This is a genomic window from Thiomonas sp. FB-6 (assembly GCF_000377645.1).
GTDB lineage: Bacteria > Pseudomonadota > Gammaproteobacteria > Burkholderiales > Burkholderiaceae_C > Thiomonas_A.
In genome coordinates, this window is sequence record NZ_KB898477.1 from 1 (window position 1) to 57184 (window position 57184).

47 protein-coding genes, 1 pseudogene and 1 riboswitch (1 of these 49 cut by a window edge) are annotated in these 57184 nt (G+C 69.5%); of the genes and pseudogenes, 26 read left to right on the top strand and 22 right to left on the bottom strand.

Annotated elements, in window-relative coordinates; genetic code table 11:
- The 4 genes from D466_RS0108010 to D466_RS0108025 form a co-directional block, all read right to left on the bottom strand.
- The coding region (locus D466_RS0108010; RefSeq protein ID WP_038165724.1) for an efflux RND transporter permease subunit at window positions 1-2435 on the bottom strand (2435 nt) is incomplete at its 3' end.
- On the bottom strand, window positions 2432-3556 hold the full coding sequence (locus tag D466_RS21070; protein WP_018913197.1) for an efflux RND transporter periplasmic adaptor subunit: 1125 nt from the start codon (window positions 3554-3556) through the stop codon (window positions 2432-2434). The genes D466_RS21070 and D466_RS0108010, both read right to left, overlap by 4 nt.
- Window positions 3553-5037, bottom strand: coding sequence for a TolC family protein (locus D466_RS0108020; RefSeq protein ID WP_081629892.1), 1485 nt, complete (start codon window positions 5035-5037; stop codon window positions 3553-3555). The genes D466_RS21070 and D466_RS0108020 overlap by 4 nt, the downstream gene beginning before the upstream one ends.
- A gap of 133 nt (window positions 5038-5170) precedes the next feature.
- Complete coding sequence (locus D466_RS0108025) at window positions 5171-6466, bottom strand: HD-GYP domain-containing protein (protein ID WP_231385679.1); 1296 nt, start codon at window positions 6464-6466, stop codon at window positions 5171-5173.
- A 156-nt stretch (window positions 6467-6622) separates the two neighbouring features.
- On the opposite strand from D466_RS0108025, the gene D466_RS0108030 reads away from it, so the two are divergent.
- Window positions 6623-7420: a transporter substrate-binding domain-containing protein gene (locus D466_RS0108030; RefSeq protein ID WP_018913200.1), complete on the top strand. Its 798-nt coding sequence runs from the start codon at window positions 6623-6625 to the stop codon at window positions 7418-7420.
- Between the two features lie 31 nt (window positions 7421-7451).
- On the opposite strand, the gene D466_RS0108035 is transcribed toward D466_RS0108030, so the two are convergent.
- Entirely contained in the window at window positions 7452-9128 is a 1677-nt protein-coding gene (locus D466_RS0108035) for a hypothetical protein (protein ID WP_018913201.1), read from the bottom strand.
- Between the two features lie 295 nt (window positions 9129-9423).
- The gene (locus tag D466_RS0108040) at window positions 9424-9849 is read right to left on the bottom strand and encodes a DUF1841 family protein (RefSeq protein ID WP_018913202.1); all 426 of its coding nucleotides are present in this window, start codon (window positions 9847-9849) and stop codon (window positions 9424-9426) included.
- Between the two features lie 129 nt (window positions 9850-9978).
- Here D466_RS0108040 and D466_RS0108045 point away from each other — a divergent pair, with 129 nt between their 5' ends.
- Window positions 9979-10599 (top strand): ParA family protein, encoded by a 621-nt coding sequence (locus tag D466_RS0108045; RefSeq protein WP_018913203.1) that lies wholly within the window; start codon window positions 9979-9981, stop codon window positions 10597-10599.
- Between the two features lie 6 nt (window positions 10600-10605).
- Here D466_RS0108045 and D466_RS0108050 read toward each other — a convergent pair whose 3' ends face one another.
- The gene (locus D466_RS0108050) at window positions 10606-11457 is read right to left on the bottom strand and encodes a Crp/Fnr family transcriptional regulator (RefSeq protein ID WP_156004117.1); all 852 of its coding nucleotides are present in this window, start codon (window positions 11455-11457) and stop codon (window positions 10606-10608) included.
- 184 nt (window positions 11458-11641) lie between these two features.
- Here D466_RS0108050 and nadC point away from each other — a divergent pair, with 184 nt between their 5' ends.
- Both nadC and nadA read left to right on the top strand, forming a co-directional pair.
- Entirely contained in the window at window positions 11642-12487 is an 846-nt protein-coding gene (gene nadC / locus D466_RS0108055; RefSeq protein WP_018913205.1) for a carboxylating nicotinate-nucleotide diphosphorylase, read from the top strand.
- A gap of 2 nt (window positions 12488-12489) precedes the next feature.
- On the top strand, window positions 12490-13587 hold the full coding sequence (gene nadA / locus D466_RS0108060) for a quinolinate synthase NadA (protein ID WP_018913206.1): 1098 nt from the start codon (window positions 12490-12492) through the stop codon (window positions 13585-13587).
- A 3-nt stretch (window positions 13588-13590) separates the two neighbouring features.
- On the opposite strand, the gene mnmD is transcribed toward nadA, so the two are convergent.
- Together mnmD and D466_RS0108070 are read right to left on the bottom strand one after the other, a co-directional pair.
- Window positions 13591-15522, bottom strand: a complete 1932-nt coding sequence (gene mnmD, locus D466_RS21075) for a tRNA (5-methylaminomethyl-2-thiouridine)(34)-methyltransferase MnmD (RefSeq protein WP_018913207.1) — start codon at window positions 15520-15522, stop codon at window positions 13591-13593.
- Window positions 15519-16175 carry a 5-formyltetrahydrofolate cyclo-ligase gene (locus D466_RS0108070; protein WP_081629881.1) on the bottom strand — a complete coding sequence of 219 codons (657 nt, stop codon included), beginning with the start codon at window positions 16173-16175 and terminating at the stop codon, window positions 15519-15521. Before D466_RS0108070 ends, mnmD begins: the two co-directional genes overlap by 4 nt.
- On the opposite strand from D466_RS0108070, the gene D466_RS21080 reads away from it, so the two are divergent.
- The 3 genes from D466_RS21080 (at window position 16149) to D466_RS0108085 (ending at window position 21522) form a co-directional block, all read left to right on the top strand.
- Window positions 16149-18383, top strand: coding sequence for a lytic transglycosylase domain-containing protein (locus D466_RS21080; RefSeq protein WP_196803448.1), 2235 nt, complete (start codon window positions 16149-16151; stop codon window positions 18381-18383). The two genes, D466_RS0108070 and D466_RS21080, sit on opposite strands and share 27 nt — an antisense overlap.
- 53 nt (window positions 18384-18436) lie before the next feature.
- The gene (locus tag D466_RS0108080) at window positions 18437-19426 is read left to right on the top strand and encodes a complex I NDUFA9 subunit family protein (RefSeq protein WP_018913210.1); all 990 of its coding nucleotides are present in this window, start codon (window positions 18437-18439) and stop codon (window positions 19424-19426) included.
- Between the two features lie 98 nt (window positions 19427-19524).
- Window positions 19525-21522: an ATP-dependent helicase gene (locus D466_RS0108085; protein ID WP_018913211.1), complete on the top strand. Its 1998-nt coding sequence runs from the start codon at window positions 19525-19527 to the stop codon at window positions 21520-21522.
- A 119-nt stretch (window positions 21523-21641) separates the two neighbouring features.
- Here D466_RS0108085 and D466_RS0108090 read toward each other — a convergent pair whose 3' ends face one another.
- The 7 genes from D466_RS0108090 to D466_RS0108110 form a co-directional block, all read right to left on the bottom strand.
- Complete coding sequence (locus tag D466_RS0108090; RefSeq protein ID WP_018913212.1) at window positions 21642-23051, bottom strand: DUF2130 domain-containing protein; 1410 nt, start codon at window positions 23049-23051, stop codon at window positions 21642-21644.
- A 526-nt stretch (window positions 23052-23577) separates the two neighbouring features.
- Window positions 23578-23790 carry a KTSC domain-containing protein gene (locus D466_RS23240; RefSeq protein ID WP_018913213.1) on the bottom strand — a complete coding sequence of 71 codons (213 nt, stop codon included), beginning with the start codon at window positions 23788-23790 and terminating at the stop codon, window positions 23578-23580.
- Window positions 23791-23810: 20 nt separating this feature from the next.
- Complete coding sequence (locus tag D466_RS23245; protein WP_196803449.1) at window positions 23811-25670, bottom strand: ATP-binding protein; 1860 nt, start codon at window positions 25668-25670, stop codon at window positions 23811-23813.
- Between the two features lie 25 nt (window positions 25671-25695).
- Window positions 25696-27009, bottom strand: coding sequence for an SIR2 family protein (locus D466_RS23250; protein WP_081629883.1), 1314 nt, complete (start codon window positions 27007-27009; stop codon window positions 25696-25698).
- Window positions 27010-27027: 18 nt separating this feature from the next.
- Complete coding sequence (locus tag D466_RS0108100; protein ID WP_018913214.1) at window positions 27028-28437, bottom strand: DUF2130 domain-containing protein; 1410 nt, start codon at window positions 28435-28437, stop codon at window positions 27028-27030.
- 2 nt (window positions 28438-28439) lie between these two features.
- Window positions 28440-30320, bottom strand: a complete 1881-nt coding sequence (locus tag D466_RS0108105) for an ATP-dependent endonuclease (RefSeq protein ID WP_018913215.1) — start codon at window positions 30318-30320, stop codon at window positions 28440-28442.
- A 590-nt stretch (window positions 30321-30910) separates the two neighbouring features.
- Window positions 30911-32182 (bottom strand): hypothetical protein, encoded by a 1272-nt coding sequence (locus tag D466_RS0108110; RefSeq protein WP_156004121.1) that lies wholly within the window; start codon window positions 32180-32182, stop codon window positions 30911-30913.
- Window positions 32183-32423: 241 nt separating this feature from the next.
- On the opposite strand from D466_RS0108110, the gene D466_RS0108115 reads away from it, so the two are divergent.
- A complete protein-coding gene (locus D466_RS0108115; protein ID WP_231385680.1) occupies window positions 32424-32711 on the top strand; it encodes a DUF6516 family protein in 288 nt (95 codons plus the stop codon).
- Window positions 32708-33076, top strand: coding sequence for a hypothetical protein (locus D466_RS0108120; RefSeq protein WP_018913218.1), 369 nt, complete (start codon window positions 32708-32710; stop codon window positions 33074-33076). The genes D466_RS0108115 and D466_RS0108120 overlap by 4 nt, the downstream gene beginning before the upstream one ends.
- A 100-nt stretch (window positions 33077-33176) precedes the next feature.
- Here the strand turns inward: D466_RS0108120 and D466_RS24740 are convergent.
- Window positions 33177-33443 (bottom strand): annotated as a pseudogene (locus D466_RS24740) (type II toxin-antitoxin system ParD family antitoxin); the annotation flags it as partial.
- Window positions 33444-33691: 248 nt separating this feature from the next.
- Here D466_RS24740 and D466_RS24435 point away from each other — a divergent pair.
- Together D466_RS24435 and D466_RS0108130 are read left to right on the top strand one after the other, a co-directional pair.
- Entirely contained in the window at window positions 33692-33904 is a 213-nt protein-coding gene (locus D466_RS24435; RefSeq protein ID WP_051083708.1) for a hypothetical protein, read from the top strand.
- A 283-nt stretch (window positions 33905-34187) separates the two neighbouring features.
- Window positions 34188-34472, top strand: coding sequence for a ribbon-helix-helix protein, CopG family (locus D466_RS0108130; protein WP_018913219.1), 285 nt, complete (start codon window positions 34188-34190; stop codon window positions 34470-34472).
- Window positions 34473-34610: 138 nt separating this feature from the next.
- On the opposite strand, the gene D466_RS0108140 is transcribed toward D466_RS0108130, so the two are convergent.
- Window positions 34611-34880 (bottom strand): acylphosphatase, encoded by a 270-nt coding sequence (locus D466_RS0108140; RefSeq protein WP_018913221.1) that lies wholly within the window; start codon window positions 34878-34880, stop codon window positions 34611-34613.
- Window positions 34877-35890 carry a 16S rRNA (cytidine(1402)-2'-O)-methyltransferase gene (gene rsmI / locus D466_RS21090; protein WP_018913222.1) on the bottom strand — a complete coding sequence of 338 codons (1014 nt, stop codon included), beginning with the start codon at window positions 35888-35890 and terminating at the stop codon, window positions 34877-34879. The genes D466_RS0108140 and rsmI overlap by 4 nt, the downstream gene beginning before the upstream one ends.
- A 42-nt stretch (window positions 35891-35932) precedes the next feature.
- On the opposite strand from rsmI, the gene D466_RS0108150 reads away from it, so the two are divergent.
- The 13 genes from D466_RS0108150 to D466_RS0108210 all read left to right on the top strand — a co-directional run bounded on the left by D466_RS0108150 (window position 35933) and on the right by D466_RS0108210 (window position 52982).
- The gene (locus D466_RS0108150; RefSeq protein WP_018913223.1) at window positions 35933-36388 is read left to right on the top strand and encodes a YraN family protein; all 456 of its coding nucleotides are present in this window, start codon (window positions 35933-35935) and stop codon (window positions 36386-36388) included.
- Window positions 36389-36518: 130 nt separating this feature from the next.
- Window positions 36519-37118: a phosphoheptose isomerase gene (locus tag D466_RS0108155; protein WP_018913224.1), complete on the top strand. Its 600-nt coding sequence runs from the start codon at window positions 36519-36521 to the stop codon at window positions 37116-37118.
- Window positions 37115-37831, top strand: a complete 717-nt coding sequence (locus D466_RS21095) for a BON domain-containing protein (protein WP_018913225.1) — start codon at window positions 37115-37117, stop codon at window positions 37829-37831. Before D466_RS0108155 ends, D466_RS21095 begins: the two co-directional genes overlap by 4 nt.
- Window positions 37832-37922: 91 nt before the next feature.
- Window positions 37923-38462, top strand: a complete 540-nt coding sequence (gene ppa, locus D466_RS0108165) for an inorganic diphosphatase (RefSeq protein ID WP_018913226.1) — start codon at window positions 37923-37925, stop codon at window positions 38460-38462.
- 19 nt (window positions 38463-38481) lie between these two features.
- Entirely contained in the window at window positions 38482-39663 is a 1182-nt protein-coding gene (gene nhaA / locus D466_RS0108170) for a Na+/H+ antiporter NhaA (RefSeq protein ID WP_018913227.1), read from the top strand.
- A 74-nt stretch (window positions 39664-39737) separates the two neighbouring features.
- Window positions 39738-39853: riboswitch (TPP riboswitch) on the top strand.
- 33 nt (window positions 39854-39886) lie between these two features.
- Window positions 39887-41773, top strand: coding sequence for a phosphomethylpyrimidine synthase ThiC (thiC, locus tag D466_RS0108175; RefSeq protein WP_018913228.1), 1887 nt, complete (start codon window positions 39887-39889; stop codon window positions 41771-41773).
- Window positions 41770-42903, top strand: coding sequence for an FAD-binding oxidoreductase (locus tag D466_RS21100; RefSeq protein ID WP_018913229.1), 1134 nt, complete (start codon window positions 41770-41772; stop codon window positions 42901-42903). The genes thiC and D466_RS21100 overlap by 4 nt, the downstream gene beginning before the upstream one ends.
- A complete protein-coding gene (gene thiS, locus D466_RS0108185; protein WP_018913230.1) occupies window positions 42893-43135 on the top strand; it encodes a sulfur carrier protein ThiS in 243 nt (80 codons plus the stop codon). The genes D466_RS21100 and thiS overlap by 11 nt, the downstream gene beginning before the upstream one ends.
- A gap of 53 nt (window positions 43136-43188) precedes the next feature.
- Complete coding sequence (locus tag D466_RS21105) at window positions 43189-44181, top strand: thiazole synthase (RefSeq protein ID WP_018913231.1); 993 nt, start codon at window positions 43189-43191, stop codon at window positions 44179-44181.
- Window positions 44178-45734 (top strand): bifunctional hydroxymethylpyrimidine kinase/phosphomethylpyrimidine kinase, encoded by a 1557-nt coding sequence (locus D466_RS21110; protein ID WP_018913232.1) that lies wholly within the window; start codon window positions 44178-44180, stop codon window positions 45732-45734. The genes D466_RS21105 and D466_RS21110 overlap by 4 nt, the downstream gene beginning before the upstream one ends.
- A 142-nt stretch (window positions 45735-45876) precedes the next feature.
- The gene (locus D466_RS0108200) at window positions 45877-46557 is read left to right on the top strand and encodes a hypothetical protein (RefSeq protein WP_018913233.1); all 681 of its coding nucleotides are present in this window, start codon (window positions 45877-45879) and stop codon (window positions 46555-46557) included.
- A gap of 144 nt (window positions 46558-46701) precedes the next feature.
- The gene (locus D466_RS21115; RefSeq protein ID WP_051083715.1) at window positions 46702-51435 is read left to right on the top strand and encodes a glutamate synthase-related protein; all 4734 of its coding nucleotides are present in this window, start codon (window positions 46702-46704) and stop codon (window positions 51433-51435) included.
- A 59-nt stretch (window positions 51436-51494) separates the two neighbouring features.
- Window positions 51495-52982: a glutamate synthase subunit beta gene (locus D466_RS0108210; protein WP_018913235.1), complete on the top strand. Its 1488-nt coding sequence runs from the start codon at window positions 51495-51497 to the stop codon at window positions 52980-52982.
- A 127-nt stretch (window positions 52983-53109) separates the two neighbouring features.
- On the opposite strand, the gene D466_RS0108215 is transcribed toward D466_RS0108210, so the two are convergent.
- Window positions 53110-53574 carry a hypothetical protein gene (locus tag D466_RS0108215; protein ID WP_156004123.1) on the bottom strand — a complete coding sequence of 155 codons (465 nt, stop codon included), beginning with the start codon at window positions 53572-53574 and terminating at the stop codon, window positions 53110-53112.
- A gap of 155 nt (window positions 53575-53729) precedes the next feature.
- On the opposite strand from D466_RS0108215, the gene pdxH reads away from it, so the two are divergent.
- Both pdxH and D466_RS0108225 read left to right on the top strand, forming a co-directional pair.
- Window positions 53730-54368 carry a pyridoxamine 5'-phosphate oxidase gene (pdxH, locus tag D466_RS0108220; RefSeq protein WP_026285029.1) on the top strand — a complete coding sequence of 213 codons (639 nt, stop codon included), beginning with the start codon at window positions 53730-53732 and terminating at the stop codon, window positions 54366-54368.
- A 79-nt stretch (window positions 54369-54447) separates the two neighbouring features.
- On the top strand, window positions 54448-55050 hold the full coding sequence (locus tag D466_RS0108225; protein WP_038165703.1) for a thioredoxin fold domain-containing protein: 603 nt from the start codon (window positions 54448-54450) through the stop codon (window positions 55048-55050).
- A 64-nt stretch (window positions 55051-55114) separates the two neighbouring features.
- Here D466_RS0108225 and msrA read toward each other — a convergent pair whose 3' ends face one another.
- Both msrA and D466_RS0108235 read right to left on the bottom strand, forming a co-directional pair.
- Window positions 55115-55723: a peptide-methionine (S)-S-oxide reductase MsrA gene (msrA, locus tag D466_RS0108230; protein WP_018913239.1), complete on the bottom strand. Its 609-nt coding sequence runs from the start codon at window positions 55721-55723 to the stop codon at window positions 55115-55117.
- Window positions 55724-56061: 338 nt separating this feature from the next.
- Window positions 56062-57184, bottom strand: the end of a protein-coding gene (locus D466_RS0108235; RefSeq protein ID WP_018913240.1) for a DUF748 domain-containing protein. Its footprint extends 2735 nt past the window's final position; only the last 1123 of its 3858 coding nucleotides appear in the window; the start codon falls outside the window, past its right edge; the stop codon is at window positions 56062-56064.

The window sequence follows — 57184 nt, forward strand, 5'->3', positions numbered from 1 at the left end:
ACGGCGGCCATGCGCTTGAGGTTCTCGCGGATGATTTCCGGCTGGCCGGTGAGCACCGAGACCTCGGCCACGTCGCCCACGCGGAACACGCGGCCGCCGGGCGCGCGCAGCGGCAGCGCGGCGATGTCCTGCGGCGTGCGCCGCAGCCCGGCCGAATCCCACACCCGCACCCCCACCATCTTGGGCCCCTGCTCGAGCTGCGTGGCCACGCTGCCGCCGATCAGCGCCGCCAGCTGCGACTGCACCTGGCGCGCGTCCACGCCCTCCAGGGCCAGGCGCGTGGGGTCGAGGCGGATGTCCAGCGCGTCGCCGGCGACGACGATGCCGCTGCGCACCTCGACGATGCCCTGTACCTTGGAGATCGCCGCGGCGGTCTTGTGGGCCAGCGCCGCCAGTTGCCGCGGATTGTCGTCGAAGATCTTGATCTCCACCGGCTGCGGCACCGCGGTGAGGTCGCCGATCAGGTCCTGCATCAGTTGCGCGGTGTCGATGTCGATGCCAGGAACCTGGGCGTGGATGCGCGCGCGCACCTGCTTCTCCACCTGCCAGATCGGTTCGCGCGGCAGCGGCTTCAGGCGCACGAAGAAGTCGCCCTCGTTGGCGTGGGTGATGCCGCCGCCGAGCTGCAGGCCGGTGCGGCGCGAGAAGGTCTGCACCTGCGGCGTGGTGCGCAGGATGTGCTCGATCTGGCCCAGCAGACGGTCGGTCTCGGCCAGCGAGGTGCCGGGCGGCGCGACGTAGTCGAGCACGAAGCCCCCCTCGTCCATGCGCGGCAGGAAGCCGCTGCCCACCGCGTGGTAGGCGATCCAGCCGGCGGCCAGCAGCGGCACGACCCCGAACAGCGCCAGCCAGGGCTTGCGCAGCAGGGCCGGCAGCAGGCGGGCGTAGCCGCGCTGGAAGGCGTCGAGCACGCGTCCATGCTCTCGCTGGCGTTCGCGCTCGATGTCCCGCGCGCCCAGCAGGCGGTCGGCCAGCAGCGGCACCGCCAGCCAGGACACGAAAAAGGAAATCACCAGGGCCGCCGCCATGGTCAGCGCCAGGGCCTTGAAAAACGCCCCCGTGACCCCCGACAGGAAGGCCAGGGGAATGAAGATCACCACGGTGGATGCGCTCGACCCCGCCAGCGGCCGGAAATACTCCATCGCCGCGTGCATCACGCCGCCGTGTCGCACGCGCCCGCCCGCCGCGCCGGCGCCGCCTTCGCCCAGGCGCCGCACGATGTGCTCGCTCATCACGATGGCGTCGTCGATCACCAGGCCCACCGCGGCGGCCATGCCCCCCAGGGTCATGATGTTGAAGCTCATGCCCAGCGCGTACAGCAGCACCACGGTGGCCGCCAGCACCGCCGGCACCGTGACCATGGCGATCAGCGTGATCTTCAGGCTGCGCAGGAACAGCAGCAGCACCAGGCCGGCGAGCACCACGCCGATGAGAATGGCGTCGCGCACGCTCAGCGCCGAGTCGATGACCAGCTGGCTCTGGTCGTACCAGTTCGACAGGTGCACCCCGGCCGGCAGCCTGGTGGCGGCCAGCAACTGGCGCACGTCGCGCGCGATGCGCACGCTGTTGCCGCCGGGCTGCTGGTAGATGTTGAGCAGCACCGCGGGCTTGCCGTCGGCGGTGACGGTTGTCCACTGCGGCACCGTGCCGCGGCTCACGCTGGCCACGTCGCGCAGGCGCACCACGCCGGCCGGAGTCGCGCGCACGACCAGCTCGCCGATCTGGCGGGCATCGTGCAGGCGCGAATCGGCCAGCGCCAGCAGCAGCTTGTAGCGGTCTTCCAGATGACCCAGGGCCTGCACCCCGTTGCCCTGCGACAGCGTGCGTTCGACGTCGCCCAGGCCCAGGTTCAGCGCCTGCAGCCGCGCCGGGTCCACGATCACGTGGTATTCCTCCTGCCGGCCGCCCTGCACCTGCACGCGCCCGACGCCGCCCACGCCCGACAGCAAGGGGCGCAGGCTGAGTTGCGCGAGGTCATACAGCTGCACCGGGCTCAGCGTGGTGGAGGTGAGGCTGTAGGCGATGATCGGATCCACCGTCGGGTCCATGCGCTTGCTGCGGATGGTGGTTCCCGGCGGCAGCATCGGCAGCACCTGGTTGGCGGCCTCGTTGACCTGCACCGCGGCCAGCCCCATGTTGCCGCCCCAGTGGAAGGTGACGTAGATGTCGGCCGATCCGCGGCTGGTCTCCGAACGCACCGTCACCACGCCGGGCACGCGGCGGATGGCCTCCTCCAGCGGCTGCGTGACCTGCAGCACCATCTGGCGGGTCGGGCGCACGCCGGCGTCCACCGACACCACCACCCGCGGGAAGCTCACGTCGGGGAACAGGCCCACCGGAAGCTTGAAGGCGGCCAGGATGCCGCCGGCGGCCAGCAGCAACACCAGGAACAGCACCGAGCGGCGGTGCCGTTGCAACCATAGCGAAGCGTTCATCGGGCCGGCCCCGACGGTTTGCCCGCGGCGCTGCGCAGGGCCATGCCGTCCTCGAGTTCGTAGTTGCCCAGCACCACCAGCGGCAGGGACGGCCGCAGCGCGCCGGAGATGGCGCTGCGTTCACCCTCATCGCCTTCCACCCGCACGGCCACGCGCCGGGCGTGCCCATGGTCGTCCTGGAACACGTAGGCCTGTCCGTCGGCGTCGCGCAGCACGGCCTGGCGCGGCACCAGCCAGCCGCTCCAGGCGTGCAGCGGCAGGGTGGCCTGCACGGCCAGCCCGGGCAGCAGCCAGCGTGGCGCGGCGCCCAGCGCCAGGCGCACCTCGACGCGTCCGCTGGCCGGGTCGACGCGCCCCGCTACGTCCAGCACGGTGGCGCGCAGGCCTTGCGCGGGGTCGAACACCGAGCGCAGCTTCGCCACGGTGCCCGGGGCCAGCTCGGAGGCGTCGCGCGGGTCCACGCCCACGACCGCCTGCAGCCCCTCGCGCGGCGCCAGCTCGAGCGCCGTGGCGCCGGCGCCCAGGCGCATGCCCGGGGCCGCTCGCAGGGACTGCACCACGCCGTCGAAGGGCGCATGCACGATCTGCAGGCTCCGGCCCAGGCCCTGCGCCTGCTGCGCGGCCAGCGCGGCGCGGGCGTCGGCCAGGCTCCTGCGCGCAGCGTCCACCTGCGACTGCGTGACCAGCTGGCGAGCCCGCAACTGCAGTTGCCGCGCCAGTTCGGCCTTGGCGAAGCGCAGCGCCTCGCGGGCCTGCGCATAGCCGGCCTCGCCCGCCGCGGTGTTGCCGACCTCGAGCAGCGCCTGCCCGCGGCGCACGCTCTGGCCGGCACGCACCAGCACGCGGCGCACCCGCACGGCCCGCGCGAAATCCACGCTCAGCGTGCCGCCGCTGTCCGCCTGCACGGTGCCCACGCAGCGGATGCTGCGCGTGAGCACGCCGCGTTGCAGCGCGGCGGTGCGCACGAGTGCGGAGGGCGCGGCGGGCGCCACGTCGGCGTGCGCCGGCGCGAAGCCGGCTGCCGCCAGCGCGCAGGCCAGGCTCAGGATGCGGGCCGCCTTGCGGGGCGGGAAGCCGCGGCGCCGCACGGCGGCCGCGGCGGCAGAAGGATGCAGGCTCATGATGTGGAGGGATTGGATGCGGAGGACGCGGCGCTGCCGCGATACAGGCCTGCGCCGGTGAGCAGTTCCAGGCTCAGCGCCTGTTCGGCCTGCTGCTGTTGCACCTTCAGCAGCGCCAGTTGCTGGTCCAGCAGCGCCAGTTGCCGGGATTGCGCCTGCTGCAGCGTGTAGCTGCCGTCGGCCAGGGCCTGGCTCGCGGCGTCGGCCGTGGCGCGCAACGCGGGCAGGCCCGCGCGCAGCGCGGCCTGCTGGCGCCGCAGCAAGCGGAGCTGGGCCAGCGCCTGTTCGACCTCGGACTGGGTCTGGTCCAGGCGCAGCTGGTAGGCGTCGCGCAGTTCGCGGCGCGTCGCACGGGCCACTGCGATGCGCCCGCGCGAGCCGTTGAACAGCGGCAGGTTGAAGCTCAGGCCGAAGCCCACGGTGTTCACGTCGCTGGTGTCGCGTGCGCGGCTCAGGCCCACGCTGACCGAGGGAAACTGCTCCAACACCGCCTTGCGCAGCGATTGCTCCTGGCTGGCGTAGCCGGCGCGCAGCGCGAGCAGGTCGGGGCGGATATCGGCCACGCGAGCCAACGCCGCGCGGGCCTGCGCCGAGGCCTCGGGCCGGATCGCGGGCAGCCCGGCCAGCGGCAGCGGCACGCCGGGTGCAAGCCCGAGCAGCGCGTGCAGGCTGGCGTCGAGGCTCAGGCGGCTGCGCTGGTCGGCGTCCAGGCGCTGGCGCAGTGACTGCAGGCGCAGCCACAGCGCGTCGGCGTCGCCGCGCGGAACATCGCCCTGGGCCACCGCGGCACGGGTACGCCGCAGGCTTTGGCGCACCAGCGCCAGTTCGCGCAGCAGCGGGCCGCGGCGCGCCTGCAGCGAGGCCAGGCGCACGTAAAGCAGTTGCGCCTGCGCGGCGGTCTGCCACTCCTGCCACAGCAGGTCCAGGTTCACGCTGCCCAGATGCTCGCGCGCGGCCGCCTCGGCGGCGGGCCGGGTGAGCAGGCTGCCGAGGTCGAAGTCCAGCCCGTAGCTGTAGGCGCTGGTGGTGGCGCCGGGGCTGTGGCGCGGGAAATCGCGCGTGGCGGAGAACTTCGGGTCCGGCAGCAGCCCGGCCGCGAAGGCCTGCGCCTGGGCCACGCCCAGGCGGTCGCGTGCGAGGCGCAGCTGCGGGTTGTCCAGCACGGCCAGCGCCGCCACCGTGCCCATCGGCAGCGGCTTGTCGAGTTCGATGGGCTGCGCGGCCAGGCGCGGCAAGGCGATGCGCGACGTGTCGACCCGCAGCGAGCGCAGCGCCTGCAGCGAGTCGGGCTGCTCGGCCAGCGGGTGGGGGCGGTAGCCGGCGCAGCCGCCCAGGACCAGCAGTAGGGTGGCCAGGCTGACGGCCTGGCTCAGGCGCCGGGCTCGCAGGCGCTGGCTGCGCAACGGGGGGACGAAGGCGGCCAGCAGCGGCAGCTTGCCCGTGCGCGGCGCGGCCGGGGGAGGGTTCAGGGCTTGGGGCATGGCTCGGTGGCCGGCCGGGGCCGGCACGCAATCCGGAATCATTCCGGTTTGCGACAGCCTAGGCGCGGGGACTTAGCCGCGACTTAGGAAATTCCCGGCGCGGCCCCTGGCGCCCTTGCCGGGCGCCGGCCCTTCATTCCTCGCGCAGGTACAGCGAGGGGTCGGCGATGCCCCAGCGCGCCGCGCGCTCCAGGCCGGCGATGCGCTCGTCGCGGGCGTGGCCGCCCAGGTCGAGCAGCCGGGGCGGCACGAAGTCCTGCTTGCGCGTGCAGTACACCGCGCGCACTTTCGGGCGCAGCAGTTCCCCGGGGTTCTGGTCGACCACGATCCCGAGCAGGCCCGAGTCCAGGCGCACGAAACTTCCCACGGGGTAGATCCCGATGGCCTTGACGAAATGGTGGAAGATTTCCTGGTCGATGTGCGCGGGCGCCCAGCGCGCCATGCGCTGCAGGGATTCGGCGGGGTCCCAGCCGGCCTTGTAGGGGCGGTTGGAGGTGGTCGCGTCGTAGATGTCGCAAATGCTCGCCATGCGGCAGATGCGGCTGATCTGCTCGCCCGCCAGGCCGTCGGGGTAGCCGGTGCCGTCGATGCGCTCGTGGTGATGCAGGCACACGTCCACCGCCGTGGCGTGCACGTCGCCCGCGCGCTGCAACAACTCGTGGCCGCGCCGCGGATGGGTCTTGATGATCTCGAATTCGGCTTCGCTCAGCGCCTGGGGCTTGTTGAGGATGTCGTGGGGAATCGCGGCCTTGCCGATGTCGTGCAGCATGCCCGCCAGGCCCGCGACCCGGGTCTGCTCGCGGTCGAGGCCGAGCTGGCGGGCCAGCGCCACCATCAGCGCGCCCACGGCCACCGAGTGCAGGTAGGTGTAGTCGTCCGCGCGCTTGATGCGCACCACGCTGAGCAGGGCCCAGGGGTTGTCCTGCAGGGATTCGGCAATCTCCTCCAGGAATTCCTGCGCCCGCGCGGTGTCCACCGAGCGCCCGAGCCGGGCCTGGGCGAACATGCTCTCCAGCATCGGCTTGGAGCGCAGGAACACGCGGCGCGCGCGGGACAGTTCCTCGCGCAGCGGGCGCCTGGGCGAGGGCGCCGCCGCGGACCGGGTCGCGTCCATCGCGGCGATCGGCTGCGGCGCCTGCGCCGTGTCGATGGAGATGTCGTCGATCAGCTGGACCCGCGGCGCCTGCGGCGCGGCGGCCGCGTCGGGCTCCGCTTCGAGGTCCTCGCCGCGCGCGGTGTCGATCCACAGCGCCTGCACCCCCGGGTCGCGCAGGGCCCGCAGCTGCTCCTCGTCGCGCGCCAGGAATGCTCCGCGCCAGAAGCCGTGCTGAAGCCACGGCCCCTCGATCTTGGCGACATACATGCCCTGCCTGACCTGGTCCGGCCGGATTTTTTTCAACATATCGGGACGCGTTCTGGGCGAATCCATGATGTTATGCAGGAAACGCCATGCATTGCCTCGTGAATCTACCGATGGCCGACAAGCGGCCCCGCGCCGTGTGCGCGGCCGCGGCATCCTGCGTATAGTCTCGCCCGCGGCCCGCCCCCTTCGGCGGGGCGCCCATACCAAACAAAAGGAGACACCATGAACGGAACCTGGAACTGGCTGCGCCGCGCGGCCTTGTGCGCTGCGGCGGCAACGACCATGGCGTGGGCGCCGGCCCATGCCCAGCAGCCGAGCTCGACGCTGGATCGGGTGATGCAGTCGGGCGTGCTGCGGGTCTGCACCACGGGCGACTACCGGCCCTTCACCTACCTGCAGCCGGACGGCAGCTACGTGGGCATCGACATCGACCAGGCCAACAGCCTGGCCGCGGCGCTGGGCGTGAAGGCGCAGTTCGTCAAGACCACCTGGCCCACCCTGATGAAGGATTTCGACGCCGGCAAGTGCGACGTCGCCATGGGGGGCATCTCGGTGACCCTGGCGCGCATGAAGACCGCCGCCTTCAGTACCCACTACCTGGTGGACGGCAAGACTCCCATCGTGCGCTGCGGCGACGTGTCCAAGTACCAGACCCTGGCCGAGATCGACCAGCCCTCGGTGCGCGTGATCACCAACCCCGGCGGCACCAACTTCAAGTTCGTGCAGGCCCATATCCACCAGGCCAAGGTGATCGTGTATCCGGACAACAACACGATCTTCCAGCAACTGGTCGACGGCAAGGCCGACGTGATGATCACCGACGGCACCGAGACCCTGCTGCAGCACAAGCTGCATCCGCAGCTGTGCGCCGTGCACCCCGAGCACCCCTTCACCTACGGCGAGAAGGCCTATCTGATCCCGCGTGACGATCTGCCCTTCCAGAATTTCGTCGACCAGTGGCTGCACCTGGAAATCGCCTCCGGCGGCTTCCAGAAGGTGTTCGACAAGGGCCTGCAGTAAAGCGCACCGCGGCGGCCGGGCCGCTGCGGCCTCAGCGCACCACCACGCGCGGGTGCCAGTGGTTCCCGCGCCCCGCGTCGTCGAGCTCGACCGTGCAGGCGCCCGCGCTCCGGCGCAGGGTCTGGCTGTCGCTGCCCCAGTAGGGGTTGTCGTAATGCACGGCGAACTGGCAGGCCACCTCGCGCAGGTCCGGCGTGGAGACCAGGCAGTACAGATCGCCTTCGGCCCCGGTGCCGCCGCCGTTGCTCTCCAGGTGGGCGCTGATCTGCTGGCTGAAATGGCCGTCGGTGGCGGGGAAATCGCCGTGGTCGATGCGCCCCCAGTCGCAGCTCAGGCGGCGTGGCGCGGCGCCTGCCGCGCCGGCCGGGCTTTCCAGGCGCACCGTGACGTCGATGGAGCGCGCCGCTTCCCCGGCGGCCCCCGGGGCCTTCCCGGCCGCGGCGCCGCGGCCCGCCGTGTCGGATGCCGCGGGAACGGAAGCGAAGGCGGAGGCAGAGGCAGCGGCGGGCGCCGAGGCAGCCGCAGCCGCGGCCCGCGCCAGGTCGGGGGCGTAGCGCCACAAGGCGGTGTCGCAGTTCAGCGGCAGGCTGGTGCGCTCCGGGTCGTTCCAGATCACGCTGCCGTCGCGGGCCTCGAACAGCGCCGGCGGGTTGCCGGAGGCCGCGTCGCGCGTGGCGGCGACGTCGGGCAGCGTGCGGCGCAGCGCGGCGATCCTGTCCTCCACGTAGCTCGCCTCGTCGGCCCGGCCGCGTTGCCCGTAGGCCTCGAACACCTGGTCCGCGGCCAGCTGCAGGCTGCGCACGATGGGCTGCATCTCGGCTTCGCCGCCGGGTAGCGACAGGTAGTTGTCGCCATGCGCGGTCCAGCGGCGGCCGTCGCGTCCGACCAGCACGATGCCGTCGCGGTTCTCGCGATCGTGCATGGTCTTGACCAGCACGCCGCTGAGCACCTGGGCCGTGTAGCCGCCCAGCGGGGCCTCGCCGAAGCGCGTTGAGCAGTATTCGTCGATGGCCTGCTTGTCGGTGCGCACGTGGCCGGCGGCGAAGGCGTCGCTGCCGAAATGCGCGGCGAAGGCGGCCGTCAGGTAGGCGCGCAGCAGGTCCTCCTCGCCGCGGGCGTGCAGCGCCTGCTGCAGCGCCAGGCGCTGGCCCACCAGGAAGGCGCTTTGCGCGTTGTCCCCGAAGTGGTCCTGGCTGCGGCTGGCCAGATCGAAGTAGCGGCCGAGGTAGTCGTACAGGTGCATCAGGTCGTAGGCGCTGCGGATGCAGGCCTCGGCGCCGGTGGCGAGCATGAAGGCGCAGTCGTCCTCGTGGTCGGTGGGCAGGGGGCGGCCCTGCTCGCGCGCCTGCTGGAAACGCTGCATCAGCCCTTGTTCGAGCTCGCGCAGCCGGGGCAGGTCGTCGACATGGCCCTGGTAGGACAGGCTCAGCAGGTCGCGGCGGAAGGCCACGCTGGCGGCTTCGCTGCGCTCGGACCAGGCCGAATCGAAGGGCTTGCCGTCGCCCACCCGCGCATAGGGCACGCCGTAGAAGTCGCCCGCCAGGTACAGCAACTCGGCATAGCTCAGCGCCAGCTCGGTGCCTTCGGAGCTTCGCGTGCGCAGCAGCACCACGCTGTCGCCGCCGGCGCTGCGGCCGCCGGGCAGTTGCAGCACCACGCGCGAACCCAGGAACGCGTGCTCGGGGGAGGAGAATTCCAGCGGGCGCACCGGCTCCCGGGGCGGGGCCGCTTCGGGCGCGGGGCCGGTGCCGGCCGCGACGGCCGGCGCGGCGGCGGCAAGCGCGAGCTTCGGGCCCAGGCAGGCCGCGAGCAGGCAGGCCGCGAGCAGGGCAGGGAATGCAGGAATCGCGGGAAGTGCGGGAAATGCAGGGAATGGGCGTGGCCAAGGCATGGGCCCATGCTAGGCAGCCCGGCGGCGCGCCGCCGGGCCGGCGCCGGGCGTCCCCGCGGGCTTGATCGACTTTGCCCGGTGTGGGCAGCGGCTCAGCGCCGCGGGGCCGCGCTCAGTCCCGGGTGGCGGCGCGGCGCACGCAGTCCACGTAGGCCTCGCCGTCCGGCGGCAGCCCGCTGCGCTGGGCGCTCCACAGCATCTGGCCCAGGCACTCCATGATCGCGTGGTGGGCCTCGTGCTCGCCGCGGCGCGCGCTCAGCAGCTGGCAGGCCTGGCGGATGCCGGGCGGCTGGTCGATGGAAACCTGTTCGGTGATCGACAGGTGCATCGACAGGTGCAGGAAGGGGTTGCTGCGCCCGGCCTCCACGCCGTAGTCGCGCTCCAGCGCGTCCGGCGCGGACAGGTCTTCGTGGTATTCGGGGTGCTGCTCCATCCAGCTCACCGCCAGGGTCTCCAGCGGGGTCAGCACGCCGGTGCTGCGCCTGCGCCAGGCGTCGATGAAAAAGTTGCGGACTTCGTCCTTGCTGGGATTGAACATCGGAAGGGCTGTGGACAGGGCCTGGGGCTCGCTGGCGACATTGTGCCCCGGCCGCGCGTCGTGGGTGGCGCCGGGGACTGATAAGCTAGCGCCGAAAGGCCGCCGGGGTCGGAGGCCGGGGAGACGCTCATGCCGGTGCTGGTGGTCGCCAATCCCAAGGGTGGCGCGGGCAAGTCCACGCTGTCCACGCAAATGGCCGGGTACTGGGCCTGGCGGGGCCACAAGGTCATGCTCGGCGACGCCGACCGCCAGCAGTCCTCGCGGCTGTGGCTGTCCCTGCGTCCCGCCAGCCTGCCGGAGATCGGCAGCTGGAAAATCGGCTCCGACGGCGTCGCGCGCCCGCCGCAGGGCACCAGCCACGTGATCATCGACACCCCGGCCGGGCTGCACGGGCGCCGCTTCGACGAGGTGCTGGGCGCCGCCGACCGGCTGCTGGTGCCGGTGCAGGCCTCGGTGTTCGACATCTACGCCGCGAAGGACTTCCTGGACCGCGTGGCCGAGCAGCGCAAGCTCAAGGACCTGCGCATCGGCCTGGTGGGGGTGCGCGTGGACGAGCGCACGCGCGCGGCCGAGCAGTTGCGCGAATTCCTGCGGGCCTTGCCGTATCCCACGCTGGGCATGTTGCGCCCGACCACCAATTACGCCCACATGGCCGCGCACGGCCTGACCTTGTGGGACCTGCGCCCCGCGCAGGTCGAGCGCGACCTGCAGCAGTGGCAGGCGATCACCGCCTGGGCCGACGCACCCTGAATTCGATCAGGCGGCCAGGCGCGGCGCGGGGGTGATGAGCTCCTGCATGCCGGCGCGGTTGATGCGGAACAGCCGCGGGCCGACGTGCTCGACCAGGCCGTCGCGCTCGAACTGGGCGATCACGCGGCTGGCCGTCTCCAGCGCCACCCCCAGCATCGCGCCGAGGTCGCTGCGCTTGGGCAGCACGATGGTGTCGTTGAGCTCGGGCTCCGCCAGGCGCAGCAGCAGCCGCGCCATGCGCGACGGAATGGTGCCGGAGCCCAGCAACAGCGCCCATTCGTCGGTCTCGCGCACCGCGCGGTGCCAGCGCTCCAGGAATTCGTGGCGCAGGTTGGGAATGCGCTCCTCCAGGTTGCGGATCACCTCCACCGGGATGCGGCACACCCGCACCGTGCCGATGGCCGAGGCGTGGTGCATGTAGGGCTGCTGGATGAAGGCTTCCAGGCCGATCAGGTCGCCGCGGCGCGCCACGCGGGTGATGCGCCGGGTACCGTCGGGCAGCACGCGCTCGAGCTTCACGAAGCCGGTCTTGACCGTGTAGAGGTACTGGCCGCTCTGGCCCTCGCCGAACAGGTTCTGTCCGGAGGCGAACTGCATGTCGTCGATGACCTGGTGGATTTCCTGGAAATCGTCGACACCCAGCGCGCCGAACAGGGCGATGCGCCGCACCCCGCAGTTGCGGCAGTCGGAGGCACCGCGCCACGCGCTGCCCACTTCCCCGGCCGCGACGCGCTTGGCCGAACAACCCGCCGGCGCCTGCGGCACCACCGGAATCGGCACGGCAACCGGACCGGGCGCGCGAGCCGCCGGAGCCCGCGTGGTCACTGGGATTCGAGAAAAATCAACCGCCTGGTCCATGAGCGTTCCTTCCCTTGAGGATGCTCAATATTAGTCTTTGCTAATATACTGTTGTCAAGGGCGTAACCCCTCGCAACATCTTGGGAGAAACCCGCCCCGGGGCCGCGAAAATTGACGCGCCTTCAGACTCGCGCGCCGCGGCCTAAACTGGAGGGTTTCCACCCCGCCAACGAGTTCCGTGCTGATGAACGGCCCCAGTCTGCAAACCGTCGCCGCGCAGGATGCGCGCAACGCCCTCGCCGAAGACGTGGGCAGCGGCGACCTCACGGCCTCCCTGATCGATGCGTCCACGCGCACCGAGGCGCGCGTGCTGGTGCGCGAGCCGGCCATCGTCTGCGGCCGCCCCTGGGTGGAAGCCGTGCTGCGCCAGCTCGATCCGGCCCTGCGCGTCGAGTGGCAGGTGCCCGAGGGCGCGCGCGTGCGCGCTGACGACGTGGTGCTGCGCGTGACTGGAAGCGCCCGCACGCTGCTGACGGCCGAGCGCAGCATGCTCAATTTCCTGCAACTGCTGTCGGGCGTGGCCACCCGCACGGCGCAGTACGTGCAGGCGGTCGAGGGCACGCGCGCGCGCATCGTCGACACCCGCAAGACCCTGCCGGGCCTGCGGGTCGCGCAGAAGTACGCGGTGCGCGTGGGCGGCGGCACCAACCACCGCATGGGCCTGTACGACGGCATCCTGATCAAGGAAAACCACATCGCCGCGGCCGGCAGCATCGCCGCCGTGCTGCAGCGCGCGCACGCCATCGCCCCGCCCGACGTGTTCGTGCAGATCGAGGTGGAGACCCTGGAGCAGCTGCAGCAGGCCCTGGCGGCCGGCGCGCGCATGGTGCTGCTGGACAACATGAGCCTGGAGCAGCTGCGCGAGGCCGTGCGCCTGAACGCCGGGCGCGCCGAGCTCGAGGTCTCGGGCGGCGTGGATCTGGACACGGTCGGCGACCTTGCGCGCACCGGAGTCGACCGCATATCCATCGGGAAGCTGACCAAGGACGTGGTCGCCACCGATTACTCGATGCGTTTTGCCGGAGCCTGAGCATGAACCAGACCATCTCGATCCAGGTCGAGAGCCCCGTGTGCGGCACCCAGGAAGCCTGGGCCAGCGTGCCCGATGAGCCCGCGGCCGACGAACGCGCCGGGCTGATGGAACGCTGCCGCGGCCTGCTCGCCGAGCGCGACGCCGTGCTGGTGGCCCACTACTACGTGCATCCCGACCTGCAGGACCTGGCCCAGCAGACCGGCGGCCTGGTGGCCGATTCCCTGGAAATGGCGCGTTTCGGCGCCGCCCAGAAGGCCTCCACGCTGGTGGTCGCGGGCGTGCGCTTCATGGGCGAGACGGCCAAGATGCTGTCGCCGGACAAGCGCGTGCTCATGCCCGAGCTCGACGCCACCTGTTCGCTGGACCTGGGCTGCCCGGCGCCCGAGTTCGCCGCCTGGTGCGACGCCCATCCGGACCGCACGGTGGTCGTGTACGCCAACACCAGCGCCGCCGTGAAGGCCCGCGCCGACTGGGTGGTGACCTCCAGTTGCGCGCTGGACATCGTCTCCGACCTGCACCGCCAGGGGCGCAAGATCCTGTGGGCCCCCGACCGCCACCTGGGCGGCTACATCCAGCGCGAGACCGGCGCCGACATGCTGCTGTGGCAGGGCGCCTGCATCGTGCACGAGGAGTTCAAGGCGCTGGAGCTGGAGCTGCTGCGCGAGCAGTACCCCGGAGCCCTGGTGCTGGTCCACCCGGAAAGCCCCGCCGGGGTGATCGCCCTGGCCGACGTCGTCGGCTCCACCTCGCAGATCCTGAAGGCCGCGCGCGAGTCCGACCGCAGCACCATCATCGTGGCCACCGACACCGGCATGTTCCACGCGCTGCAGCAGCAGAACCCCCACAAGCGCTTCATCGCCGCCCCCACGGCGGGCAACGGCGCCACCTGCAAGAGCTGCGCGCATTGCCCGTGGATGGCCATGAACGGGCTGCGCAGCCTGGAACATGCGCTGCTCAGCGGCAGCGGCGAGATCCTGCTGGACCGCGAACTCGGCGCGCGCGCCCGGCGCTCGGTACAGCGCATGCTGGACTTCACCGCGAGCCACAAGGGCGCGCAGGCCCCCGGATCCCTGGTTCCCGGCCTCGGCGCAGCCTGAGTTTCAGGTTTCTCCGCGCCGGGCGCTAAAACGCCCCGGCGCCAGCGCATCCATCAGATCGCGTTCCAGCGGCGCAGGTTCGCCCTCGAGTTCGCCGGCGATGATTTCGGCGGCCAGCGCCGACAGCAGCAGGCCCCGCGAGCCCATGCCCAGCGACAAGTACAGCCCTGGCGGGCAGTCGCCCTGCGCTCCGGCCCAGCGCCCCGCCAGCGGCAGCCGGTCGGCGCCCCCGGTTCGCTCCCCCCGGAAACCCAGCGCGCCGGCGGGCAGGGCCCGCGGCCAGCCCGGGGCCGCGCACCACTCCTGCAACCCCGCGCCCACATGCTGCCAGGCCTGCTCCGCCGACCACGCGGGCTGGCCCGCGTGCTCGTGCGTGGCGCCCACGAACAGCCAGCGCTGCGCCGGGTCCAGGCCACGCGCCGCGACCGCCGCCGGCGGCAGCGGCAGCGCGTAGGCCGAGCCCATCACCCCGCAGCGCAAGCCGCGCAGGGTCTCCAGTTCGCCCGCCGCCACCACGAAACCCTGACCGGACTGGGTACGCAACAAGGGCTTGCGCGAGGCCTCCAGCAGGCCGCTGGCGCGCAGCAGGCGCTCGCCGTCGCCGGCGCAGGCCAGCACGCACACCCGCGCGCGTTCCAGCTCCTGGCCCCGCGCGTCCAGCGCCAGCCACTCGCCACTCGCCGCGTCGAAACCCAGCGCGTGCACCGCGCAGGGCGTCCGCAGCTCGATGCCCGGCTGCCGCAGCCAGGCGGCACACAGCGCGCCCGCGGCCACGGCGCCGCCGGCCGTCCACCAGGCCGCCGGCGCCTCGGGCAGGCCGGCCGCGGCCGCGCAGGCGTCGGCCTCGGCGGCCCGCAGGCATTGCGGCGGCCAGTCCGCGGCGTGCCCGGCCAGTTTGGCCAGGCGCGCGTGAGCGGCCGACATCCACACGCCGTCGCCGGCCTGCAACTGGGCCGGCTGTTCCTCCAGCGTCTGGCGAAGCCAGGCCAGCCCGGCGCGGGTCAGGCGAGCCAGGCCCTCGCCGGCGGCGGCCGGCCGCAGGTGCGCCAGGCCGGCGGGCAGGCCGGACGCCCCGGCCGCCACGCCCTGGGCATCCAGCACGCGCACCCTCCATCCGCGCCGGGCCAGCGCGCGCGCCGCGGCCGCGCCGGCCAGGCCGGCTCCGATCACCAGCGCCGTGCCGGGCCCGGGGCCCGGCGCACGCGCCCGGGTCGAGGCCGGCTGGCGCAACTCGGCCTCCAGGCGCTGCGGCTTGCCGCCGTAGCCCGGCGCCTTGCGCGCCTCGAAGCCGGCCGCGCACAGGTGCTCGCGCACCGCGCCGGCCACCGTGTAGCTGGCCGCGCGGGCCCCGGGCCGGCACAGCGCCGCCACCTGCGCCAGCAGTTCGGGGCTCCACATGCGCGGGTTGCGCGAGGGCGCGAAGCCGTCCAGGTACACGGCGTCGGCGCCCAGTTCCAGCCGCGCCAGCATGTCGGCGGCGTCGCCGAAGGCCAGCAGCAGGCGCACGCGGCCGGCGTCCAGCCACACCGGATGCAGTCCCTGCATCGCCGGCGGCCAGCGCTCGGCAAGCTGCCGCGCCAGCTCGTGCCACCTCGGGTCGGCGCATTCGCGCAGCAGCTCCTCGGCGGGCAGGGGGTGCAGTTCCAGGGCCACGTAGTGCAGCAGATCGGGGCGCCGGGGGTCGTCGCGCCAGGCCTGCCACGTCGCCAGAAAATTCGTGCCCAGGCCGAAGCCCGTTTCCAGCACCACGAACTGCCGGCGCCCGCTCCAGCGCGCATCCTCGCCCAGCAGGCCGCAGCCGCGCAGGAACACCTCGCGCGCCTGGCCCGCCGCGCCGGCCCGGCTGGCGTAGACGTCGCCGTAGCGCGCGCTGTAGGGCTCTCCGTCCGCGCTGCGCTGCAGGGCCTCGGCGCGGACCTCCGGTTCCCCGCTCATCGGGGCGAGGGCGCGCGCAGGTAGCGCCGGCTTTCCGTGAGCACGATGTCCAGCGGGCGGTCGTGGGGCTGCGCGGCCAGGCCCTCGACGTGGCAGGCGTCGAAAGCCACGCCGATGCACAGCACGCGCGGGCGGTGCTGCAGGTAGCGGTCGTAGTAGCCGCCGCCGTAGCCCAGGCGCAGGCCGTCGGCGGCGAAACCCACGCAGGGCACCAGCAGCGCGTCGGGTTCGAGTTCCAGCCCGCAGTCCGCCGGCTCCTCGATGCCGTAGGGGCCCGCGCGCAGCGCCTGCCCGGGCGCCCATGCGCAAAAGCGCATGGCGCGCTCGGCGCGCTGCACCACGGGAAGCGCGATGCGCCAGGGCCAGCCCAGCTCCGCGCCCACCCGCGCCAGCACCCGCAGCGCGTCGTATTCATTGCGGCTGGCGCAATAGGCGCCGATGCACCGGGCCTGCAGGCCGCGCAATTCGCGGTCTAGCGCGGTGTCCAGCGCGGCTTCGCGTTGCGCGCGTTGCGGCAACTCGTCGCGCTTGCGCAAGAGCGCCTCGCGCAACCGGGCGCGTGGGAGGCCCGCGGCGTCATGCGCAGAGGGTGTTCCAAAGACCATGCTCAAGCTAAGCTTGGGGTTATGAAGTTCGTCGAACGGGTTGTGCATATTGTGCTCGCAACGATCTGGAGAGCCCGGCCGCAAGGCCCGGGCCGCGGGCCGCGCTCCCTGTCGCGGGTGCTGAGCCTGGGCTTGCTGCTGGGCGCCGTGCCGGGCCTGGCGGCGGCGCAGTCCCCGGCGCGCCTCTCGGCCTCCCTCCCGGCGACCCTCCCGGCGGCCTCGGCCTCCACGCCGGCCTCCTTCGCCGCGCCGGCCGCGACGCCTTCCTCCTCCGTACCCGGCTCGCGCTCGCCCACGCAGGCCGCCGCCGCGTCCGCGCCGGTGCCGCGCGTGCCTCCGCCCCCGCCGGCGCTGGCCCCGGGCGCGGCCGAACTCGCGACCCAGGCCTGGCTGGGCTTCCAGCAGGGCGATCCGGCGCCGGCCACCGCCGCGCTGCCGGCCCTGCGCGGCACGCTGCTCGAGCCCTGGATCGCCTACTGGGCCCTGGAGCCGCGCCTGCACACCTCCACCCAGCAGGACATCGACACCTTCGCCAAGGCCTGGCCGGACAGCCTGCCGCTGCAGCGCCTGCGCTCGCAATGGCTGTTCGAACTGGCCCGCCGCAAGGACTGGGCCGGCTACCTCGGCGCCTACGCCGCCTACGACGGCGACAACGCCCAGTTGCAGTGCCTGCAGGCGCAGGCCCGTTTCGAGACCGCCGCCGACAACACGGCACCCAAGGTGCTCGCGCTGTGGAGCCAGGAGCCCTCCGGGGGGACAGGCTGCGACAGCGCGGCCAAGGCCTTGCTGGGCGCCGGGCTCATCGGCGAGGAAGCGCTGTGGGGGCGGTTGAGGGGATTTTTCGCGGACGGGCGCGCGCGCGCCGCCTTGCCGTTCCTCAGTAGCCTGCCGGATCCGCAGGCCAAGGGCGTGCGCCGCGCCGTCGACGACCCGCTGGGCGTGATGCTCGACGCCGCGCGCAGCGGCGTTCCCACCGACACCGTGCAGCGCCGCGTGCTGGTGCTCGCCTTGTTCAACATGGCCCACCAGGACCCGCAGCAGACCATGCGCCTGCTCGGCGGCAGCCTGCGCGGGCTGCGCGCCGACCTGCGCGCCGCCATCGCCTGGCGCGCCGCGCGCGCGGCCTCGGTGCAGTTGCTGCCGGGCGCGGCCGAGCTGTTCCGCCAGGCGCTGCGCATCGACCCCGCCTGGCAAGCCGATCCCGAAAGCTGGAAATGGTGCCTGCGCGCCGCCCTGCGCGAGTCGCGCTGGGGCCTGGTGAAACAGGCCACGCAGGCGCTGCTGCGCGACGGCAAGGCCGGCGACCTCGCCGAGGCCACCTACTGGCGCGCGGTGGCGCTGAACGCCACCGGCGAGAGCCGCAAGGCGCGCGAACTGTGGCGCGGCCTGGCCGAGCCCTGGAGCTATTACGGCCAGCTGGCCACCGAGGCCCTGGGCCGCCCGGTGCGCGTGCCCGAGCAGGCGCCCATGCCACCCGACATGCGCCTGGTGTACGCCCAGGCCGCGCGCGACCCCGTGCGCGAGGCCCTGCTGCTGTACCGGGTGCAGGCCTATGCCCCGGCCGCCTGGCAGTGGCGCGCCGCGCTGGACGGCGCCGGCGACGCGCAATGGCACGCGGCGGCCCAACTGGCCTGCGACCAGCGTGCCTGGCTGCTGTGCATCTCCGCCAGCGAGCGCATGCAGGGCAGCGTGGACTGGGCCCAGCGCTACGTCATGCCCTTCCGCGCGCAGGTGGCGCAGGCCTCGCGCAGCACCGGGGTCAGCGAAGCCTTCGTGTACGGCATCATGCGCCAGGAATCACGCTTCGCCGCGGGCATTCGCTCCTGGGCCGGCGCCGACGGCCTCATGCAATTGATGCCCGCCACGGCGCGCTGGGTGGCGCGCAAGACCGGGATGGACGGCTTCCAGGCCGGGCAGGTGAACGACGTGGGCACCAACGTCACCCTCGGCGCGGCCTACCTGGGCATGCTGCTGCAACGCTTCGACGGTTCCCAGGCCATGGCGGCCGCCGGCTACAACGCCGGCCCCGGGCGCCCGGCGCGCTGGCGCGGCATGCCGCTGCCCGATCAGCAGGCGCTGGACGGCGCGGTGTTCACCGAAAGCATCCCCGTGGAACAGACCCGCGACTACGTCAAGCGCGTGCTGGCCAACGCGACGGTCTATTCCGCGCTGCTCGGAGGTGATCCGCAGTCCCTAGAATCGCGTCTGGCCCTGGCTGCGCCGACGCGAATCTCCGCCACGCAGCCGATGCCCTGAGAGGGCCAGCGCCTGTCGGCGGCGGCCCGGCCCTTCCGCAACGAGTTCCAGGTATGCAAGACATCGTCGTATTCGGTGGTTCGGGATTCATCGGCACGCAAGTGGTGGCGCGCCTGAGCGCGGCGGGCTGCCGCGTGCTGGTGCCCACGCGCCGGCGCGAACGCGCCAAGCACCTGCTGCCGCTTCCCACCGTGGATCTGGTGCAGATCGACACCTTCGACAGCGCCACGCTGCGCCGCCTGGTGCAGGGGCGCGGCGCCGTGGTCAACCTGGTGGGCATCCTGCACGGGCGCCGCGGGCGCCCCTACGGGGCCGATTTCGCGCGCGCCCACGTGCGCCTGCCGCAAAAACTCGCCCAGGCCTGCGCCGAAACCGGCGTGCGGCGCTTCGTGCACATGAGTGCGCTGGGCGCCGACAGCCACGGCCCCTCCATGTACCTGCGCTCCAAGGGCGACGGCGAGGCCGCCGTGCGCGCCGAGGAAGCGGGCCTGCAATGGACCATCCTGCGCCCCTCGGTGGTGTTCGGCGAGGACGACGACTTCCTCAACCTGTTCGCCCGGCTGCAGCGCCATCTGCCCTTCGTGCTGCTGGGCGGAGCCTCGCAGCGCTTCGCGCCGGTGTACGTGGGCGACCTCGCGCAAGCGGTGGTCTCCTCGCTGATCGGCCCGCAGGCCCGCGCCACGGTGGGGCGCATCTACGAACTCGGCGGCCCGCAGGTGAGCACGCTGCGCGAGCTAGTGCGCGCCGCCGGCGTCTGGGCGGGCGTGAACCACGGGCGCGGCCGCCCCATCGTGGGCCTGCCCCACGCCCTGGCCGCGCCGCTGGCCGCACTGCTGGAACTGGCCCCCGGCGGCCCGCTGATGAGCCGCGACAATCTGGACTCGATGCGCGTGCCCAGCGTTCCGGACGGCAAGCTTCCCGGTTTCGCGCCGGAACTCGGCGTGGCCCATCCCGCCAGCGCCGAGGCCCTGGCCCCGGCCTGGCTGCGCCACCTGGGCCCGCAGACCGAATACGACACCCTGCGCAGCCACGCCGGGCGCTGAGCCCGGCGCGGCCGCGCCTCCCCATTCCCCCCCCCATCCGGCCGGGCGCCCCGCGCGGGCGCGCAGGCCGGGTCTTTGGTTTTCCGGAAGTCCTCAAGATGCTCAATGCCGCCCAGGAACGCGCCGTGGCCCATCTCGGCGGTCCCTGCCTGGTGATCGCCGGCGCCGGCAGCGGCAAGACGCGCGTGATCACCCACAAGATCGGGCGCCTGCTGCGCGCCGGCTACGAGCCCTCGCAGATCGCCGCCATCACCTTCACCAACAAGGCCGCGGCCGAGATGCGCGAGCGCGCCCGCGACCTGCTCGACGACCGCAAGGCCGCCAAGCAGCTGGTCATTTCCACCTTCCACGCGCTGGGCGTGCGCATCCTGCGCGAGGACGGCCAGGCCCTGGGCCTCAAGCAGCAGTTCTCCATCCTGGACAGCGACGACGTCGCCTCGCTGCTGCGCGAGGCCGGCGGCACCACCGAGATCAAGCAGGCGCGCGCCTGGGCCTGGCGCATCAGCCAGTGGAAAAGCGCGCTGCTGGACCCGCGCCAGGCGGCCGCGCAGGCGCGCGACCCCGAGGACGTGCAGGCCGCCAAGGTCTGGGAGCGCTACAACGAGTCGCTCGCCGCCTACCAGGCCGTGGACTTCGACGACCTCATGGTGCTGCCCCTGCGCCTGCTGCGCGACCACGAGGACGTGCGCGAGCGCTGGAACCAGCGCCTGCGCTACGTGCTGGTGGACGAATACCAGGACACCAGCGACGCCCAGTACCAGCTGCTGCGCCTGCTCGTGGGAACCAACGGCCGCTTCACCGCGGTGGGCGACGACGACCAGAGCATCTACGGCTGGCGCGGAGCCACGCTGGACAACCTGCGGCGCCTGCCCGAGGACTACCCGAACCTGGAAATCATCAAGCTGGAGCAGAACTACCGCTCGACCAACGCCATCCTGCGCGCCGCCAACGCGGTCATCGCCTCCAACCCCAAGATCTACCCCAAGCGCCTGTGGAGCGAGCACGGGGAGGGCGACCCGGTGGAGGTGCGCGAGGCCGACAGCGACGAGGACGAAGCCGAGCGAATCGTCGCGCGCCTGCAGGCGCTGCGCGGCGGGCGCGGCTGCCAATGGTCCGACGTGGCCGTGCTGTACCGCGCCAACCACCAGTCGCGCCCCATCGAGCAGGCGCTGCGGCGGGCCAACATTCCCTACGCCGTCAGCGGCGGGCAGAGCTTTTTCGAGCGCGCCGAGATCAAGGACGTGTGCTCCTACCTGCGCCTGCTCGCCAACCCCGACGACGACCCCGCCTTCCTGCGCGCGGTGAGCACGCCCAAGCGCGGCATCGGCGCCACCACCCTGAAAAGCCTGGGCGCCTTCGCCTCGCAATGGAAGGTCTCCATGTTCGAGGCCCTGTTCCGCGACGCCGTGGTGGCCGCGGTGGGCGCGCGCCAGGCCGATTCCCTGCGCGAGTTCGCGCGCCTGATGCACGACATCGACTGGCGCGAGCGCACCGCCCCCGCCGGCGAACTGCTGCGCGAGCTGCTGGAGAGCATCGGCTTCGAGGCCTACCTGCGCGACAACTCCGACAACGAGCGCGAGGCCACCCAGCGCCTGAGCAACGTGAACGACTTCTGCGACTGGATCGCCCGCAAGGCGCAGGAGGACAACGTCGGCCTCAAGCGCATCGCGCAGACCGTGGCGCTGATCACCCAGCTGGCCGAGCGCGGCAGGCAGCAGGACGCCGTCACCCTCTCCACGCTGCACGCCGCCAAGGGCCTGGAGTGGCCTCACGTCTGGCTGGCCGGCTGCGACGAAGGCATCCTGCCGCTGTACACCGACGACCGCCCGCTGACCGACAGCGGCCTGGAGGAGGAGCGGCGCCTGATGTACGTGGGCGTCACCCGCGCGCGCCAGACCCTGAGCCTGAGCCACTGCCGCAAGCGCCGCCCCGCCGGACGCGGCGGCAAGACCTACGAGCCCAGCCGCTTCCTGGCCGAGCTGCGCGCCGAACTCCCCAAGACCGACGGCCGCGCCCAGGCCCTGGCCCGCCTGCAGGCCATGCGCAAGCGGCTGGGCAGCAACGAGGCCGCGCCGGAGGCGGAAGCGGCGCCGTGAGTGGCGCCGGCCGCGAGGCTGGCCACCCGACAGTAGCCGCCCCCGCGAGTTGCTGGCCTGATCAGGCGCCCAATCCCATCCGCTTCCAGCACGCCGGAGTGCCGGAACCCTGAGCGGATTCAGTCGGCATCAGGATCCGCCGGATTCCTGATCTCGGCGAACTTGGCCGCCATGGTCGGGTTGCCGCGCGTGAGCTTCTTGATCGTCACGTCCTGGGCCTTGTCGTTGGCAAGGCGCAGGTTGCGGTCGGTGCCGAGCAAGGCCTCCTTGGTCTTCTGCAGGTGATCGATCGATTTGTCGATCTCTTCGATGGCCGTCTGGAAGCGCCTCGATGCCAGGTCGTAGTTCTTCGCGAATGCCGCCTTGAAGGTTTCGAGGCCTTCCTCGAAATGCGTGATGTCGATGTTCTGCGCCTTGACCAGCGCCAACTCGGTCTTGAACTGGAGCGAGTTCATCGCCGCGTTGCGCAGCAGGGTGATGATCGGCAGAAAGAACTGCGGCCGGATCACGTACATCTTCGGATAGCGGTGGAACACGTCGACGATGCCCGCGTTGTAGAGATCGCTGTCGGGCTCGAGCAGGGAGACCAGCACCGCGTACTCGCAGCCCTTCTCCGTGCGATCCTTGTCGAGTTCCTTCAGGAAGTCCTCGTTCCGGTTCTTCGTCGCGGTGCGATCACTCTCGTTCTTCATCTCGAACATGATCGAGACGATCTCGATGCCCGCCTCGTCGGAGTCGCGGAAGATGTAGTCGCCCTTGCTCCCCGTGCGTGCGTCGTTGTCCTTCTCGAAGTACGCGCGCGGGAAGGCCATCGCGCGGATGCGGTTGAATTCCGTCTCGCAGTGCTGTTCAAGGGTCTCGCCCACCATCTTGGTCGACAAGCGGGCCTTCATGTCACGCAGGCGCTCGATGGCGTCATCGCGATCCTTGAGCTGCGTCTCGTACTTTTCCTTGAGCGAGTTCGCGACGAGCTGCCTCTCCAGCTTGGCGCGCTCCAGGTCGCTTCTCAGTTCGTCCCGCTCCCTCTCGAGTGCACTCCTCGCCTCGGTGATCGCCAGCTTCTGCTGCAGCCCGACAGCGTCCAGCTTCGCCTTGAGGTCCTGGATCTGCTCATCCTTGGCGGCGGCTGTCTTCTGGAGTTCGCCCTCGAATCGCGACTCTGCCAACCTGGCGGAGGTCAGCTTGTCGTGCCGGGCCTGCTGGAGCTCGTTGGCCAGCGCGTCGCGCTGCTTCTCAACGGCGCTGAGGGCCTCCGCCACGGCTAGCTTGCGTGCGACCTCGCCGGCATCCAGCCGGGCTTTCATCTCCTGAAGCTCGGCGTCCTTGGCCGCGGCAGTCCGCTGCATCTCGCTGGCGACCTTGGTCGTGGCCAGCTCGACGGCATTGCGCTTGTCCTGCTCGGCCAGTTCAAGCCGCTCATGCAACTGCTGCTCGAACTCGCCGTCGCGAACCTGCTTCAGGATGTCCGCGTACCCGGCTTCGTCAATCTTGAAGGCTTTGCCGCAATGCGGGCAGATGATTTCATGCATCGATACGGCTCCTTGCACCTTTCATCGAAGACGGATGGCATTCTTCGCCTGTGGCTGCCGGCGCATGTTACGGCCCGTCGCGTGAAGTGGATCCGTCGAAGAGATCTTGCCAAGCCACCGGCTAAGCGCTGAGCCAGGCCCAATGACTCCCCTTCGGCCAAAGCAGGCGCTGGCCGCCGTCTGGGCCGGCGGCGGCAATGCGCGAAGCAGCGGCCGCCGAGCTTGCTGGCAACCAGAGCGGCTGCCTCTAGCGTCCGCGAGTTGGTGCATTTACCCTAACAACCGGAAAGGCTCCAGTTACGAGTGCCGACTTAAGGGGGAGCTTATGACTGGATGGAGACGAGCCGACAACTTGCAGCGGCGTAGTGCAGCGAATGACAGGGCGCAGAGAGTTGCGCCATGAATTTTGCTTTCGCCCGCCACGTTGGAGGGGCTATGCCGAACCGTGCCGTGATCAACATTCGACAAGTCCAATTGTCATGGGCGCAATAATCCAAGCAGTGAGCCTCACCACTGTGCCCGCTAATCACAGCTTCACAAATGAATATCGCTTTTTTTTGATGTTGGCGTGAAGATACTTCCCCTTGGAATCTGCGTTCATGATTCCATCGTGTTCGCTAGAAGGCACGCCGGAATACTGGTAGACCGATCCGTCATTGAACTCGATCTCAAGTATCTGGTTGTCCTCATCGTAGCCGATGGAGGCGATGTTGCTTGAGCTGACTGGCGTGCGTTCCACGATCGTTTCTCCTGATTCAGTTAGGGTGTCGGGTCCGTTGGTGCAGTTGTACCTGCGTCCGGGTCTTGCGTGCGCCACGCCTCCACAAGAGGCTTGTAATTCTCATTTTGCACGGATTCCGTCCAGCCACCGCTTCGTATGCGCTTCCCGGCTGGGTCTTTGGGAACGACGACCATCGGATCGTCACTGTCTGGGCGCCGGCCCTCGCTAGGCCGATCAATGATCGCCCTGATTGGCATGTTAACCGCTTCTCCGACCACCAGCGCCTCACCGGTGCGTAGTACCGGCAACATTGAAAACAATCCTTTGAGGTTGTCTGAAGCGCAAGAAGTGACCTGCGAACGATCCGAGTCGTTCGTTAGCCGCATTGCTATGATGGTGCCGCACTGAGACAAAATCGTGGGATCAACTTCGGCGGGGCGTTGGCTAACTAGCATCAAGCCAACACCGTACTTTCGTCCTTCCTTTGCGATACGTCGTGCGGCATTTGCTGCACGGCTTTTCGACTGTGCTCCCAGATATACATGCGCCTCCTCCAGCGCGATCATCAGCGGCCTTTGCCGGCCGCCCTCGGGTTTCTGTCGTCCCCAAAATACGGCATCGTAGAGAATGCGAAGCACGGCTCCGACGAGATCGTCAACAACCGAAGTGGGAATTCCTGAGAGGTCGAAGACAGAGATTGGAGAGTCTGCGCCTATCCACTCTGCAAGTAGTGCATCAAGGTCTGCGGAAGTTGAGTTGTCCTTGGCGACGGACCATTTGCCTGGGCGAAAGAGGAACTGCATCCGAGGATCGCGGAGCTTGCTTTCCAAGACGTCCAAGTGCGAGCGCGGCATGTCGGTGTAAAGGCCGGCGTAGACTTTGTCGGTATCGTTCTTGTCGTCCTTGAGTGCTCGAAACCGTGGCCGCTCAAGCTTGTCCGCATCCCCGACCATCTTCGCAGGGGGCGCGCCTTCCTCGGCGTAGGCGCGCGTGTTCTCGCTCTGGTTCTGGTTCTTGCTAACACTGTGACTCGCGCAATGCAGCGAGTACAAGTCATGCCAGAGTTGATAAACAGAGAATGGCAGCGGTGTGTCGATTGTCACCGAGAGGTCGGGCAATACGTGAGCAACACCGCCAGCTTTGGATGCTTTCTTGCTCGCAAGCAGTCTCTCTTGCAGCAATGTCAGCGGAGTTGAGGTGACGGACCCCATCGACATCGAAATGAATTCTTCGGCTGTCAATGCCCAGAACGGCACGTGCAGCTCACGCTCTCCGGCTTGGGTATCCGCGCCGACTCTGAAGACTCTGGCTAGGTCACCAAATGCCTTTCCATACTCGCCGTGAAGGTCAAACAACACGACGCGGGCTGATTTGAAGCGGTCCCGATTCGAGACGGCGCCGAGCAAATTTGCAACCGCATTGGACTTTCCGGCGCCGGTGCTTCCGACGACCGCAGAATGACGACTGACGAGCCGATTCAAGTCAAGATAAGCACGAATCGACTCGGCACTGGCAACTCGGCCAATAGCAACGTACCCGTCTTCGTCGCCTGGAGCGTAAACGGTCTTGAGGTCAGACTCGGTGACTACGTGAACCGTGTCCCCGATGGATGGGTATTGAGCTATGCCTCGCTCAAACTTCGTGCCTCGACGCCCTTGGCCGACAAGTTCCACACGAAGCCACCGATTGCCGAACTGCGGAGCAAGCTCGGGGGGGCCAGGCGCGGCTCCTGCACCAACTTGGGAGATCACCCCGAAGAGGTCAACATAGCCGGAGGGGATGCGAACGAACCCGCCAACTTGGCCGACTTGGTACGCCTCTCCGTTAACAAAAAGGAGTCCTCCCGGAGTATTCTCTTCGAGTTTTACACTGATACTCGATCCATCAACATTCTCCACGGTGCCGAGCCGAGAAGGGGCCAAGTTAGACGAAGACGTGTGCATCGGAAGGTCCCCCACCGTAAAGTTGCTCCAAGAACAGTCCGAAGTAATGAAAATCTCCGAGGCGGCAGCGTAGTACTCGATCTTTCGGATCGACGCCCGCGGCGGATTCCTCGGTCAACCACGGCGAGTTTTCATCGCCACCCGTAATTCCGGGGCGATATCGTCCAGCACGTGTTCCCACCACTGCCCCGTCTGAGGCGAGTACGGTCAGATTGCTTTGCTTCGATGCGTATTCGACGACCCGGGGATGTGCGTCGAGACTGGAGTACATCAGGGCAAAGCACTGGGCGTTGCGGTTGCCGCGCAGGCCATCGAGCAGGATTTCATTCAGGTGGTCGTCGAGGAACGAATAGCCGCAGACGATTAACCGAGGCGCATCTTTACCATGAAAGAAAGCCCGCAAACGATCGAGCATCGCCAAGTACGGCATGCGACGGCTTTGGTCGTACTTCAAGTGTGATGGATAGATCATCACCTTTCCCGCCGCAGCGGCACGGGTGACCCGAACGATGCGTGTCACCATCGTCGCGTTCACGGTCTCCTCGTTCTTTTCCCAGTTAATCGAACCGTGGAGTTTCCAGAGCCGCGTCCAGCGATTGGGAATCGCATCGTGTTCGATCGAAGAAAGATCGAACCAGGGTTCACGCGACCCGACAAATCCGTCGAAGTGTGGCAGTGGATGCTGCTCAAGAGCCTGCTCAAAGAGTAGGTCGTAGTTGGGCGTGAAAATCTCCACAGGCCAATCTCGCTGGACGCCGCCGATCCACGAGGCAAAACGATTGTAAGAGTTTCGATAGGTCGGGAGACTCTTGCTGATCTCGTTGGCGATCAGCGTGCAAATCGCCTCATCGAGATCAATAAGGTTCTTTTTTTTCATCCCGAGGATTTCTGCGTTCCCTCGGCGATTGGCCAATGCCCGGAGTTCTGTCAGAACGTCCTCGACTGTTGGCTCTTTTCCATCAAACGGTTTGCACTCTCCACACATCGCGTCCCAATGTGTCTTGAACTTGGAAGTGGCGCCCGGTGCGCTGTCGATGGCTTGCAATGCATTGGCGACCCGTTGGGTCAATTCGATGACAGCGGGAATGAGTACGACGCTATTCTCACCAGCCGCGTCGTAAACCCCGAGAGGGCAGCCTGCACCAAGAAAGCAACCGAGGCGTTGCTTGTCGTCCTGAAGAACTTGACGGAGATTCCTTGCCTGCTGAGCGGCATCGTGGAGTTGCGGCAGTGCCGGCGCGGGAGGCGCGGTTTCAGTGGCCGATGCGGCGCCCGAGGTTGGTCCGGTTGTCATCGTGGCAACTCTCCTTGGTCAGGCCGGGTCAGCAGCGTCTGGGCCTTTAAGTTCCGCGAACTTTGCGGCCATTGTCGGATTGCCGCGGGTCAGCCGCTTGATCGTTAGGTCCTCTGCCTTGTCGTTGGCGAGTCGTAGATTGTTCGCCGACTTGTGCAGCGCCTCCTTCGTCTTCTCCAGATCCTTGATCGCCTCGTCGATCCGCTTGATGGCCTCGACGAAGCCTTCAGAGGCAAGTCGCCAGTTCCGACCGAAAGCCGTCTTTAAGTCGTCGATCTGCCTCTCGAAGTTCGTGATGTCGATGTTCTGCGACCTGACCAGCGGAAGCTCGGTCTTGTGCTGCAGCGAGTTCTGGGTGGCGTTGCGAAGCAGCGTGATGGCCGGAATGAAGAACTGCGGCCGGACCACATACATCTTCGGTTGCCGATGAGAGACATCGATGATCCCGGTGTTGTAGAGCTCGCTGTCGGGCTCCAGAAGTGAAACGAGCACAGCGTATTCGCAGCCTTTTTCGACACAGTCCCCGTCGAGTTCCTTCAGGAAGTGCTCGTTTTTCTTCTTAGTGGCAGTCTCGTCGCTCTCGTTCTTCATCTCGAACATGATCGAGACGACCTCGGTGCCCGCTTCGTCCGCGTCGCGGAAGATGAAGTCACCTTTGCTGCCGGTGCGCGCGTCGTTGTCCTTTTCGAAGTACGCTCTCGGAAAAGCCGTGGCCCGGATGCGGTTGAATTCGGTCTCGCAGTGCTGCTCAAGGGCTTCACCGACCATCTTGGTTGGCAGCCGCGCCTTGATATCCCGAAGTCGCTCGATCGCATCATCGCGATCCTTGATTTGCGTCTCGTACTTGTCCTTCAGGGACTTTTCAGCGAGTTGCTTCTCAAGGAGCACTCGTTCCAAGCCGCTCTTCAGCTCGTCTCGCTCCTTCTCCACCGCGCTGACGGACTCTGCAATTGCAAGCTTACGAGCAACCTCGCCGGCTCCGAGCCTTGCCTTCAAGTCTTGTATCTCCGCGTCCTTCGTCGCAGCGGCTCGCTGCAGCTCGTTGGCGAGCTTCGCGTCCGCCAGCTGGGCAGCGGCTTGCTTGTCGTGCTTGGCCTGCTTGAGTTCGTTGGCGAGCGCATCACGCTCCCTTTCTAAGGCGCTCAGTGCCTCGGCCACTGCAAGCCTCCGCGCGACCTCACCTGCCTCGATCTTGGCCTGGAGATCCCGGATCACACCGTCCTTGGCCGCGGTAGCCTTCTGCATTTCGGCCGCGACCTTCGTCTGGGCCAGCTCGACAGCGCTCCTCTTGTCCTGCTCGGCCAATGCAAGCCGCTCGTGCAACTGCTGCTCGAACTCGCTTTCGCGAACCTGCTTCAGGATGTCCGCGTATCCTGCCTCGTCGATCTTGAATGCTTTCCCGCAATGCGGGCAAATGATCTCGTGCATGTCTATGCTCCTCCGGCCTTCGCCAGAATCTGCTTGAGAAGATCTGGGGCCGCTCCCTTCGCCTCAAGCGTTGCTGTCCGGTAGGCGTACTGATTCTTTGAGAGCTGGATTCCGGCAGCGGCCTCAATCGCCGCACAGGACGTCACCCACTCCGTCCAGTTGGACTCAAGGTAGCTCTCAAGGTGGTCGCTTAGAGTCGCTACACGGTCGCCCACCTGTTCTGATGGGAAATCAACCTCGGTCTCGCCGAGGTACTTCAAGAGCCGACGGTTCTCCGTCGAGAACTTCGTGCGCTCGCCTTCTATGGCGCTCTGAGTCTTACCTACGGCTTTGGCACGCGCCTCGAAGCCACTATCTCCATCGAAGAGCACGTAGGTCGGAATCCCAAGACTCACAAGGATGGCATGAGCAAGCGGGATTCCACCCTTGCCGCCCGCCGAGACTATTGACAGCCCCTGGGATTCGAGCCGACCCACGGCATCCCGATCGCCGATTCCGTAGAACACGGCCGCCTCCGTATCCCCTTCGACCAGTAGCGCACGCGCCGCGAACAGCGTGACTGCGAGCCGATTCGTGACAATGCCATCCAGTTGACGGGCAACTTGGTCAGCATCAACCGTCCCGCTGAGCTTCGCCTTTACTTCGGCGACCGTGGCGAAGTGGACGGCAACTGCGGGGTTCTTGTCGGCCGATCGAGTCAGCCTTCTGACTTGATCAAAGTGGCGAGCCTCCAGGAAGTATGGGCTGTGTGTCGCGTAGGTCACTTGAATGCGCTTGCCAGCGTCTTCGGCAAGCGCCCGGAGCACCTTTGCAAAGGCCTGGGCTTGGATCGGGTGCTGGAAGAGCTCTGGTTCCTCAATCGCCAAGCAGATGATGCCCTCTGACGAAGCCGCACCCGACTGTGCCAGGAGCTGCAGCGCGGAGATCAAAAGCGTGCGTTGAAAGCCATGCCCTTGTCGCTCGACGACAGTCTCGGTTGTTCCGTCCAGCACAGCCACGTCGAACGTCGTGCGAGGAGCCTTGAGTTCCACCTCGGCCGGAGATACCGTGACAGCCCGGCCCGGGGCATAGGATCCGACGACTTCATTGAGCTGCGTAGTAATGGCATCGAGTTGCGCCTTGAACTTCTCCTCGTAGACTTGTTGCTGCTTAGCGCGCGACTCCTCGACAATCTTTGCGATCTCGTCATCGGCGGCTGCGCGATCGACCGAACGCTCAAGGATTCGGCCAATGATGCTCGACTTGCCGTCGATCGACTCCTCACTTGCCCGAAGGTCTGCGGTGACGAGGACGAAGTCAAAGAGGCCACTCATCTTGCCGCCGCTGTTGAAACCGAAGAAGTTGGTCTGTAGTGCTTCTGGGGCATCGACCAGCTGATCGGTGTGTGAGGACTCCCAGGCCGTCATCGCCTGCTCCACCGCTGCCCCAGTGTTGGCAACCGGAAGATTCAACTCCGCCCGGCTGCTGCGAAGCGCAGCGTACAAATCCTTCTTCGCCGCCGCACTGCCCGCTGCCTTGATCGCATTGAACTCTGGAAGACCTTTCGCATTCGCGGAAAGTACCTCAGCACCATCGGGCGACCGACGCTTCCATGCCGTGAAGTTGGCAACGACGTCCGGCGCGTACTTGCCAAGTGCTTCGCGGTCCTTGTTGGTCAGATCAGTGAAGCCAACCTGAACCTCGATGTTCTCGGTAGTCGCGCCGAACGAACAATCCTTCTCTGTGAGAGAGCCTGGCTTGCCGTTGAAGAACCAGTCAAGCGCGCGAAGCACAGTTGACTTGCCGGCACCATTCGGCCCGATGAACGTCGTGACGGAATCGAAAGGAATGGTGACGTCACTCAACGTGCGGAAGTTCGTGATCCGAACTGACTGAATCTTCATTGCTGTTCTGGCCTCCCTTGATGGACCGCTCGTACTCGGACATGGCGATGCGCGAGCTGGCCCGATGATTTCTGCGACCGCGGTCAATAGCCTGATTCGCCTGCGCAACAACTACGTTTCTCGACCACAAGCATTGTGGATGGCCTCCTAGTGTTCTGTCCCGCTAATAACTGGCATTTCGTTCGCGTGCCGGCGAGGGCCCCGCAGGCGCCGAACCCTTCGGGCTGGGCCGTATCGGGGCCCATGCTGCGTTGCGGCCACGGGGCCAGGCGTGCAGCCTGGACCCGCACCCGCGCCTTGCCTGGGCCCCGATACGGCCCAGCGAAATGACAGTTATTAGCGGGACAGGACACTAGGGGGGAGGCACACAACCGTCATTGCATCGTCTTCGCTGCCGACCTTGACGGCGAGTTGCCGAACGTCGGCGCTCTCGGTTGGTGTCGGACGGCGCTGCATCGTGACCTGCCTCTAGGCCGAATCGGGTGAGAGTCCGTTCAGGCCGATTTGCAGCCTCTGAAAAAGGTGGCTATCGCCGCCTCCCGTTCCGTATCGCGTTGGCGTGAAGCCTGGCTTGAGCGATTTGCCCAGGATCACGAAGAGATCTCCCAAGGATTGTCGCCTCCTGATTCGGCGCCAAATCCTCTATCACTGTGGAACACGAAAGAACTACGGAAGGCGACGTCCAGCGTGTAATCCGAGAGGGACGCCGCCCGCGCACTTGGCAAATCAAACGCGCGCTCGTAATACCTGGCCAGTGCTCGTCTGGCGATGGGGTAGTCCTGCTGGATCGCGTCGTAGATCTGGCGATAGGCCTTCCCTTGGATGGACCAGAGGCGCAGGCCTGCGTCCACTTCATCCCTGGAGTTGTAGGGGGTGGATTGCATGGCCCAGGGCCGCAGTGCCACGGCTAGCCAGATGGCGCGTGCGTCGTCTCGTAGATGCAAAGTCGATTGCAACTCTCCGTCCTGGTCGCCGGAACCGAGTGTGCTGTCCAGCAAGGCCGCCAGGCGCCGGACCGGAGGGGGTAGCAGGTGGTCCGCTGGGTAGGGGGTGAAATCGCCATCGGCCGTTACATGCGGGCGGAAGCGGACCTTGCATTGCTGCTTGAAACCTGAGGGGGCGATGCGGAAGATGGTCCATGCGCTCCAACTCTTGGAGTAGTCGGAGCGAATGATGGCGAGGGTTTCCGACGCTGTGTCCCGCAACACGGTCATCGGAAAGTAGGAGACAAGCGCGGTGCTCGTGGCGTCGCGCTGGAAGCCGGCTCCGAAGCCTGGAAGCTCGTACATCGATTGCAGCACTGCCCGCAGAGTCGTCCCCTGCGGCTGAAGCACCGCGAAGTAGTTGTTGGCCTTCCAGCTCTGGTTCCTGAAGGTCAATGCAAGGCGCCAGCCGGCGTTGCGCTCGGTCTGCCGATAACCGGCGTTCTTGAAAAAGGATGCCGGCTGGCCCGGTACGTCGGAGGAGGGCGAGCGCGAGGCGATCGGGGTGAACACCTGTGCGTCGGCGACGATGTCCGACATGGAGTCGGCCGTGGCCGGATACGCGATCAACTCGAAGTCGTGCGCCTTGCCGTTCACGCTCACGGGGTGCAGATCGGGGCCGGCCGCGAAATACACCGAGCGGGCCAGCGTGAGCGCGTCGCGGCAGGCGGGCTCCGCCGCGTGGCCTTCCAGCCAGGGCTGACCGTGTGCGCCGGGAAGGCGGTTGGGGCGGGGCGCCGGCCAAGGCTGGCCGGCGTTGGCGAGGCTGCCGGTTGCCGCGCACAGCCAGAGGGCGGCGAGCACGCCCAGGAGACGCGTGACGTAGCGCAGCGGTGGCGCTGCCACGGCTCTGCCTGCCCAGTGCTGGTTCTTGACCATCTCCCCCCTCGCCGTGTTGCGCATTGGCTCGAGTCCATGCGCACTTCTGCCGAGATCCGCCGAATTGCTGACAACAAGAATGGCTGAATCTAGAGGATTCCGGGACTTCGTTGGCGAATGTTTCGAGTGGACACAGATGTCAGCCGCAGATGCGAGCGGGGCTTGGCGCAACCCGCAGATTTCGCAAGCCAAACCCACGCCGGAGATATGGTGTTTGACGCCATAACGCGGTTATGATTTGATGGTCGGCATGCCTGCTGTCGCACTCCTGCATGAAAAGCGTGCCTTCGGCCGTGGCTTCGTTCAGATCGTCGTGTGGGCCTTGACCGAGCCGGTCCCCCCATCGGAGCATCGGTTCAAGTACCGGATGGTCTACGTCGTCGATGGCGTGCGCATCGTGGGCTACGACAACGAGCGCGGCAAGGGAGATCATCGGCATCTGGGCAATCGCCAAACGGGCTATGTCTTCCACGATGTCCCGACTCTCGTCGAAGATTTCTGGGCAGACGTCAAGGAGGCTGCGAGATGAACATCCTGCACATTCGCGTCGGAGATCCGATGGCTGCCACGCTCGATCGTGCCAAGGCCACGATGCAGGCCATCGAGCGTGGAGAGAGGCCGTTCCCCTATTTTGGAATCGGCTTCGATTCCCTGCCGCAGTTCTTCGGCGTGTTCACGCCGCGGCGCTGGGAATTGGTTTCGCGTTTGCGTCAGGATGGGCCGTTGACGGTCGCCGAGTTGGCTCGCCGGCTTGGCCGGAACTACAAGAACGTCCATGACGATGTCGTCGCACTGATGCAATGGGACACGATCCGTCGACGAGAAGACCGTCGCGTCTTCGTGCCATGGGATGAGATCGATCTGCGCCTGCCGTTGATCCAGCACGCCGCATGAATGTCGACAGCCACCGCTGGCGAGGCCGCGGAGGCGATGCAGCGATACAAGTCAACGAGTTGTTGCTGTGCCTCCGGGCTGAAAACGACTCCGTGCAGCCTCGTTCCTTGGCCTGTTCCTCGGCCAGGCGCGCGCGCACCTGAGCGGATGTCACGGCGCGGGAGGGATCGGCCTTCAGGGCGTCGGAAGCTGGGCCGACCTGCTCCTGCAGCCAGAGCCCGATCGCACGATCACGCGCAAGCAGTGCACGCAGGCCGTCGCGAATCACTCCGCTTTCGCTGGCGTACTCACCGCTGCGCACCTTGTCCCTGACCGCATCCGCCATCTCGGTGGGCAGCGTGATGCTCATCTGCTGGGTCGCTCGCATGCCAACCCCTTACGCGCAAGGAGGATTCAATCCTGCTCTCGAAGCGGCCCCAGCGCGAAATGACCGCAAGCGATGTAAGGGCGCACTTCCGCCTTGGCTTCCCCGAGGGCACAGTCGTGGGGTATGGGTCCGCTGACCGGGCGGCCTGACTTGCTGAGCGGGTAGAGCGCAGATGCGCGAGTTGCTGGCCCTGTCGGGGGCGCAACGGAACCTTTCCGCGAAGGACGGCGCCTACCAGGGGAGTTGCAATGATTGCCAAACGGAAGGCGAGGAGCCGGATTCTCGAGGCCGTCCATGAGACAGCCGTGGATCTGCACCGCCTGGGCATCATCGACATGCGCACCCCGCAAAAGTTCGATTCGATATGCCTCATGCCGATCCAGCGGTGCGACCACCGAGGAGATTCCGACGCTGCGCGAGCGCGTCAATCGGAGCGAGACGACGACCTGAGCGACCGCTGAGCACATGGTGGCCGTCAGGGCCACAAGCAGGGCCAAATGTTCGTTCACGCCGAGGTGCCTTCATGGACGATGCCTACGAGTCCGGCGACGCCGGGTACATCGAAACGCGTGAGGTAGTGCTGCGGTGGCGCCGCCTGCCGAGTGTTGATCCAGCACGCCGCATGACTCTGCACCGCAGCCGCTTGGCGCATGTCGCCTCCCGGGACCTTGGCGGGGTCAATGTTCCGCGAGTAGCACGTTTGTGCGACCCTTGGGCGATCCATGCGCGGATATTGAAGGCCCCATGAGCACGACGACCATTCGGCTCGACGAACAACTCAAGGCCCGACTTGCCGCGGCCGCCGAACGTGCGGGCACGACGGCCCATGTCTTCATTCTGGAGGCCATCGAACGGAGCATCGAGCAATCCGAAATCGAGGACGCATTTCATCGGGTTGCGGAGCAACGCTGGGTGAGCTTGCTCGCCGGCGGGAAATCCATCGCTTGGGACGAGGCCAGCGCCTATGTCGCGGCATGCGCGCGCGGTGAACGTCCTCGCAAGCCGGCCGCGCGTCCACTCAAGCGATGACGACGATGGCGCGCATCGAGCTGGCCCCCGAAGTTCTGCGGGACTTCGACCGTTTCCTCGACCATCTCGCTCTTGCGGTGGTCGGGGCTACGAGACGGCACCCGCGTCCGTAGGCCCCCGATGGCACTTTGCGGAGCTTCAGCGCACCCGAAAGCCCGGCGGGCAGTCATCCGCCGGGGCGTCCTCCGAACGTACCGAGTCCACCCGCGCGGCGGGTGGGCCGTGCTGCAGCCAGCGCAGCAGGGCGTCCAGCGCCTGCTCGTCGCCGCAGGCTAGCACCTCGACGCTGCCGTCGGGCAGGTTGCGGGCGTAGCCGCGCAGGCCCAGGGCTTCGGCCTGGGCGCGGGTGTAGGCGCGGAAGGCCACGCCCTGCACACGGCCGCTGATCCAGGCGCGCTTGCACGTCATGGCGCGTCGCCGTGGTTGGCTGCGGGCTCGTCGGTCTCGCCGCGGCCGGGTTGATCCAGCAGCCAGCGGTACAGGGCGCGGCGGTCGGCGCCGGTCATTTCGGCCACCACCGCGCAGGCGCGCGAGGCGGGAAGTTCGCGCGCCAGGCGCAGGGCCCATTGCAGGGCCTGTTCGGGAAGCGCCCCAGCCTCGCCGGGGGGCGCGGGTTCGAGGATGAGCACGAACTCGCCCTGGGCGTGGTGGGGGTCGGCGTGCAGCCAGCGCAGCAGGTCCTCGGCGCTGCCTTCGACGAAGGTCTCGAACTGCTTGGTCAATTCCTTGGCCAGCACCAGGCGGCGCTGGGGCGCGAGTTCGCCGAGAGCTTCCAGGCTGGCGTGGATGCGGTGGGGGGTCTCGAAGCACACGACGGCGCGCGGGCTGTTGAGCAGGCGGGTGTAGAAGTCGGTGCGCTGGCCCTGGGTGGCCGGCACGTAGCCGGCGAATACGTAGCCTTCGTCCAGCTCCAGCCCGCAGGCGCTGAGCGCCGTGGTCACCGCGCTGGGGCCGGGCAGCGCCAGCACCGGGTGTCCGGCGGCGCGCGCGGCGCGCGCCAGCGCGGCGCCGGGGTCGCGGATGGCGGGGGTGCCGGCATCGCTGACGAAGGCCACGCGGCGCCCCTCGTTCAGGTGGCGCAGCACCTGCTGCGCGGCGGCCTGCTCGCGGTGGCGGTCGGCGCGCAGCAGGGGCAGTTCCAGGCCCCAGGCGCGCAGCAGGCGTTGCGCGGCGCGCGTGTCCTCGGCGGCGACGACGTCGCAGCGCTGCAGCAGCGCCAGCGTGCGCAGACCCACGTCGGCGAGGTTGCCGATGGGCGTGGCCACCATGAGCAGGCAGGCCGTGGGGATTTGCTGCGAGGCACACAATGCACGGGCCGCGGTCAAGGCCATGCGCGTCGCGTCGGCCCCTTGCGGTGCGCTGGGTTCGGCGGGGGTTTGCGCGGAATCCGGCGCTTCGGGCGGCGTGGTCTGGGGCATCGGAAAGGCGCTCGGGCGGCTGCGGAGGAAGGGGATGGAGCGGTGCGGGGAGATGGGTGGGGTGGCCACGAGGGCGGCCGCAAGGGCGGGCAGGGCGGGGGCGCCAGGCAGGGCGGCGGAGATCCTGTTCAGCCGGCTTCGCGCCAACTGCTCGGGCAGCAGGCCGAGGACGCCGCCTGCCGGCACCTGCGCCGCGCCGGGCTGCGGGTGTTGCGGCGCAATTATCGCGTGCGCGGCGGCGAGGTCGACATCGTTGCCTGCGACGGCCGGGCGCTGGTGTTCGTGGAGGTGCGCTGCCGCAGGCACGCGGGCTGGGGCGGCGCGGCCGCCAGCGTGGATGCCCGCAAGCGCGCGCGCATCGTGCTGGCCGCGCGGCATTACCTGGCCTGCGCCGGCGCGGCCTGGGCCGAGGCGCAGTGCCGCTTCGACGTGGTGGCCATCGACGGCGCCCGGCTGTGCTGGATCCGCGGCGCCTTCGATGCGATGGGCTGTATCTAGCAGGGCTGGGAGCGCGAACTTCCGCCTTGTCATCGGTCTGGGGACGGAAACGTGGAAAAATGCGCGGATCAGGACGGCCCCGAGGCCGCGCCCAGTATTGTCAGGAACCCTCCGTCACGGAACCCAGCCGATGCTCGAGTCCAGAATCCGTCAACATTTCGAGGAAAGCGCGCAGCTCAAGCTGCGCGCCGCCGATCTGCTCGCCGAGCCCGTGGCGCAGGCCATCGGCGCCATCGCCAATGCGCTGAGCAACGGCGCGAAGGTGCTGGCCTGCGGCAACGGCGGCTCGGCCGCCGACGCGCAGCACTTCTCCGCGGAGCTGGTGGGGCGCTTCGAGCGCGAGCGGCCCGAGCTGGCCGCGGTCGCGCTGAGCACCGACAGTTCCATCCTTACCGCCGTGGCCAACGACTACGGCTTCGACCAGATCTTCGCCCGCCAGGTGCGTGCGCTCGGCCAGCCCGGCGACGTGCTGCTGGCCATCAGCACCAGCGGAAGTTCACCCAACGTCATCGAGGCCGTCCGAGCGGCCCAGGAGCGCGACATGCTGATCGTCGCGCTCAGCGGCAAGGGGGGAGGCAAGCTGAGCGCCTTGCTCAGCGACGTCGACGTGCACCTGTGCGTGCCGCACGATCGCACCGCTCGCATCCAGGAGGTGCACCTGCTGCTGTTGCACTGCATCTGCGACGGCGTCGACTGGACCTTGATGGGCAACCCGGAGGAATCGACATGATGCAACGCATGCAAGGCAATGGCAGTACCCCTGGCAGCGGCCGCGGCCGCGTCGCGGCCCGCCGCGCGGGCTGGCTGCTGGCCACGGTGCTGGCCGCCAGCCAGCTGCAGGGCTGTTTCGTGCTGGGCGCCGCCGCCGTCGGAGGCACCGCGATGGTGGCCACCGACCGGCGCACGGCCGGCTCCCAGCTGGAGGACAAGAACATCCAGCTCACCGCTTCGGGCCGCATCAGCGACCTGCTGGCGGGTGCCGGCAACGTGAACGTGGACTGCTACAACCAGCAGGTGCTGCTGACCGGCCAGGTGCCCACCGAGGCCGACAAGGTGCAGGCGCAGAACATCGTGGCGGGCATCGCCAACGTGAAGTCGGTGGCCAACCAGCTGGTGGTGGGGCCGAACTCCTCGCTGGGCCAGCAGGCCAACGACACCTACCTCACCTCCAAGGTGCGCGCCACCTTCATCGACGACTCCCAGCTGTACTCGCAGGCCTTCCAGATCACCACCTCGGGCGGCATCGTGTACCTGCAGGGCATCGTCACGCCGGAGGAGGCCCAGCGGGCGTCCGACGACGCATCAAGGGTGTCCGGCGTCAAGAAGGTGGTGACTCTGTTCACTATGATTAGCTCCCAGCAGTTGCAAACCCAGTACAAGAACACCTCGCAGACTCCCGTCACCCCGCCCGGCTCCGCGCCGGTGCAGCCCGCCAAGCCCTGAGGGCCGTAGCGGCCGGGGCTCGTGACGGGCCCCGGCATTGCCGGACAGCGCGGGTGGCGGAAGGATTTTCCCAACCAGAGGTCGAACTCCGATGAGTCTGCTCCATGTGAATGCCGGCAAGAGCCTGCCCGACGATTTCAACGTCGTCATCGAGATCCCGGCCGGCGCGCCGCCGGTCAAGTACGAAGTCGACAAGGCCAGCGGCGCGCTGTTCGTCGACCGCTTCATGGCCACGGCGATGCACTACCCGTGCAACTACGGCTACATCCCCCAGACCCTGTCGGAAGACGGCGATCCGGTGGACGTGCTGGTGGTCACGCCGATCCCGCTGGTGCACGGCTGCGTGGTGCGCTGCCGCCCGGTGGGCATGCTGAAGATGACCGACGAAGCCGGCCCCGACGCCAAGCTGATCGCCGTGCCGGTGGAAAAGCTGCTGCCGGTGTACCGCAACATCCGCACACCCGAGGACCTGGCCCCGGAGCTGCTGCGCCAGATCGAGCATTTCTTCAACCACTACAAGGACCTCGAGGCCGGCAAGTGGGTGAAGACCGAAGGCTGGGCCGGCATCGACGCCGCCCGTGCCGAGATCAACGCCAGCGCCCAGCGCTACGCGCAGGTCGACCGCGGCTGAGCGCGCTTCGAAGCGCCGCATGAGCCAGGCAGGCAGCGCTGACGGCCCGGTGGACGCCGGCGCGCGCGCCGGCGTGGTGCTGGCCGCCGCGGCGCTGCTGGGCATGGTGCTCAGCAACAGCGCGCTGGCCGCGTCCTGGCACGCGCTGCTGGATGCCCGCTGGGGCTTCTCGCTGGGGCCCGTGCATCTGGCGGAGAGCAACCTGCGCTGGATCAACGACGCGCTGATGGCGTTGTTCTTCCTGCAGGTGGGCATCGAGATCAAGCGTGAATGGCTGTTCGGCGCGCTGGCCGACCGCCGCGCCCGCGTGCTGCCGGTGGCGGCCGCGCTGGGCGGCATGCTGGTGCCGGCGCTGGTGTTCGTGGCCATCAATGCCTCGCGCCCGGGCAACCTGTCCGGCTGGGCGGTACCGGCGGCCACCGACATCGCCTTCGCGCTGGGCCTGATGGCCTTGTTCGCGCGCGGGCTGCCGGCGCGCGCCAGGGTGTTCCTGACGGCGGTGGCGGTGCTCGACGACCTGGGCGCGGTGATGATCATCGCCGCCTTCTACACGGCGCAGTTGTCCGGGCCGATGCTCGGCCTGGCCGTCGCCACGGTGATCGCGATGGCGCTGCTGAACAGTTTCGGCGTGCTGCGAGCCTGGCCTTATCTGCTGCTGGGCCTGCTGCTGTGGTGGTGGGTGCTGCATTCGGGCGTGCATCCGACCGTGGCCGGGGTGCTCACCGGCGTGCTGCTGCCGCAGCAGCGCACCGGCGGTGCGGGAAGGCGCGTGGAGCACGCGCTGGCGCCCTTCGTCAGCTGGGGCGTGCTGCCGCTGTTCGCGCTGGCCAACGCCGGCATCGAACTGCACGGCTCGTTGTACGAGCTGCTGCGCAGCCCCGTCACCTGGGGCGTCGCGCTGGGCCTGTTGCTGGGCAAGCCGGCGGGCATCCTGGTCGGCGTGTTCGCGGCCTCGCGCGCGGCGGGCGGCCTGCCGGCGGGCTACAGCTGGCGCCTGATGCTGGCGCTGGCGGGCTTTTGCGGGGTGGGCTTCACGATGTCCCTGTTCATCGCCGACCTGGCCTGGCCCGACGGCGCGGCCGCCTTCGATGCCGCGCGCATGGGGGTGCTGCTGGGCACGCTGCTGGCGGTGCTCGCCGGCAGCGTGGTGGCGCAGCGCCTGTACCCGCGCGGGCAGGCGGGCAGGCGCGCGCAGCCCTGAGCCGGGCGCCGGGCGTTTTTCGCGACGCGGCGTTCCGGTGGCGTCGCAACAGATCGAATCAGGTCTATACTGAACCATGCTTGTCGGAGTGCCGGATGCGCGTAGCGTGCCGGCTGAGACTGCCCCCGGGCGGAATCCGCAGAACCTGATCGGGGTCATTCCCGCGTAGGAAACCAAGTCGCCCCAGCGCTTCGGCAGGCCTCTCACACCCAGGAGACCAGCCATGTCCGAAGTTCGCCGCAGCGTCGATCCGGCGCGCCTTTCCAGCCGCATCACCCGCAGCCCCTTCCCGGGATCGCGCAAGGTCTACCTCGACGAGGTGGCCGGCGCTCCGGTGCCGTGGCGCGAGATCGCGTTGTCGGACACCCTGCTGGAGACCGCGCCCGGCGTCACCCAGTTGCAGAAGAACGCGCCGCTGCGCGTGTACGACACCTCGGGCCCCTACACCGACCCGACGATCCCCATCGACGTGCGTGCCGGCCTGCCCGCGCTGCGCGGCCCCTGGCTGGATGCGCGCGACGACATGCAGCGCCTGGACGGCCCCAGCAGCGAATACGGCCACGCACGCCAGAACGACCCGGAAACCGCCTCGCTGCGCTTCACGTCGCCGCCGCAGCCGCGCCGCGCGCGCGCCGGCGCCAACGTCACCCAGATGCACCTGGCGCGGCGCGGCATCATCACCCCCGAGATGGAATTCATCGCGTTGCGCGAGAACCTGCAGCGCGCGCAGTTGCCCGAGGCCCTGCAGCAAAACGGCGGCCAGCACCGCGGCAGCTGGTTCCAGGCGCAGCGCCCGATCGACGCCGAGTTCGTGCGCAGCGAGGTGGCGGCGGGCCGCGCGGTGATCCCGGCCAACATCAATCACCCCGAGATCGAGCCGATGATCATCGGCCGCAATTTCCTCACCAAGGTCAACGCCAACATCGGCAACTCGGCCGTCACGTCCGACATCGAGGACGAGGTGGACAAGATGGTGTGGGCGATCCGCTGGGGCGCCGACACGGTGATGGACCTGTCCACCGGCAAGCACATCCACGAGACCCGCGAGTGGATCGTGCGCAACAGCCCGGTGCCCATCGGCACGGTGCCGATCTACCAGGCGCTGGAGAAGGTCGGCGGCGTCGCCGAGGACCTCACCTGGGAACTGTTCCGCGACACCCTGGTGGAGCAGGCCGAGCAGGGGGTGGACTACTTCACCATCCATGCCGGCGTGCTGCTGCGCTACGTGCCTCTGACGGCCTCGCGGGTCACCGGCATCGTGTCGCGCGGCGGCTCGATCATGGCCAAGTGGTGCCTGGCGCACCATCGCGAGAATTTCCTCTACACCCATTTCGAGGAAATCTGCGACATCATGAAGGCCTACGACGTCACCTACTCGCTGGGTGACGGCCTGCGCCCGGGCTCCATCGCCGACGCCAACGACGAGGCCCAGTTCAGCGAACTGCACACGCTGGGCGAGCTCACGCAGATCGCCTGGAAGCACGACGTGCAGGTGATGATCGAGGGCCCCGGCCACGTGCCCCTGCACATGGTGGCGGTCAACGTCGAGGAAGAGCTCAAGCACTGCTACGAGGCGCCGTTCTACACCCTGGGGCCGCTGACCACCGACATCGCGCCCGGCTACGACCACATCACCAGTGCCATCGGCGCCGCCAACATCGGCTGGGCCGGCACCGCGATGCTGTGCTACGTGACGCCGAAGGAGCACCTGGGCCTGCCCGACCGCGAGGACGTGAAGCAGGGGCTGATCGCCTACCGCATCGCGGCCCACGCCTCGGACCTGGCCAAGGGCTACCCGGGCGCGCAGCTGTGGGACAACGCGATCTCCCGCGCGCGCTTCGAGTTCCGCTGGGAGGACCAGTTCCGCCTCGCGCTGGACCCCGACACCGCGCGCGCCTTCCACGACGCCACGCTGCCCAAGCAGGCGGCCAAGACCGCGCATTTCTGCTCCATGTGCGGCCCCAAGTTCTGCTCGATGAAAATCAGCCAGGACATCCGCAACGCGGCCGCGGCGGAGTCCAGGCAGGCCACCGAGGCCTCGGCCCTGCGCGACGAGCTGGCGCGCAAGGCGGCGGAGTTCCGCAAGTCGGGCGGGGAGATCTACCAGTGAACTCGGCGTCCGCCTCGCCGCACGTCGGCATCGCGGGCGCGGGGCTGGCGGGGCGCCTGCTGGCCTGGCGCCTGTTGCGCCGCGGCGTGCGCGTGAGCCTGTTCGACGCCGGCGCGCGCGACGACCGCGGCAGCGCCGGGCCGACCGCCGCGGCCATGCTGTCGCCCACCGCCGAGCTGGCGGTGGCCGACGCGCACATCCACGAGCTCGGCAGCCGTTCGCTGGACCTGTGGGCGAACTGGCTGCAGGCCTTGCACGCGCAGACCGGCAAGGAGGTGTATTTCCGGCGCGAGGGCACGCTGGTGGTCGCGCACGCGCCCGACCGCGGCTCGCTCGCGCACTACGCTTCGCTGTTGCGCGCGCACCTGCCCGCCGCCGAGGCCGCGGCCTCGGTGCAGGCCGCCGATGCCCAGCGCATCGGCGCGCTGGAACCGCTGCTGGCCGGGCGCTTCGCCGAGGGCCTGTACCTGCCGCAGGAAGGCCAGCTGGCCAACGACCAGCTTTACGAGGCGCTGGCGGCGGCGCTGGACCAGGCGCTGGCCGCCTGCGGGGGCGCCTGGCACGAGCGTTGCGCCATCGAGTCCGTGCAGCCGCACGCGCTGCTGGCGCGCGACGGCTCGCGCCACGACTTCGAGCTCGCGGTGGACTGCCGCGGCGTGGGCGCGCGCGGCGACATGCCGGGCCTGCACGGCGTGCGCGGCGAGGTGCTGACGGTGGCCGCGCCCGGCGTCGAGCTGCGCCGCCCGGTGCGCCTGATCCACCCCCGCTACGCGCTGTACGTGGCGCCGCGCCCCGGCGGGCGCTTCATCGTCGGCGCCACCGAACTGGACAGCGAGGATCCCGGGCCGATCACCCTGCGCTCCACGCTGGAGCTGGGCAGCGCGCTGTACAGCCTGCATCCGGAATTCGGCGAGGCGCGGGTGCTGCGCCTGGCCGCCGCGCTGCGCCCCGCGCTGCCCGACCGGCAGCCGGTGGCCGCCCCGGATGCGCAGGGCGTGTGGCGCATCAACGGGCTGTTCCGCCACGGCTACCTCATCGCGCCCGCGGTGGTGGCGCAGGCCGAACGGGGCATCGCCGAGGCCCTGGGCCTGCCGCCGGCGCTGGACCAGGAGTTTCGCGATGCGGCCTGAATCCCTGGCCTGCGCGGGGACGGCCGTGCTCGCGCTGTCGGTGAACGGCGAGAGCCTGCGCAGTGCCGCGGGCACGTTGCACGAGCTGCTGGCCGAGTGCGGCTTCGACCCCGTCCGCGGCGAATTCGCCTGTGCCGTCAACGGCAGTTTCGTGCCCCGCGCGCAATGGGCCGCACGGCTTCTGGCCGACGGCGACTGCGTGGACGTCGTCGCCCCCGTGGTGGGCGGCTGAGCCGCCCGCGCCGCGCCTGGAATTCCCTGCAATCCGCAGTCCCCGGAGTCGTCATGGAAACCGAAATCACCGCCCCCGAAGCCTGGAACCCCGGCGCCGGCGCCGCAGCCGCCGGCCTGGCCACGGCGGCCGCCGCCGCGGTGCCCGCCGGTTCGCACGCCGGTCCGCACCCCGGTTCGCCCGGCCATCCGTCCGTCAATCCGGCCGCAGCGTCCGGCGCGAGTTCGGAGCCCTGGAGCGTGGCCGGCGCGACCTTGCATTCGCGCCTGTTCCTGGGTACCTCGCACTACCCCAGCCCGCAGGTGCTGGCGCAGGCCGCGCAGGCCTCGGGCGCGCAGGTGTTCACCGTGGGCCTGCGCCGGCTGCAGCCCGAGAGTGGCGGGGGCAGCGCCTTCTGGCAGCGCATCCGCGAGCTGGGCGGGCACCTGCTGCCCAATACCGCCGGCTGCCACGGCGCGCAGCAGGCGGTGAACCTGGCGCGCATGGCGCGCGAGTTGTTCGGCACCCCCTGGATCAAGCTGGAGGTGATCGGCGACGACTACACCTTGCAGCCCGACCCCTTCGGCACGCTGGAGGCGGCGGGCGTGCTGGCGGCCGAGGGTTTCGAGGTGTTCGCCTACACCACCGACGACCTGGTGCTGGCGCGGCGCCTGCTGGATGCCGGCGTGGCCGCGGTGATGCCGTGGGCGGCGCCCATCGGCTCCGGGCGCGGGCCGCAGAACCTGCAGGCGCTGCGCACGCTGCGCGAGCGCCTGCCCGACGCCGTGCTGGTGTGCGATGCCGGGCTGGGCCGCCCCTCGCACGCCGCGCAGGTGATGGAAATCGGATTCGACGCCGTGCTGCTGAACACCGCGGTGGCCGAGGCTGCCGACCCGGTGCGCATGGCGGGCGCCTTCGGCGCGGCGGTGCGCGCCGGGCGCGACGGCTACCTCGGCGGCATCATGCCCGAGCGGGACACCGCGCAGGCCTCGACCCCCACGGTGGGCATGCCCTTCTGGCATGAGGCGCAACGCACGGCCACGGCGGGCGGCGGAGCGGCTTCTTGAGCGCGGGCGCCACGCTGCTGAGCATCGCCGGGCACGACCCCAGCGGAGGCGCCGGCATCGGCACCGACCTGGCGGTGTGGCAGGCCATGGGCCTGCACGCCAGCAGCGTGTGCACGGCCCTCACCGTGCAGGACGCCGAGGGCGTGCGCGAACTGCAGCCCACCCCGCTGCCCGTGCTGCGCGGCGCGCTGGCGGCGGCGCTGCGCGAGCTGCGGCCGTCGGCGGTCAAGCTGGGCATGCTGGGCGGGGCGCAAGCCGCCGCCGAGGTGGCGTCCTTCTGCGAGGCGCTCGACGTGCCGGTGGTATGGGATACGGTGCTCGGAGCCGCCGCCGGCGGCGTGCCGCTGCTGGATGCCGGCCCCGACGTGTTGCGCCGGCTGGCGCGCGCCGCCACGGTGATCACCCCCAACCGGGTCGAGGCGGCCCGGCTGCTGGGCGTGGAGCCCTGGGAAGGCGAGGGCGCGCCGCCGCCCGCCTGGCTGGCGGCGCTGCGTGATCGCTGGCTGCAGGGCGGGCTTACGCGCGCGGTGCTGATCAAGGGCGGACACGCGCAGGGAGCGAGCAGCGTGGACTGGCTGTGCACGGCCGACGGCGTGCAGGCGCTGGCCGTGCCGCGCCTGCCGCCGGGGCCGGGGGGCCGGGTGCACGGCACCGGCTGCGTGTATGCCTCGGCGCTGGCCGGCATGCTGGCGCAGGGTGCCGACCTGGTGCAGGCGGCGGTGGAGGCGCAGTGGCGCACCCACGCGGCGATCGCGCAGGCCTGGGTGTCGCCGGGCGGACGCGCGATGGCCCATGCGGCGGCGCGCCCCGGCAGCGGGGATTTCCCGGCGCTGTACGCGGGGGTTCCCGCCGAGGCCGGCGCCTTCGCGCCGCTGCCGCGCGCGCCGGGCCTGTACCCGGTGGTGCCGGATGCCGACTGGGTGCTGCGCCTGCTGGAGCTGGGCGTGGACACGGTGCAGCTGCGCGCCAAGGACCTGGCGGGCCCCGAGTTGCGCGCGCAGGTGCGCACGGCCGCCGAGGCCGCGCGTGCCCGCGGCGCGCAGCTGTTCATCAACGACCATTGGCGCGAAGCCCTGGATGCCGGGGCCTGGGGCGTGCACCTGGGCCAGGAAGATCTGCTGGAGCTGCGCCCCGGGGATGTGGAATCGATGCGCTCGGCCGGGCTGCGCCTGGGCCTGAGCACCCACAACCCGGCGGAGCTCGCGCGCGCCCACGCGCTGCGCCCCAGCTACCTGGCGCTCGGCGCGGTGTGGCCGACGACGGGCAAGCAGGTAGCCCACGTGCCGCTGGGCCTGGCCCGTCTGCGCGAGCTGGCCTCGCGCTGCAAGCCCCTGTATCCGCTGGTGGGCATCGGCGGCATCAGCCTGCAGCGCGCCGCCGCGGCGATGGACTGCGGGCTGGACGGATTCGCGGTGGTCGGCGCCGTCGTGGGCGCGGCCGACCCGGCCGAGGCCGTGCGCCAGGGCCAGGCGATCGCGCAGGCGGCTCTGCGCTGGCGCGAGCAGCTGGCGCAAGGCGTGGGGACGCAGGCGGAAGCGAGGGCGCCGGCCTGAGGCGGCGCATCCCGCGCCGGAACCCGCGCAGCAGCCCCGCAGGGCAGCCCCTGAAGCAGCTCCCAGGGCAGCTCCCAAAGCAGCTCCCAAAGCAGCTCCCAAAGCAGCCTGAATCGCACCCGGGCGGGCGCACAATGCGGGCATGGCCCGTCAAGCCCGACTCTGCCTGCCCGGACAGGCGCACCTGGTGCTGCAACGCGCGAGCGCCGAGGTGTTCCGCGAGCCCGCCGACTACGAGGACTACCTGCAGCGCCTGGCGCAGACCGCGCAGCGCGCCGGGGTGCAGGTGCACGGCTACGCGCTGCTGCCGAGCGCGGTGTGGCTGGTGCTCACCCCCGCCGATTGCGCCGGCCTGTCCTCGCTCATGCAGACCCTGGCGCGCTGCGCCAGCCGCCGGCGCGGCGAGGGCGCCGGGCTGTGGCAGGGGCGCTACCGCAGCGCGCTGCTGCAGCAGGCCGGCTGGCTGCTGCCGGCGCTGTGCACGGTGGACCTGGCGCCGCAGGCCGAGGGCCTGTGCGCCGACGCCGCGACCTGGGGCTGGAGCAGCCTGGGGCACCACACCGGGCGCCAGCCCAGCGGCTGGCTGCGGGAGGTGCCGCCGTACTGGGAACTGGGCAACACTCCCTATGCGCGCGAGGCCGCCTACGCGGCCCTGCTGAAAACCGATGCTGCACAGCAGCATCGGGAGCCCATCGAGCGCGCGCTGCGCGCCGCGGCGGCACTGGGCGACGCCGCGTACGTGGCCTGGGCCGAGCAGCAGCTGGGCCGCAGCCTGCGCACGCGTTCGCGCGGCCGGCCGCGTGCTTCCGAGGCGCCGCAATAATCTGTCCCCGATTCTTGAGGGGGATTCCGGGCGCCTCTTTTAATTAGGGACAGAGCAAGGAAACTTTCCTTGCCCGCCTTGCCGCATTGCAGTAGAGTCCATGCTCCCCTCGTAGTTATCGAGTCTTTCGTCGTGGAGCAGACCATGCAGCAGCAGCCCGAGCAAACCGAGATCCAGGAACTGGCCCGGCATGGCCTGTACGACCCGGCGCGCGAGCACGATGCCTGCGGCGTGGGCTTCGTGGCGCACATCAAGGGCCACAAGTCGCACGACATCGTGCGCAACGGCCTGCTGATCCTGAAGAACCTGGACCACCGCGGCGCGGTGGGCGCCGACAAGCTGATGGGCGACGGCGCCGGCATCCTGCTGCAGATCCCCGACGCCTACTACCGCGCCGAGATGGCCGTGCAGGGCGTGGAACTGCCGCCCCCGGGCGAATACGGCGTGGGCATGATCTTCCTGCCGCGCGAATCGGCGTCGCGCCTGGCCTGCGAGCAGGAAATCGAGCGCGCGGTGCGTGCCGAGGGGCAGCAGGTGCTGGGCTGGCGCGACGTGCCGGTGGACCGCGACATGCCCATGTCGCCCACGGTGCGCGCGAAGGAACCGGTGATCCGCCAGATCTTCATCGGCCGCGGTCCCGACGTCATGGTCACCGATGCGCTGGAGCGCAAGCTGTTCGTGATCCGCCGCGTGGCCAGCCACGCCATCCAGCGCCTGAACCTGCGCCACGGGCGCGAGTATTTCGTGCCTTCGATGTCGGCGCGCACCGTGGTCTACAAGGGCCTGCTGCTGGCCGACCAGGTGGGCGAGTACTTCCGCGACCTGCAGGATCCGCGCGTGGTCTCGGCGCTGGCGCTGGTGCACCAGCGCTTTTCCACCAACACCTTCCCCGAGTGGCCGCTGGCCCACCCGTACCGCATGGTGGCCCACAACGGCGAGATCAACACCGTCAAGGGCAACTACAACTGGATGCGCGCGCGCGAGGGCGCGGTGAGCTCGCCGGTGCTGGGCGAGGACCTGCGCAAGCTGTGGCCGCTGATCTACGCGGGCCAGAGCGACACCGCCAGTTTCGACAACTGCCTGGAACTGCTGGTGATGGCGGGCTACCCGCTGTCGCACGCGATGATGATGATGATTCCGGAGGCGTGGGAGCAGCACGCGCTGATGGACGAGCGCCGGCGCGCCTTCTACGAGTATCACGCCGCGATGATGGAGCCCTGGGACGGCCCGGCCGCCATCGCCTTCACCGACGGGCGCCAGATCGGCGCCACGCTGGACCGCAACGGCCTGCGCCCGGCGCGCTACGTGGTCACCTCGGACGACCTGGTGATCATGGCCTCCGAGGCCGGCGTGCTGCCGGTGCCGGAAAGCCAGATCGTCAAGAAGTGGCGCCTGCAGCCGGGCAAGATGTTCCTGATCGACATGGAGGTCGGGCGCATCGTCGACGACAAGGAGATCAAGGAGCAGCTGTCCGCCGCGCGTCCCTACCGCCAGTGGATCGAGAACCTGCGCATCCGCATCGACGACATCGAGCACTGCGGCGACGAGCCCGACGGCGAACTCGCGCTGCTGGACCGCCAGCAGGCCTTCGGCTACACCCAGGAGGACCTGAAGTTCCTGCTGGCGCCGATGGCCGTCAACGCCGACGAGGCGGTGGGCTCGATGGGCAACGACGCCGCGCTGGCCGTGCTGTCGGACCGCCCCAAGACCCTGTACAACTACTTCAAGCAGCTGTTCGCGCAGGTCACCAACCCGCCGATCGATTCGATCCGCGAGAACATGGTGATGTCCCTGGTGTCCTTCATCGGCCCGCGCCCGAACCTGCTGGACATCAACCAGGTCAACCCGCCGATGCGCCTGGAAGTCAGCCAGCCCGTGCTCGACTTCGACGACATGGCCAAGCTGCGCAACATCGCCGCCCACACCGGCGGCAAGTTCCGCAGCTACGAGATCGACATCTGCTACCCGGTGGCCTGGGGCCACGAGGGCATCGAGGCGCGCCTGGCGTCGATCTGCGCCGAGGCGGTGGACGCGCTGCGCAGCGGGCACAACATCCTCATCGTCACCGACCGGCGCCTGAGCGCCGAGCGCGTGGCCATTCCCGCGCTGCTGGCCACCAGCGCGGTGCACCAGCACCTGATCCAGCTGGGCCTGCGCACGCAGACCGGGTTGGTGGTGGAGACCGGCAGCGCCCGCGAGACCCACCACATGGCCGTGCTCGCCGGCTACGGCGCCGAGGCCGTGCACCCCTACCTGGCGCTGGACACCATCGTCGACCTGGCGCGCGAGCTGCCGCCCGAGCTGGGCCCGGACAAGGCGGTCAAGAACTACATCAAGGCGGTGGGCAAGGGAATGCTCAAGGTCATGTCCAAGATGGGCATCTCGACCTACATGAGCTACTGCGGCGCGCAGATCTTCGAGGCGGTGGGCCTGTCCTCCGACCTGGTGGACAAGTACTTCACCGGCACCTCGTCGCAGATCGGCGGCATCGGTGTGTTCGAGGTCGCGCAGGAAGCCCTGCGCCTGCACCGCGACGCCTTCGGCGACAACCCGCTGCTGGCCGGCATGCTCGACGCCGGCGGCGAGTACGCCTGGCGCACCCGCGGCGAGCAGCACATGTGGACCCCGGACGCGATCGCCAAGCTGCAGCATTCCACCCGCTCGAACAACTACCAGACCTACAAGGAATACGCGCAGATCATCAACGACCAGTCGCGCCGCATGCTCACGCTGCGCGGGCTGTTCGAGTTCCGCGTGGACCCCGCCCGTGCGATCCCGCTGGACGAGGTCGAGCCGGCCACCGAGATCGTCAAGCGCTTCGCCACCGGCGCCATGTCGCTGGGCTCCATCTCCACCGAGGCGCATGCCACGCTGGCCGTGGCCATGAACCGCATCGGGGGCAAGAGCAACACCGGCGAGGGCGGCGAGGACCCGCTGCGCTACCGCCAGGAAATGCGCTCGGGCGACGCCGGCATCGGCGACGGCGCCACGCTGGGCAGCGTGCTCGGCGAGCAGCGCGTGGTCAGCGACATTCCGCTGAAGGCCGGCGATTCGCTGCGCTCGAAGATCAAGCAGGTGGCCTCGGGCCGTTTCGGGGTCAGCGCGGAGTACCTGGCCAGCGCCGACCAGATCCAGATCAAGATGGCGCAGGGCGCCAAGCCCGGCGAGGGCGGCCAGCTGCCCGGCGGCAAGGTCTCCGAGTACATCGGCATGCTGCGCTACTCGGTGCCCGGCGTGGGCCTGATCTCGCCGCCTCCGCACCACGACATCTATTCCATCGAGGACCTGGCGCAGCTGATCCACGACCTGAAGAACGCCAACCCGCGCGCGTCCATCAGCGTCAAGCTGGTGTCCGAGTCGGGCGTGGGCACGGTGGCCGCGGGCGTGGCCAAGGCCAAGGCCGACCACGTGGTGATCGCCGGGCACGACGGAGGCACCGGCGCCTCGCCGCTGTCCAGCATCAAGCACGCCGGCTCGCCGTGGGAGATCGGCCTGGCCGAGACCCAGCAGACCCTGGTGCTCAACCGCCTGCGCGGGCGCATCCGCGTGCAGGTGGACGGGCAGATCAAGACCGGGCGCGACGTGGTCATCGGCGCGCTGCTGGGGGCCGACGAGTTCGGCTTCGCCACCGCGCCGCTGGTGGTCGAGGGCTGCATCATGATGCGCAAGTGCCACCTCAACACCTGCCCGGTGGGCGTGGCCACGCAGGACCCCGAGCTGCGCCGGCGTTTCCAGGGCAAGCCCGAGTACGTGGTCAACTATTTCTTCTTCATCGCCGAGGAAGTGCGTTCCATCATGGCCCAGCTGGGCGTGCGCCGCTTCGACGACCTGGTGGGACGCGCCGACCTGCTCGACATGCGCGGCGGCATCCAGCACTGGAAGGCGCAGGGCCTGGATTTCTCGCGCGTGTTCCACCGCCCCGTGCTGGCCGAGGACGTGGCGGTGCGCCAGGTCGACGAGCAGGACCACGGCCTGCAGAAGGCGCTGGACCACCAGCTCATCGAGCGCGCGCGCCCGGCGCTGGAACGCGGCGAGAAGGTGCAGTTCATCCACAACGTGCGCAACGTCAACCGCACCGTCGGCGCCATGCTGTCGGGGGAGGTGGCGCGGCGCTACGGACATGACGGGCTGCCGGACGACACCATCCACATCCAGATGGAAGGCACCGGCGGGCAGAGCTACGGCGCCTTCCTGGCCCGCGGCATCACGCTGTACCTGATCGGCGACGCCAACGACTACACCGGCAAGGGCCTGTCGGGCGGGCGCATCGCGGTGCGCCCGAGCATCGAGTTCCGCGGCGACGCACCGCAGAACATCATCGTCGGCAACACCGTGCTGTACGGCGCGCTGGAAGGCGAGGCCTTCTTCCGCGGCGTGGCCGGCGAGCGCTTCGCGGTGCGCAACTCCGGCGCCACCGCGGTGGTCGAGGGCACCGGCGACCACGGCTGCGAGTACATGACCGGCGGCACCGTGGTCGTGCTGGGAGAGACCGGGCGCAACTTCGCCGCCGGCATGAGCGGCGGCGTGGCCTACGTGTACGACCCCGACGGGCAGTTCGCGCGCCGCTGCAACACCTCCATGGTGGCGCTCGAGCGCGTGCTGCCGGACGCCGAGCAGCGCGCCACCATGGGCGAGGCGCTGTGGCACCGCGGGCGCACCGACGAGGAACAGCTGCGCGCGCTGCTGCAGGCCCACCACCGCTGGACCGGCAGCCTGCGCGCACGCGAGCTGCTGGACCAGTGGGAGGCCGCGCGCGGGCGCTTCGTCAAGGTGTTCCCGCAGGAATACAAGCGGGCCCTGGGCGAGATGGGCGCGCGCCGCGAGGCGGCCGCGGCCACCCGCAAGGCGGCCGAGTCGGCGCAGGTCGAGGCCAAGTAAATCCGTGGCGGACCGGCCCGGCGCCGGTCCGCGCAGCGCACAGCATCGAGGGAATCGAGATGGGAAAGACCACCGGGTTCATGGAATTCGAGCGCCAGGAGGAGAGCTACGAGGCTCCCGCGGTGCGCCTGAAGAACTGGAAGGAGTTCGTGCACCAGCTGCCGGACGACAAGGCCAAGCTGCAATCGGGGCGCTGCATGGATTGCGGCATCCCGTTCTGCAACAACGGCTGCCCGGTCAACAACGTGATTCCGGATTTCAACGACCTGGTGTGGCGCGGGCAGTGGCGCGAGGCGCTGGACGTGCTGCACTCGACCAACAACTTTCCCGAGTTCACCGGACGCATCTGCCCGGCGCCCTGCGAGTCGGCCTGCACCCTGGGCATCAACGCCGCGCCGGTGGGCATCAAGTCCATCGAGCACGCGATCATCGACAAGGGCTGGGAGATGGGCTGGGTGCAACCCCAGCCGGCCGCTCACCGCACGGGCAAGCGCGTGGCGGTGGTGGGCTCCGGGCCCGCCGGGCTGGCCGCCGCGCAGCAACTGGCGCGCGCCGGGCATGACGTGACGGTGTTCGAGAAGAACGATCGCGTCGGCGGGTTGCTGCGCTACGGCATTCCCGACTTCAAGCTGGAGAAGAGCCACGTGGACCGGCGGGTCGAGCAGATGCGCGCAGAGGGCGTGCGTTTCGAGACCGGCATCCTGGTGGGCCAGATGCCGGCCGAAGGGCCCGGCGCCACCGTGACCAACCTGGCCGCCCAGCAGCGCAGCCCCCAGCAACTGCTGGGCGAGTTCGACGCCGTGCTGCTGACCGGCGGCTCCGAGCATCCGCGCGACCTGCCGGTGCCCGGGCGCGAGCTCGACGGCGTGCATTTCGCGATGGAATTCCTGCCCCAGCAGAACCGGGTGAACGCCGGCGACAAGGTCAAGGGCCAGATCCTCGCGACTGGCAAGCATGTGGTGGTGATCGGCGGCGGCGACACCGGCAGCGACTGCGTGGGCACCAGCAACCGCCACGGCGCCGCCAGCGTGACCCAGTTCGAGCTGCTGCCGCAGCCGCCCGAGCAGGAGAACAAGCCCCTGGTGTGGCCGTACTGGCCGATCAAGCTGCGCACCTCCAGCAGCCACGAAGAAGGTTGCTCGCGCGACTGGTCGGTGGCCACCAAGTCCTTCGTGCCGGGCACCGGCAAGGACAAGGGCAAGGTCAAGCAGGTGCAGGCCTGCCGCGTGGAGTGGAAGGACGGGCGCATGCAGGAGGTGCCGGGCAGCGAGTTCATGCTGCAGGCCGACCTGGTGCTGCTGGCCATGGGCTTCGTGCATCCCGTGGCCCCGGTGCTCGAGGCCTTCGGCGTGCAGCGCGACGCGCGCGGCAACGTCAGCGCCGGCACCGAGGACGCGGGCGGCTACGCGACCAACGTGCCCAAGGTGTTCGCCGCCGGCGACATGCGCCGCGGCCAGAGCCTGGTGGTGTGGGCGATCCGGGAAGGCCGCCAGGCCGCCCGGGAAGTCGATCGCTTCCTCATGGGTTCCACCGAGCTGCCTCGCTGAGGTCTGGCGGGCGGCCTGCCCGGCTCGCCCCCCACCGGCCCCTCTCAAGAAAACGCCGGGCCGCCCCAAGTTTTCTTGACCCCCACGGGGGGCGGGCTGGGCGCAGCCCGGCCCTGGGGGCCCTCACTCAGAATGGCGATTCGGTGCGGCCGGGTTGCGGCGGCGCCGCCACCGGCACGAAGGGGCACTGCGTGGTGTCGAAGTGGGTCATGGTGGCGCCGCTGCACAGCAGCCAGTCCACCGTCGGGCTCGGGCGCATCCAGCCTGGAGTGACCGGGCGTTGCACCGGGAATTCGCCGATCAGCCGCGGGTAGGGGAAACGCGAGAAGTAGGGTGCGTACACGCACTCGATGCGCCCGCGGTCGGAACTGGCGTCGGGCTCGGGGTACCAGCCGATTTCCATCAGCGCCGTGGGGTGCGCGGAGTCGAAGTTGCGGGTGCTCCAGCCGCCCGCGGGCCGCTCGCCGTTGGTCATCGCGGGGCAGAGCATCGGAGCGGGTTCGGCCGCGCGGGCGCGAGGGGCGGCGGCCAGGGCCAGGCAGGAAAGCGCGGCCAGGGTGGCCATGCGGGTGGCCATGCGGGAAGACGGCATGATGTCGGTCCTTTCGGGTGGGTGCGAGCCAGGCCTCAGGACACTGGGAGTCGTCGAGCGCCCGAAGGTTCCCCGATCCCCGCGCTTCGAGGGGATGCATGCTGGCGCGCCGCGGCCGCAACGCGCGGCAGGCGCCCTTTTCCTATACTGGCCCGATGGACAACCTGGCCGATCTTCGCAAGGACTACGCCCGCGCCGAGCTGGACGAGGCGCACGCCGATCCCGACCCCACCCGTCAGTTCGAGCACTGGCTCGCCGAGGCCGTGCGGGCGCGCCTGCCCGAGCCCAACGCCATGACCTTGGCCACCGTGGGGGAGAGCGGAAGGCCCTCCACGCGGGTGGTGCTGATCAAGGGCGTGGATGCGCGCGGCATCGTCTGGTACACCAACTACCACAGCCGCAAGGGGCGCGAGCTGCAGGCCCATGCTGTCGCGGCGCTGCAATTCCACTGGGTGGAGCTCGAGCGCGTGGTGCGCATCGAGGGGCATGTGGAAAAGGTGTCCGACGAGGAGTCCGACGCCTATTTCGCCAGCCGCCCGCTGGCCTCGCGCATCGGCGCCTGGGCCTCGGAGCAGAGCCAGCCCATCGCGGACCGCTCGGTGCTGGTGCGGCGAGCCGCCGCCTACGGCCTGCAGTTCGGCCTGCAGCCGCCGCGTCCGCCGCACTGGGGTGGTTTCCGCCTGGTGCCCGACGCCTGGGAGTTCTGGCAGGGGCGCCCGTCGCGCCTGCACGACCGCCTGGCCTATCGCCTCGGACCCGACGGAACCTGGGCACGCCAGCGCCTGGCCCCCTGAGCACAGCGCACCGGTGTCGTGCGCCCCGTTGCCGGCGGTGTCACAATGGCTCGGTCAAACACCCCTGGGAGTGCATTCGATGCGTCACGATGCTTCCAATCCGGTACCGCCTCGGCGCCTGATGCTGGGCGCCGCAGCCGCCGGGCTGCTGGCAGCCTCCGGCGTGCCGGCCGCGCGGGCCGCGCAAGGCGCGCAGGCCGCGGCGCTGCTTGCGGCGATGGACCAGGCCACGAGCGTCCAGCAAGGCCGTGGCGGGCACAAGCTCTATGTGTTCTTCGACCCCAACTGCCCCTATTGCCACCAGCTGTACCTGAAGCTGACCCCGCTGCTGCAGCGCGACCAGTTGCAGGTGCATTGGGTGGCCCTGGGCATGCTGACCGCCAGCAGCCTGCCCAAGGCGGCGGCCATCCTGCAGGCGCCCGACCGGCTCAAGGCCTTCGAGACCAACGAGCACGACTACGACTTCGCCGCCAACGGCCAGCCCGGTGGAGGCATCGAGCCGGCCGCGAACATCGAGCCGCGGACCCGCCAGCTGCTGCAGCGCAACCTGGACATCTACCGCGAGCACAAGCTGTTCGGCGTTCCGGTGATGGTGTGGAAGCAGCGCGGCGGCCAGGCGGACATGTTCACCGGCGTGCCCTCCGACGGACAGCTGCGCGAGCTGCTGGCCAGGATGGCCTGAAGCGCCGCCGGCAGGGCGGGTGGGGCGGCGCCCGGCGTGGCCGGGGCCCGTGCCCGTGCGCGGCTCAGGCCTTGGGAGCGAGCCGGCCGGCGAATTCGCGCTGCACCTTGGCCATCTTGGGCGCGATCACCACCTGGCAATAGCCCTGTTCGGGATGCTGCTCGAAGTAGCGCTGGTGGTAGGCCTCGGCCGGCCAGAACACCCGTAGGGCCTCGAGTTCGGTGACGATGGGCTGCCCGCCGTAGCGCCCGCCTTGCTCCAGGCGCCGGAGGTACTCGCGCACCACGGCCTCGTGCTCGGGCTGCTCGAAGTAGATGCCCGAGCGGTACTGCGGGCCCACGTCGCCACCCTGGCGGTTCGGCGTGGTCGGGTCGTGAATGGTGAAGAACAGGTCGAGCAGTGCCTGCAGGCTCAGGCGCCGCGGGTCGAAACGCACCCTGACGGCCTCGGCATGCCCGGTGCGCCCGCCGCAAACCTGCTCGTAGCTGGGCTGGTCCACCTGTCCCTGGGCATAGCCGCTGGTGGCTTCCAGGACGCCGTCCAGTGCCAGCACCGCGGCTTCCACGCACCAGAAGCAGCCGCCGGCCAGGGTGATGGTTTCCAGCGCCGGCGCGGCGGCTTGCGAGGCCGCGTCCTGCGGGGTGGTCGTGCTCGTCGTATCGGTCATGCTCATGGCGAGGGCTCCTGCAGGCCGACCATACGCCATTGCGCGAAGCTCTGCAGGGGGCCCGGTCCACGCGCGAGGCCGGGGCCGGCGCACAAACGAGAAGGCCGCGTGCCTGAAGCGGCGACGCGGCCTTTAGGACCGCGGTACCCGGGTGTGTTGCCGAGTACCGCACCCGGCACGGAGTGCCGGAGTTGGCATGCTCGGCACGGGCTGAACCCGGGCCGGCGGTCGTGGCGGCTCAAACCCCCGCGACGCCTCCAAATCTAGGCCTGCGCTCGTCCATCGTCAAGAGCAAAACCCCAAAAATTTATGCCTGCGGGCAGGCTGCCGCGCCGTGCCGGAGATCAGGGCAGGCTGACGCTCAGGCGCGCGCTGGGCGAGCACTCCTTGGCGCCCGGGCCCTGCACCTCGGGCGCGGCGATGAACTGGCGCGCGGCGGGCACGCCCAGCTTGCTCAGGGCCTCGCGCAGCGCGATGGCGCGGCGCATCGCCAGCGCCTGCTGCTGGTCGGCTCCGTCGGGTATGGACTTGAGCAGCAACTCCTGCATGGTCTGCGGCGGCACGCTGCTGGCCAGGCCCAGGGCGTTGCGCGGCTTGTCGGGCAGCGAGGTGGAGCGGTAGAGCTCCGCCAGCGCCTGGTCGCGGTCCTTCGCCGGAACCTGGCTGTCCTTCGCATGCGCATAGGCCTCGGCGCGCGGCAGATCGCGCCGCCACGCCTGCAGCAGCCGCCGCTCCAGCACCGCGTGTTGCAGCGCGGACGCCTCGGCGCTGCCGCAGCTGCCGCCGGTGATGGTGACCACCAGCTGCGACTTGGCCTGCAGCAGCCGGGCGATGTCGGCCAGGCGCGTGGCATCGGCGGCCTGCAGCTGCGCCTCGCCGGCGGCGAAGGGCACCACGTTGAGTTGCGGCGGCGGCGCGGAGCCCGAGAACATGTGGGCCATCAGCGAGAAGGGGGCGGTGATGGCGCGCAGCAGCAGCTTGCCGATGGCCTGCGCGATGACCGCGCCGAGGCTGAAGTGCGGGTCGTTGAGGGAACCGGAGATGGGGATGTCCAGGTTGATGTTGCCGTTCGGATCCTTCAGCAGGTTGACCGCCAGCAGCACGGGCAGCTTGGTCGCCGTCGGGCTGTCCACGTGGGGGCCGAAGGTGAGCTGGCGCAGCACCAGCTTGTTGTCGGCTTCCAGCTTGCCGCCGGCGTCGATGTCGTAGTGCACGTCCATGGACAGCAGGCCGCGCTCGATGCCGTAGCCCGCGTAGCGGGTGGAGTAGGGCGACAGCGGTGCCAGCTGCAGGTCGTCGACCCGGCCGTGCACGTCGAGCTGCGGCGGGCTGAGCAGGGGGTTGACCTGGCCCGTGAGAGTGACGGGAGCCGTGCCCTCGGCCACTGCGCGCAGGTCCACCTTGGCCTGCTGCGGCGAGTCGGAGGAAAAGGCGCCGATGCTGCCGTGCACGTTGCCCAGGGTGGCC

Coding starts and splice junctions, on each gene's coding strand:
- D466_RS21070 (WP_018913197.1), bottom strand. CDS start 3,556: ATGAGCCTGCATCCTTCTGCCGCCGCGGCCGCCGTGCGGCGCCGCGGC.
- D466_RS0108020 (WP_081629892.1), bottom strand. CDS start 5,037: ATGCCCCAAGCCCTGAACCCTCCCCCGGCCGCGCCGCGCACGGGCAAG.
- D466_RS0108025 (WP_231385679.1), bottom strand. CDS start 6,466: ATGGATTCGCCCAGAACGCGTCCCGATATGTTGAAAAAAATCCGGCCG.
- D466_RS0108030 (WP_018913200.1), top strand. CDS start 6,623: ATGAACGGAACCTGGAACTGGCTGCGCCGCGCGGCCTTGTGCGCTGCG.
- D466_RS0108040 (WP_018913202.1), bottom strand. CDS start 9,849: ATGTTCAATCCCAGCAAGGACGAAGTCCGCAACTTTTTCATCGACGCC.
- D466_RS0108045 (WP_018913203.1), top strand. CDS start 9,979: ATGCCGGTGCTGGTGGTCGCCAATCCCAAGGGTGGCGCGGGCAAGTCC.
- D466_RS0108050 (WP_156004117.1), bottom strand. CDS start 11,457: ATGGACCAGGCGGTTGATTTTTCTCGAATCCCAGTGACCACGCGGGCT.
- nadC (WP_018913205.1), top strand. CDS start 11,642: ATGAACGGCCCCAGTCTGCAAACCGTCGCCGCGCAGGATGCGCGCAAC.
- nadA (WP_018913206.1), top strand. CDS start 12,490: ATGAACCAGACCATCTCGATCCAGGTCGAGAGCCCCGTGTGCGGCACC.
- mnmD (WP_018913207.1), bottom strand. CDS start 15,522: ATGAGCGGGGAACCGGAGGTCCGCGCCGAGGCCCTGCAGCGCAGCGCG.
- D466_RS21080 (WP_196803448.1), top strand. CDS start 16,149: ATGAAGTTCGTCGAACGGGTTGTGCATATTGTGCTCGCAACGATCTGG.
- D466_RS0108070 (WP_081629881.1), bottom strand. CDS start 16,175: ATGCACAACCCGTTCGACGAACTTCATAACCCCAAGCTTAGCTTGAGC.
- D466_RS0108080 (WP_018913210.1), top strand. CDS start 18,437: ATGCAAGACATCGTCGTATTCGGTGGTTCGGGATTCATCGGCACGCAA.
- D466_RS0108085 (WP_018913211.1), top strand. CDS start 19,525: ATGCTCAATGCCGCCCAGGAACGCGCCGTGGCCCATCTCGGCGGTCCC.
- D466_RS0108090 (WP_018913212.1), bottom strand. CDS start 23,051: ATGCATGAAATCATCTGCCCGCATTGCGGCAAAGCCTTCAAGATTGAC.
- D466_RS23250 (WP_081629883.1), bottom strand. CDS start 27,009: ATGACAACCGGACCAACCTCGGGCGCCGCATCGGCCACTGAAACCGCG.
- D466_RS0108100 (WP_018913214.1), bottom strand. CDS start 28,437: ATGCACGAGATCATTTGCCCGCATTGCGGGAAAGCATTCAAGATCGAC.
- D466_RS0108105 (WP_018913215.1), bottom strand. CDS start 30,320: ATGAAGATTCAGTCAGTTCGGATCACGAACTTCCGCACGTTGAGTGAC.
- D466_RS0108110 (WP_156004121.1), bottom strand. CDS start 32,182: ATGGTCAAGAACCAGCACTGGGCAGGCAGAGCCGTGGCAGCGCCACCG.
- D466_RS0108115 (WP_231385680.1), top strand. CDS start 32,424: ATGGTCGGCATGCCTGCTGTCGCACTCCTGCATGAAAAGCGTGCCTTC.
- D466_RS0108120 (WP_018913218.1), top strand. CDS start 32,708: ATGAACATCCTGCACATTCGCGTCGGAGATCCGATGGCTGCCACGCTC.
- D466_RS24435 (WP_051083708.1), top strand. CDS start 33,692: ATGATTGCCAAACGGAAGGCGAGGAGCCGGATTCTCGAGGCCGTCCAT.
- D466_RS0108130 (WP_018913219.1), top strand. CDS start 34,188: ATGAGCACGACGACCATTCGGCTCGACGAACAACTCAAGGCCCGACTT.
- D466_RS0108140 (WP_018913221.1), bottom strand. CDS start 34,880: ATGACGTGCAAGCGCGCCTGGATCAGCGGCCGTGTGCAGGGCGTGGCC.
- rsmI (WP_018913222.1), bottom strand. CDS start 35,890: ATGCCCCAGACCACGCCGCCCGAAGCGCCGGATTCCGCGCAAACCCCC.
- D466_RS0108155 (WP_018913224.1), top strand. CDS start 36,519: ATGCTCGAGTCCAGAATCCGTCAACATTTCGAGGAAAGCGCGCAGCTC.
- D466_RS21095 (WP_018913225.1), top strand. CDS start 37,115: ATGATGCAACGCATGCAAGGCAATGGCAGTACCCCTGGCAGCGGCCGC.
- ppa (WP_018913226.1), top strand. CDS start 37,923: ATGAGTCTGCTCCATGTGAATGCCGGCAAGAGCCTGCCCGACGATTTC.
- nhaA (WP_018913227.1), top strand. CDS start 38,482: ATGAGCCAGGCAGGCAGCGCTGACGGCCCGGTGGACGCCGGCGCGCGC.
- thiC (WP_018913228.1), top strand. CDS start 39,887: ATGTCCGAAGTTCGCCGCAGCGTCGATCCGGCGCGCCTTTCCAGCCGC.
- thiS (WP_018913230.1), top strand. CDS start 42,893: ATGCGGCCTGAATCCCTGGCCTGCGCGGGGACGGCCGTGCTCGCGCTG.
- D466_RS21105 (WP_018913231.1), top strand. CDS start 43,189: ATGGAAACCGAAATCACCGCCCCCGAAGCCTGGAACCCCGGCGCCGGC.
- D466_RS0108200 (WP_018913233.1), top strand. CDS start 45,877: ATGGCCCGTCAAGCCCGACTCTGCCTGCCCGGACAGGCGCACCTGGTG.
- D466_RS21115 (WP_051083715.1), top strand. CDS start 46,702: ATGCAGCAGCAGCCCGAGCAAACCGAGATCCAGGAACTGGCCCGGCAT.
- D466_RS0108210 (WP_018913235.1), top strand. CDS start 51,495: ATGGGAAAGACCACCGGGTTCATGGAATTCGAGCGCCAGGAGGAGAGC.
- D466_RS0108215 (WP_156004123.1), bottom strand. CDS start 53,574: ATGCCGTCTTCCCGCATGGCCACCCGCATGGCCACCCTGGCCGCGCTT.
- pdxH (WP_026285029.1), top strand. CDS start 53,730: ATGGACAACCTGGCCGATCTTCGCAAGGACTACGCCCGCGCCGAGCTG.
- D466_RS0108225 (WP_038165703.1), top strand. CDS start 54,448: ATGCGTCACGATGCTTCCAATCCGGTACCGCCTCGGCGCCTGATGCTG.
- msrA (WP_018913239.1), bottom strand. CDS start 55,723: ATGAGCATGACCGATACGACGAGCACGACCACCCCGCAGGACGCGGCC.